44 protein-coding genes and 5 tRNA genes are annotated in these 51,826 nt (G+C 70.7%); 37 read left to right on the top strand and 12 right to left on the bottom strand.

The window, feature by feature from the left end; all coding sequences use genetic code 11:
• The first annotated feature begins 763 nt into the window (after positions 1 to 763).
• The 9 genes from FPZ41_RS47055 (at position 764) to FPZ41_RS13215 (ending at position 4,907) form a co-directional block, all read left to right on the top strand.
• Positions 764 to 949: a hypothetical protein gene (locus FPZ41_RS47055; RefSeq protein WP_322620182.1), complete on the top strand. Its 186-nt coding sequence runs from the start codon at positions 764 to 766 to the stop codon at positions 947 to 949.
• Positions 950 to 1,213: 264 nt separating this feature from the next.
• Complete coding sequence (locus FPZ41_RS13250) at positions 1,214 to 2,002, top strand: fumarylacetoacetate hydrolase family protein (RefSeq protein ID WP_322620181.1); 789 nt, start codon at positions 1,214 to 1,216, stop codon at positions 2,000 to 2,002.
• A complete protein-coding gene (gltX, locus tag FPZ41_RS13245; RefSeq protein WP_322620180.1) occupies positions 1,995 to 3,494 on the top strand; it encodes a glutamate--tRNA ligase in 1,500 nt (499 codons plus the stop codon). Before FPZ41_RS13250 ends, gltX begins: the two co-directional genes overlap by 8 nt.
• Before the next feature lie 61 nt (positions 3,495 to 3,555).
• A complete protein-coding gene (locus FPZ41_RS13240; protein WP_152862254.1) occupies positions 3,556 to 4,287 on the top strand; it encodes an HAD family hydrolase in 732 nt (243 codons plus the stop codon).
• A gap of 91 nt (positions 4,288 to 4,378) precedes the next feature.
• Positions 4,379 to 4,450: transfer RNA gene (locus FPZ41_RS13235), tRNA-Gln, on the top strand.
• Between the two features lie 21 nt (positions 4,451 to 4,471).
• Positions 4,472 to 4,544, top strand: a tRNA-Glu gene (locus FPZ41_RS13230).
• An 87-nt stretch (positions 4,545 to 4,631) separates the two neighbouring features.
• Positions 4,632 to 4,704 (top strand) — tRNA-Glu (locus tag FPZ41_RS13225).
• A gap of 30 nt (positions 4,705 to 4,734) precedes the next feature.
• Positions 4,735 to 4,806, top strand: a tRNA-Gln gene (locus FPZ41_RS13220).
• Between the two features lie 28 nt (positions 4,807 to 4,834).
• Positions 4,835 to 4,907 (top strand) — tRNA-Glu (locus FPZ41_RS13215).
• Between the two features lie 253 nt (positions 4,908 to 5,160).
• Here the strand turns inward: FPZ41_RS13215 and ndgR are convergent.
• Positions 5,161 to 5,877, bottom strand: coding sequence for an IclR family transcriptional regulator NdgR (gene ndgR, locus FPZ41_RS13205; protein WP_007384919.1), 717 nt, complete (start codon positions 5,875 to 5,877; stop codon positions 5,161 to 5,163).
• Between the two features lie 255 nt (positions 5,878 to 6,132).
• Between ndgR and leuC the strand changes: the two genes are divergently transcribed.
• The 4 genes from leuC (at position 6,133) to FPZ41_RS13185 (ending at position 9,481) form a co-directional block, all read left to right on the top strand.
• Positions 6,133 to 7,563 (top strand): 3-isopropylmalate dehydratase large subunit, encoded by a 1,431-nt coding sequence (gene leuC, locus FPZ41_RS13200; protein ID WP_152862252.1) that lies wholly within the window; start codon positions 6,133 to 6,135, stop codon positions 7,561 to 7,563.
• A 5-nt stretch (positions 7,564 to 7,568) separates the two neighbouring features.
• Positions 7,569 to 8,162 carry a 3-isopropylmalate dehydratase small subunit gene (gene leuD, locus FPZ41_RS13195; RefSeq protein ID WP_152862250.1) on the top strand — a complete coding sequence of 198 codons (594 nt, stop codon included), beginning with the start codon at positions 7,569 to 7,571 and terminating at the stop codon, positions 8,160 to 8,162.
• A 323-nt stretch (positions 8,163 to 8,485) separates the two neighbouring features.
• Positions 8,486 to 8,716, top strand: a complete 231-nt coding sequence (locus FPZ41_RS13190; RefSeq protein ID WP_152862248.1) for an SCO5555 family protein — start codon at positions 8,486 to 8,488, stop codon at positions 8,714 to 8,716.
• 138 nt (positions 8,717 to 8,854) lie between these two features.
• Positions 8,855 to 9,481, top strand: coding sequence for an HU family DNA-binding protein (locus FPZ41_RS13185; RefSeq protein WP_322620179.1), 627 nt, complete (start codon positions 8,855 to 8,857; stop codon positions 9,479 to 9,481).
• Between the two features lie 167 nt (positions 9,482 to 9,648).
• On the opposite strand, the gene FPZ41_RS13180 is transcribed toward FPZ41_RS13185, so the two are convergent.
• Positions 9,649 to 9,852, bottom strand: a complete 204-nt coding sequence (locus FPZ41_RS13180; protein ID WP_131558358.1) for a hypothetical protein — start codon at positions 9,850 to 9,852, stop codon at positions 9,649 to 9,651.
• Between the two features lie 10 nt (positions 9,853 to 9,862).
• The gene (gene cofC / locus FPZ41_RS13175) at positions 9,863 to 10,501 is read right to left on the bottom strand and encodes a 2-phospho-L-lactate guanylyltransferase (RefSeq protein WP_322620178.1); all 639 of its coding nucleotides are present in this window, start codon (positions 10,499 to 10,501) and stop codon (positions 9,863 to 9,865) included.
• A 193-nt stretch (positions 10,502 to 10,694) separates the two neighbouring features.
• Between cofC and FPZ41_RS13170 the strand changes: the two genes are divergently transcribed.
• The 3 genes from FPZ41_RS13170 to FPZ41_RS13160 all read left to right on the top strand — a co-directional run bounded on the left by FPZ41_RS13170 (position 10,695) and on the right by FPZ41_RS13160 (position 13,762).
• Positions 10,695 to 11,492 (top strand): lysophospholipid acyltransferase family protein, encoded by a 798-nt coding sequence (locus FPZ41_RS13170; RefSeq protein ID WP_322620177.1) that lies wholly within the window; start codon positions 10,695 to 10,697, stop codon positions 11,490 to 11,492.
• The gene (locus FPZ41_RS13165; RefSeq protein ID WP_322620176.1) at positions 11,489 to 12,499 is read left to right on the top strand and encodes an NAD(P)H-dependent glycerol-3-phosphate dehydrogenase; all 1,011 of its coding nucleotides are present in this window, start codon (positions 11,489 to 11,491) and stop codon (positions 12,497 to 12,499) included. The genes FPZ41_RS13170 and FPZ41_RS13165 overlap by 4 nt, the downstream gene beginning before the upstream one ends.
• Before the next feature lie 105 nt (positions 12,500 to 12,604).
• Positions 12,605 to 13,762 (top strand): D-alanine--D-alanine ligase family protein, encoded by a 1,158-nt coding sequence (locus FPZ41_RS13160; RefSeq protein ID WP_152862244.1) that lies wholly within the window; start codon positions 12,605 to 12,607, stop codon positions 13,760 to 13,762.
• 205 nt (positions 13,763 to 13,967) lie between these two features.
• Here FPZ41_RS13160 and FPZ41_RS13150 read toward each other — a convergent pair whose 3' ends face one another.
• Together FPZ41_RS13150 and FPZ41_RS13145 are read right to left on the bottom strand one after the other, a co-directional pair.
• Complete coding sequence (locus FPZ41_RS13150) at positions 13,968 to 14,477, bottom strand: DUF3515 domain-containing protein (RefSeq protein ID WP_322620175.1); 510 nt, start codon at positions 14,475 to 14,477, stop codon at positions 13,968 to 13,970.
• Between the two features lie 21 nt (positions 14,478 to 14,498).
• Entirely contained in the window at positions 14,499 to 14,732 is a 234-nt protein-coding gene (locus FPZ41_RS13145; RefSeq protein WP_131558369.1) for an Lrp/AsnC family transcriptional regulator, read from the bottom strand.
• Between the two features lie 370 nt (positions 14,733 to 15,102).
• Here FPZ41_RS13145 and FPZ41_RS13140 point away from each other — a divergent pair, with 370 nt between their 5' ends.
• Together FPZ41_RS13140 and thiD are read left to right on the top strand one after the other, a co-directional pair.
• Positions 15,103 to 16,068: a thiamine-phosphate kinase gene (locus tag FPZ41_RS13140; RefSeq protein ID WP_322620174.1), complete on the top strand. Its 966-nt coding sequence runs from the start codon at positions 15,103 to 15,105 to the stop codon at positions 16,066 to 16,068.
• Positions 16,065 to 16,916, top strand: a complete 852-nt coding sequence (gene thiD, locus FPZ41_RS13135) for a bifunctional hydroxymethylpyrimidine kinase/phosphomethylpyrimidine kinase (protein ID WP_152862240.1) — start codon at positions 16,065 to 16,067, stop codon at positions 16,914 to 16,916. Before FPZ41_RS13140 ends, thiD begins: the two co-directional genes overlap by 4 nt.
• Positions 16,917 to 17,085: 169 nt before the next feature.
• Here the strand turns inward: thiD and rpmB are convergent, their stop codons facing one another.
• A complete protein-coding gene (gene rpmB, locus FPZ41_RS13130; RefSeq protein ID WP_004924906.1) occupies positions 17,086 to 17,271 on the bottom strand; it encodes a 50S ribosomal protein L28 in 186 nt (61 codons plus the stop codon).
• 275 nt (positions 17,272 to 17,546) lie between these two features.
• Between rpmB and FPZ41_RS13125 the strand changes: the two genes are divergently transcribed.
• Positions 17,547 to 19,259 (top strand): DAK2 domain-containing protein, encoded by a 1,713-nt coding sequence (locus FPZ41_RS13125; RefSeq protein ID WP_322620173.1) that lies wholly within the window; start codon positions 17,547 to 17,549, stop codon positions 19,257 to 19,259.
• Positions 19,260 to 19,310: 51 nt separating this feature from the next.
• Here FPZ41_RS13125 and FPZ41_RS13120 read toward each other — a convergent pair whose 3' ends face one another.
• Positions 19,311 to 22,322: a tetratricopeptide repeat protein gene (locus FPZ41_RS13120; protein WP_152862238.1), complete on the bottom strand. Its 3,012-nt coding sequence runs from the start codon at positions 22,320 to 22,322 to the stop codon at positions 19,311 to 19,313.
• Positions 22,319 to 24,166: an HSP90 family protein gene (locus FPZ41_RS13115; RefSeq protein WP_152862236.1), complete on the bottom strand. Its 1,848-nt coding sequence runs from the start codon at positions 24,164 to 24,166 to the stop codon at positions 22,319 to 22,321. The genes FPZ41_RS13120 and FPZ41_RS13115 overlap by 4 nt, the downstream gene beginning before the upstream one ends.
• A 168-nt stretch (positions 24,167 to 24,334) precedes the next feature.
• On the opposite strand from FPZ41_RS13115, the gene recG reads away from it, so the two are divergent.
• From recG to mutM, 8 genes are all read left to right on the top strand, one after another.
• Positions 24,335 to 26,563, top strand: a complete 2,229-nt coding sequence (gene recG, locus FPZ41_RS13110; RefSeq protein WP_152862233.1) for an ATP-dependent DNA helicase RecG — start codon at positions 24,335 to 24,337, stop codon at positions 26,561 to 26,563.
• A gap of 223 nt (positions 26,564 to 26,786) precedes the next feature.
• The gene (gene rsmD / locus FPZ41_RS13105) at positions 26,787 to 27,410 is read left to right on the top strand and encodes a 16S rRNA (guanine(966)-N(2))-methyltransferase RsmD (RefSeq protein ID WP_228022705.1); all 624 of its coding nucleotides are present in this window, start codon (positions 26,787 to 26,789) and stop codon (positions 27,408 to 27,410) included.
• A 26-nt stretch (positions 27,411 to 27,436) separates the two neighbouring features.
• Positions 27,437 to 27,916 carry a pantetheine-phosphate adenylyltransferase gene (gene coaD, locus FPZ41_RS13100; protein ID WP_309505229.1) on the top strand — a complete coding sequence of 160 codons (480 nt, stop codon included), beginning with the start codon at positions 27,437 to 27,439 and terminating at the stop codon, positions 27,914 to 27,916.
• A gap of 143 nt (positions 27,917 to 28,059) precedes the next feature.
• The gene (locus FPZ41_RS13095) at positions 28,060 to 29,133 is read left to right on the top strand and encodes an ATP synthase F0 subunit B (protein ID WP_322620172.1); all 1,074 of its coding nucleotides are present in this window, start codon (positions 28,060 to 28,062) and stop codon (positions 29,131 to 29,133) included.
• A gap of 128 nt (positions 29,134 to 29,261) precedes the next feature.
• On the top strand, positions 29,262 to 29,915 hold the full coding sequence (locus FPZ41_RS13090) for a YceD family protein (RefSeq protein WP_131558387.1): 654 nt from the start codon (positions 29,262 to 29,264) through the stop codon (positions 29,913 to 29,915).
• Positions 29,916 to 29,917: 2 nt separating this feature from the next.
• Positions 29,918 to 30,091: a 50S ribosomal protein L32 gene (rpmF, locus tag FPZ41_RS13085; RefSeq protein ID WP_003951102.1), complete on the top strand. Its 174-nt coding sequence runs from the start codon at positions 29,918 to 29,920 to the stop codon at positions 30,089 to 30,091.
• A gap of 19 nt (positions 30,092 to 30,110) precedes the next feature.
• Positions 30,111 to 30,914, top strand: a complete 804-nt coding sequence (gene rnc / locus FPZ41_RS13080) for a ribonuclease III (protein WP_131558389.1) — start codon at positions 30,111 to 30,113, stop codon at positions 30,912 to 30,914.
• Between the two features lie 89 nt (positions 30,915 to 31,003).
• The gene (gene mutM, locus FPZ41_RS13075; RefSeq protein WP_152862231.1) at positions 31,004 to 31,864 is read left to right on the top strand and encodes a bifunctional DNA-formamidopyrimidine glycosylase/DNA-(apurinic or apyrimidinic site) lyase; all 861 of its coding nucleotides are present in this window, start codon (positions 31,004 to 31,006) and stop codon (positions 31,862 to 31,864) included.
• Here the strand turns inward: mutM and FPZ41_RS13070 are convergent.
• Positions 31,837 to 32,217, bottom strand: a complete 381-nt coding sequence (locus FPZ41_RS13070; protein WP_152862229.1) for a winged helix-turn-helix transcriptional regulator — start codon at positions 32,215 to 32,217, stop codon at positions 31,837 to 31,839. The genes mutM and FPZ41_RS13070 overlap by 28 nt on opposite strands.
• A 109-nt stretch (positions 32,218 to 32,326) precedes the next feature.
• Positions 32,327 to 33,286: a CAP domain-containing protein gene (locus FPZ41_RS13065; RefSeq protein ID WP_152862226.1), complete on the bottom strand. Its 960-nt coding sequence runs from the start codon at positions 33,284 to 33,286 to the stop codon at positions 32,327 to 32,329.
• A 150-nt stretch (positions 33,287 to 33,436) separates the two neighbouring features.
• Here FPZ41_RS13065 and FPZ41_RS13060 point away from each other — a divergent pair, with 150 nt between their 5' ends.
• The 4 genes from FPZ41_RS13060 to FPZ41_RS13045 all read left to right on the top strand — a co-directional run bounded on the left by FPZ41_RS13060 (position 33,437) and on the right by FPZ41_RS13045 (position 39,702).
• Positions 33,437 to 33,718 (top strand): acylphosphatase, encoded by a 282-nt coding sequence (locus tag FPZ41_RS13060; RefSeq protein WP_152862224.1) that lies wholly within the window; start codon positions 33,437 to 33,439, stop codon positions 33,716 to 33,718.
• 380 nt (positions 33,719 to 34,098) lie between these two features.
• Positions 34,099 to 34,302 carry a hypothetical protein gene (locus FPZ41_RS13055; RefSeq protein ID WP_131558399.1) on the top strand — a complete coding sequence of 68 codons (204 nt, stop codon included), beginning with the start codon at positions 34,099 to 34,101 and terminating at the stop codon, positions 34,300 to 34,302.
• Between the two features lie 213 nt (positions 34,303 to 34,515).
• Complete coding sequence (smc, locus tag FPZ41_RS13050; RefSeq protein WP_322620171.1) at positions 34,516 to 38,070, top strand: chromosome segregation protein SMC; 3,555 nt, start codon at positions 34,516 to 34,518, stop codon at positions 38,068 to 38,070.
• A gap of 213 nt (positions 38,071 to 38,283) precedes the next feature.
• Entirely contained in the window at positions 38,284 to 39,702 is a 1,419-nt protein-coding gene (locus tag FPZ41_RS13045; protein ID WP_322620170.1) for a sugar porter family MFS transporter, read from the top strand.
• Between the two features lie 128 nt (positions 39,703 to 39,830).
• Here the strand turns inward: FPZ41_RS13045 and FPZ41_RS13040 are convergent, their stop codons facing one another.
• Positions 39,831 to 40,802: an LLM class flavin-dependent oxidoreductase gene (locus FPZ41_RS13040; protein WP_152862222.1), complete on the bottom strand. Its 972-nt coding sequence runs from the start codon at positions 40,800 to 40,802 to the stop codon at positions 39,831 to 39,833.
• Positions 40,803 to 41,107: 305 nt separating this feature from the next.
• On the opposite strand from FPZ41_RS13040, the gene ftsY reads away from it, so the two are divergent.
• On the top strand, positions 41,108 to 42,319 hold the full coding sequence (ftsY, locus tag FPZ41_RS13035) for a signal recognition particle-docking protein FtsY (protein WP_152862220.1): 1,212 nt from the start codon (positions 41,108 to 41,110) through the stop codon (positions 42,317 to 42,319).
• 160 nt (positions 42,320 to 42,479) lie between these two features.
• Here ftsY and FPZ41_RS13030 read toward each other — a convergent pair whose 3' ends face one another.
• Positions 42,480 to 43,139 carry a bifunctional DNA primase/polymerase gene (locus FPZ41_RS13030; protein ID WP_152862218.1) on the bottom strand — a complete coding sequence of 220 codons (660 nt, stop codon included), beginning with the start codon at positions 43,137 to 43,139 and terminating at the stop codon, positions 42,480 to 42,482.
• Positions 43,140 to 43,586: 447 nt separating this feature from the next.
• Between FPZ41_RS13030 and nsdA the strand changes: the two genes are divergently transcribed.
• From nsdA to ffh, 5 genes are all read left to right on the top strand, one after another.
• The gene (gene nsdA, locus FPZ41_RS13025) at positions 43,587 to 45,101 is read left to right on the top strand and encodes a transcriptional repressor NsdA (RefSeq protein ID WP_322620169.1); all 1,515 of its coding nucleotides are present in this window, start codon (positions 43,587 to 43,589) and stop codon (positions 45,099 to 45,101) included.
• Between the two features lie 356 nt (positions 45,102 to 45,457).
• On the top strand, positions 45,458 to 46,798 hold the full coding sequence (locus tag FPZ41_RS13020) for an ammonium transporter (RefSeq protein WP_152862216.1): 1,341 nt from the start codon (positions 45,458 to 45,460) through the stop codon (positions 46,796 to 46,798).
• On the top strand, positions 46,795 to 47,133 hold the full coding sequence (locus tag FPZ41_RS13015) for a P-II family nitrogen regulator (RefSeq protein ID WP_131558414.1): 339 nt from the start codon (positions 46,795 to 46,797) through the stop codon (positions 47,131 to 47,133). The genes FPZ41_RS13020 and FPZ41_RS13015 overlap by 4 nt, the downstream gene beginning before the upstream one ends.
• Before the next feature lie 22 nt (positions 47,134 to 47,155).
• Positions 47,156 to 49,675 (top strand): [protein-PII] uridylyltransferase, encoded by a 2,520-nt coding sequence (locus FPZ41_RS13010; RefSeq protein ID WP_322620168.1) that lies wholly within the window; start codon positions 47,156 to 47,158, stop codon positions 49,673 to 49,675.
• 222 nt (positions 49,676 to 49,897) lie between these two features.
• Positions 49,898 to 51,460: a signal recognition particle protein gene (gene ffh, locus FPZ41_RS13005; protein ID WP_322620167.1), complete on the top strand. Its 1,563-nt coding sequence runs from the start codon at positions 49,898 to 49,900 to the stop codon at positions 51,458 to 51,460.
• Positions 51,461 to 51,826 lie beyond the last annotated feature (366 nt).

The raw sequence follows: 51,826 nt of genomic DNA, 5'->3' as shown, positions 1-51,826 counted from the left end.
GCGGACGCACCGGGGCGCCCGGAGCGTTCACCGCTGTTGCCGATCTCCGCCGGGCCCGGGTTCTGGGCGTGCTGGGGCGCGGAGCTGCCTTTCATGGGGCCAGTCCCGCCGTGCGGCTCCGGCTCCGCCGAAGCGCTGCCATCCCTCTTGAAACGTCCCTGCACTAGCGTCGCAACCTCTGGACCAGGCGCCTCTCCGGGTGAACGGCGAGACGGTGTCGGCGTCTGGGGCCGCCTTGAAGGCACACCCCTATTGGTCTTGAAGTGACCGGCGCTGGCTCCCCCTTCCCGCCGCCACTTGGCGCTGCGTTGCGCCCCCTGTGCGCCGGGTCTCCTCCGCGGCGGTCCGTGGAATTCCAGCACAGTGCAGGATCTCCAACAAGGCCAATGGGTGACCCTGTGTTCAACGTGACACCGGGTGAGGGAAGGGTCACCAAGAGTGCAAGTGGAGCGCGTATATAAGGGACAAACGAGAGCGAGGTGCAGGGCAACGCGGCGTGTCCCAGTCGCGATGATCAGGAGCGGAATGCGTGCTTCAGTTGGGCGATGTCCGTTTCGTCGGGGCGAAGCAAGGGTCCCGATTGCCCGAAACGTCCATTGCTGAGTGAGGAAACTCACACGGTGATCATGCCGTCTTCACGAGTTACCCCGGGAATTGCATGTTTAGCCTGACGCTTTACAGGGATGGCGAATCCGACAACCCGCGCTTCTGGGACGGCTCTTGAGGCCGTCCGGCGCCCACAACCGCGAGGTCACGTACACCAGTGAAGACGACGATGTTGTTCCAAGCCATAGCCAACCCGCGACGCACCACTCTGGCGCATCTCGCCGACGCCGACGAACTTCAGACGCCGCAGCAGGAGCACTCCGTCGATCTCCCCGCCCAGACCGCCAACCCCCGGCGGACCATCCTCGACGAGGTCCCCGTCCAGGCTGCCGTCGCCGGATAGCGCGCGCCGGTCACCGACCGCTCGAAGCGGGCGTGTCCGGACACCTACGAAGTTCGCCGGTCGCGTCCCATCATTCGGTGATCAGGCGGACGAGCGCAAATGTGAAGGGCTGTGAAGCCCTGTGAAGGGCGCCCAGAACGTCCCCGAGACGTCCCGGGCGCCCTTCGTCATGAGCGGGGCGTAATCGGCGGGGTGACGGCCCTCCGCCGCGTTAGCCTGGATCGTCAGACTCCAGCCGGCTCAAGTGAGGGGCGCAGGGATCCCGTGCGCATTGCCAGATTCTCCATCGACGGGAACGTCGCGTTCGGCGCGGTCGAGGGCGACAAGCCGGACGAGCTCGTCCTCGACATCATCAAGGGCATCCCGTTCACGGAATTCGAGCTCTCCGGTACGAAGGTCCCGCTGAGCAAGGTCAGGCTGCTGCCGCCCGTGCTGCCCAACAAGGTCGTCGCCTTCGGCCGCAACTACGCCGAGCACGCCAAGGAGCTGGGCAACGAGGTGCCCGACGCCCCGTTCGCCTTCTTCAAACCGTCCACCGCGGTGACGGGCCCCGGCGACGAGATCCAGTACCCGCCGTTCTCCAGCGAGCTGCACCACGAGGCCGAACTGGCCGTGGTCATCGGCCGCATGTGCCGCGAGGTCCCGCGCGAGCGCGTCCAGGACGTGATCTTCGGCTACACCTGCGCCAACGACGTCACCGCCCGCGACGTCCAGAAGCGCGAGAAGCAGTGGGCCAGGGCCAAGGGCTTCGACACCTCCTGCCCGCTCGGCCCGTGGGTGGAGACCGATCTCGACCTCACCGCGATCAGTGACGGCCTCACCATCCAGTGCACGGTCAACGGCGGGCAGCGCCAGCTGGGCCGCACCAGCGAGATGATCCACCCCATCGAGGACCTGATCGTCAACATCACCGAGGCCATGACGCTGCTCCCCGGCGACGTGATCCTCACGGGCACCCCGGCAGGGGTCGGCCCCCTGAGTGTCGGCGACGAGGTCGCCGTCACCATCGAAGGCATCGGCACTCTCACCAACAAGGTAGTCAAGCGTGGCTAGCGCACCCGTCCGCGTACGTTTCTGTCCGTCGCCCACCGGCAACCCCCACGTGGGGCTGGTCCGCACGGCCCTGTTCAACTGGGCATACGCCCGCCACACCGGCGGCACGTTCGTGTTCCGCATCGAGGACACCGACGCGGCCCGCGACTCCGAGGAGTCCTACGAGCAGCTCCTGGACTCGATGCGCTGGCTGGGCTTCGACTGGGACGAGGGCCCCGCCGCGTTCGACAGCGCCTCGGGCGCGAGCGGCGGCCCCCACGCCCCGTACCGCCAGTCGCAGCGGATGGACCTCTACAAGGACATCGCCCAGAAGCTCCTGGACGGCGGCCACGCGTACCGCTGCTACTGCACCACCACCGAGCTGGAGGAGCGCCGCGAGGCCGCCCGCGCCGCCGGGAAGCCCTCCGGCTACGACGGCCACTGCCGCGAGCTGACCGCCGAGCAGGTGGAGGCGTACGAGGCGCAGGGCCGCGAGCCCATCGTCCGCTTCCGCATGCCCGACGAGACGATCACCTTCACGGACCTGGTCCGCGGCGAGCTGACGTTCACCCCGGAGAACGTGCCGGACTACGGCATCGTCCGCGCGAACGGCGCCCCCCTCTACACGCTGGTGAACCCGGTCGACGACGCCCTGATGGAGATCACCCACGTCCTGCGCGGCGAGGACCTGCTCTCCTCCACCCCTCGCCAGATCGCCCTGTACAAGGCGCTGATCGAACTCGGCATCGCCCAGCAGATCCCGTCCTTCGGTCACCTGCCGTACGTCATGGGCGAGGGCAACAAGAAGCTCTCCAAGCGTGACCCGCAGTCGTCGCTGAACCTCTACCGGGAGCGCGGCTTCCTCCCCGAGGGCCTGCTCAACTACCTGTCCCTGCTGGGCTGGTCGCTGTCGGCGGACCGGGACGTCTTCACCATCGACGAGATGGTCGCGGCCTTCGACGTGGCGGACGTGAACCCCAACCCCGCCCGCTTCGACCTGAAGAAGTGCGAGGCGATCAACGCCGACCACATCCGCATGCTCGACGTGAAGGAGTTCGCCGAGCGCTGCGCCCCCTGGCTGAAGGCCCCGTTCGCCCCCTGGGCGCCCGAGAACTTCGACGAGGCCAAGTGGCAGGCGATCGCCCCGCACGCGCAGAGCCGTCTGAAGGTCCTCTCGGAGATCACCGACAACGTCGACTTCCTGTTCCTCCCGGAGCCGGTCCTCGACGAGGCGAGCTGGACGAAGGCCATGAAGGAGGGCTCGGACGCGCTGCTCCGCACGGCCCGCGAGAAGCTTCAGGCGGCCGACTGGACCTCGCCCGACTCCCTCAAGGAGGCCGTCCTGGCGGCCGGCGAGGCCCACGGACTGAAGCTCGGCAAGGCCCAGGCCCCGGTCCGCGTGGCCGTCACCGGCCGCACCGTCGGCCTGCCCCTCTTCGAGTCCCTGGAGATCCTCGGCGAGGAGAAGACCCTGGCGCGCATCGACGCGGCGCTGGCGAGGCTGGCCGCGTAACGACGCACCACCACCGTCAACCGAAGGACACGTCCCACACGACGGGGTTACCGTCGGAGTCATGCTGATCAAAGCCGTGGTGTGGGACGTGGACGACACCCTCTTCGACTACACCACGGCCGACCGCGCCGGAATGCGCGCCCACCTGGGCGCCGAGGGCCTGCTGGACGGCTACGTGTCCGTCGAGCAGGCCCTGCTGCGCTGGCGTGAGCTCACGGACCAGCAGTGGGCGCGGTTCTCCGCGGGCGAGACCGACTGGGAGGCCACGCGGCGCGACCGCGTACGGGCCTTCCTCGACGCGCCGCTCAGCGACGCGGAGGCCGACGCCTGGTTCGAGCGCTACATCGCCCACTACGAGGGGGCCTGGGCGCTCTTCCCCGATGTCCTGCCCGTCCTCGACGCCCTCGCCGACAGCCACCGACACGCCGTGCTGTCGAATTCCACCATCCGGGTGCAGGACCGCAAGCTGCGCGTCCTCGGCGTGCGGGACCGCTTCGAGACGGTGCTGTGCGCCGCCGAGCTCGGCGTCCACAAGCCCGCGGCCGAGGCCTTCCACGCCGCCTGCACCGCACTGGCCCTGCCGCCGCACGAGGTGGCGTACGTCGGCGACCACCCGGAGATCGACGGCCGGGGCGCCGCCGACGCCGGTCTGCTGTCGGTCTGGATCGACCGCGAAGGCCCGCACGCCGGCGGCGACGTCCCCGCCGGCCCCCACCGGATCGCCTCGCTCGCCGAACTGCCCGCGCTCCTCGGCTCCGATACTCGTTTTGGAGCGCCGTCCACCTTCGGGTAATGTTCTTCCTGCGCCGCCGAGGAGCGGGCCGGAAGGCCGGAAACCGGAGGCGCAAACTAGAACAAGATCCCCTCAGGGGCTTGCGTTCCAGTGGCCTATGGTGTAATTGGCAGCACGACTGATTCTGGTTCAGTTAGTCTTGGTTCGAGTCCAGGTAGGCCAGCTCGCAGAGCTCATCTGCAAAGCCCCCGTTGTGTAGCGGCCTAGCACGCTGCCCTCTCAAGGCAGTAGCGCCGGTTCGAATCCGGTCGGGGGTACAGATCCTTCCCACGAAGGCGGTCCGGGTAGCTCCCGCCGTCACCGTGGTGACAAAACCCGGCTGTCGTCGGGTGAGGATCGCCAGGGCCCCCGTTGTGTAGCGGCCTAGCACGCCGCCCTCTCAAGGCGGTAGCGCCGGTTCGAATCCGGTCGGGGGTACTGACTAGCGCTGACTGGTCTAAACCATATTGGTCTATGGTGTAATTGGCAGCACGACTGATTCTGGTTCAGTTAGTCTTGGTTCGAGTCCAGGTAGACCAGCTCGGATCTGCGGAAACGCAGCATCCACGCCCCCGTTGTGTAGCGGCCTAGCACGCCGCCCTCTCAAGGCGGTAGCGCCGGTTCGAATCCGGTCGGGGGTACGCGGTCCGGTGGCCCTTCACTTCGGTGGAGGGCCACCGGTGTTTCTGTGATGTGCACCGTCGCGGTGCCTCAACTCCACGTCCCCCTCCCGGTCGTCATCGCGTTCGCCTGGAGGTCCGGCGCCAACAGCCCTTCGCGCAGGTAGTACTTGATCGTCGGGGCGCTGTCCCCTGAGAGGGCCTGCCGCGGCGTTGAGGCCGGCCCACTTCCGGGTGACGTATGGGGGAGAGGTGGCTGACGTGCGAGATGGAGTCAGCCGGTGCGGCGGAGGGCCTCGGAGAGGCGGGCGGCGGCGTCGATGACCGCCTGCGCGTGCATACGGCCCGGGTGGCGCGTCAGGCGCTCGATGGGGCCGGAGACCGAGACGGCGGCCACCACGCGGTTCGAGGGACCGCGCACGGGTGCCGAGACGGAGGCGACGCCCGGCTCGCGCTCGCCGATCGACTGGGCCCAGCCCCGGCGCCGTACGCCCGACAGGGCCGTCGCCGTGAAGCGGGCGCCCTGCAGGCCGCGGTGCAGACGCTCCGGCTCCTCCCAGGCCATCAGGATCTGGGCCGAGGAGCCCGCCTTCATCGTGAGGGTCGAGCCGACCGGGACCGTGTCCCGCAGTCCGGACAGCCGCTCCGCCGCCGCGACGCAGATGCGCATGTCGCCCTGGCGGCGGTAGAGCTGCGCGCTCTCGCCCGTGATGTCACGGAGGTGGGTGAGCACCGGGCCCGCCGTGGCGAGCAGACGGTCCTCGCCGGCGGCCGCGGCGAGCTCGGCCAGGCGCGGGCCGAGGATGAAACGGCCCTGCATGTCACGTGCCACCATGCGGTGGTGTTCCAGCGCCACGGCCAGCCGGTGGGCCGTGGGTCGTGCCAGTCCGGTCGCCGCGACCAGTCCCGCGAGGGTGGCCGGACCGGACTCCAGAGCGCTCAGGACAAGGGCTGCCTTGTCCAGTACGCCGACGCCGCTACTGTTGTCCATGCAACGATACTCGCGTCTCACTCTGTGAAACGCAAGTTCAATTTTCGGTGGAACACGCCACTCTGGAAGCCACAGCGGCCCATCAACCATGGGCCCGGCGACCACATGCCCGAGAACAGCGGTGAGCGAGCCGAAGGGGCGCGCCGGTGTCGAGGGGCCGAACGCGCTTCAGGCCCGAAGGGTCGAGCACGATCGGACCCCGGACACCGGCTGTAGCGCCCCTGAGGCGAGCGAGCCCAAAAAAAGGGGAAAGCGATGGGTAGGACACTCGCGGAGAAGGTCTGGGACGACCACGTCGTCCGGCGCGCCGAGGGCGAGCCCGACCTCCTCTTCATCGATCTGCACCTGCTGCACGAGGTGACCAGCCCCCAGGCCTTCGACGGTCTCCGCAAGAGCGGCCGCACCGTGCGCCGCCTCGACCTCACCATCGCTACCGAGGACCACAACACCCCGACCCTCGACATCGACAAGCCCATCGCCGACCCGGTTTCCCGGGTCCAGCTGGAGACGCTGCGCAAGAACTGCGCCGACTTCGGCGTCCGGCTGCACCAGCTGGGCGACGTCGAGCAGGGCGTCGTGCACGTCGTCGGCCCTCAGCTGGGCCTGACCCAGCCCGGTACGACGGTCGTGTGCGGTGACTCCCACACCTCCACGCACGGCGCCTTCGGCGCGCTGGCGTTCGGCATCGGCACCTCCCAGGTGGAGCACGTGCTGGCCACCCAGACGCTGCCGCTGGCCCGTCCGAAGACCATGGCGATCACCGTCGAGGGCGAGCTGCCCGAGGGTGTCACCGCCAAGGACCTGATCCTGGCGATCATCGCGAAGATCGGTACGGGCGGCGGCCAGGGCTACATCCTGGAGTACCGCGGCTCCGCCATCGAGAAGCTCTCGATGGAGGCCCGCATGACCATCTGCAACATGTCGATCGAGGCGGGCGCCCGCGCGGGCATGATCGCCCCCGACGAGACCACCTTCGCGTACCTCAAGGACCGTCCGCACGCGCCCGAGGGCGAGGACTGGGACGCGGCCGTCGCCTACTGGAAGACGCTGCGGACGGACGACGACGCCGTCTTCGACGCCGAGGTCGTCATCAACGCCGGCGAGCTGTCGCCGTTCGTCACCTGGGGAACCAACCCCGGCCAGGGTGCCCCGCTTTCGGCGTCCGTCCCCGACCCGGCTTCGTACGAGGACGCTTCGGAGCGCCTGGCCGCCGAAAAGGCCCTGGAGTACATGGGGTTGACCGCCGGACAGCCGCTGCGCGACATCAAGGTGGATACCGTCTTCGTGGGTTCCTGCACCAACGGCCGCATCGAGGACCTGCGCGCCGCCGCCGCGATCCTCCGGAGCCGCAAAGTCGCCGACGGCGTACGGATGCTGGTCGTCCCCGGCTCCGCGCGCGTGGGCCTGCAGGCCGTCGACGAGGGCCTGGATCTTGTCTTCAAGGAGGCCGGCGCCGAGTGGCGGCACGCGGGCTGCTCGATGTGTCTGGGCATGAACCCCGACCAGCTCGCCCCCGGTGAGCGGTCCGCCTCCACCTCCAACCGCAACTTCGAGGGCCGGCAGGGCAAGGGCGGCCGGACGCACCTGGTCTCTCCGCAGGTGGCCGCCGCGACGGCCGTCCTGGGGCACCTGGCCTCGCCCGCCGAACTGTCCGACGCCGACGTCCGTACGCCCGCTGGAGTCTGAGAGCCATGGAAGCATTCACCACGCACACCGGTCGGGCCGTCCCGCTGCGCCGCAGCAACGTCGACACCGACCAGATCATCCCCGCCCACTGGCTCAAGAAGGTGACCCGGGACGGGTTCGAGGACGGGCTGTTCGAGGCCTGGCGCAAGGACCCGGAGTTCGTGCTCAACCGGCCCGAGCGCGAGGGCGCCACGGTCCTGGTCGCCGGCCCCGACTTCGGCACGGGCTCCTCTCGTGAGCACGCCGTGTGGGCGCTGCAGAACTACGGTTTCAAGGCCGTGATCTCGTCCCGCTTCGCCGACATCTTCCGCGGCAACTCGCTCAAGAACGGCCTGCTCACGGTCGTCCTGGAGCAGAAGATCGTGGATGCGCTGTGGGAGCTCACGGAGAAGGACGCGACGGCTGAGGTCACTGTGGACCTTGAGGCTCGTGAGGTGCGGGCCGAGGGCATCACCGCCTCCTTCGAGCTGGACGAGAACTCCCGCTGGCGGCTGCTGAACGGGCTGGACGACATCTCCATCACGCTCCAGAACGAGGCCGACATCGCCGCGTACGAGGCGAAGCGCCCCGCGTACAAGCCGCGGACGCTGGTGGTCTGAGACCGGCGCCGGTGAGGGTGCCCCGAGGGGGGCGCCCCCTGGTCCCCGTGCAGGACGCACCGGCTTCGGCACAAGGCCGATTCCAGCCACCGCAACACCCCTCTGTACCCCCAATCGTGGACGGTTGGGGGTACAGCCGTGTCTGGCCCCGCCAGGGGTTGCGGCGGACTGGGGAGACATGGCAACTCCGCAGGTTGCAAGGGGGTTTGGCGGGGTAACCGAATCTCGTGACCGCGATGCGCCGAGGCGCCCGGAAGGCCGCTGGGAGACGGTAGTTGCCCCCTGCGCAGGCGACAACTCGCCCCAGATGGCACAATCTGTGCATGGAACACGACGGCCAACTCGAGCTCTATACGGCAGTCGCGGACCGGCTCAAGGAAGCGCACGCAAGGGTGCGCGCATCGCAAGTCCCGGAGGGCGTACGGATGGCGCTGAACCGGAAGCTGCTGGTCATTACGGCCGTGGCCAAGCACGACATCGTCGACGCGGCAAGGCGTCTGGAGAGCTTCATGAAGGACCTCGACGAGGGCCGGATCCCTGAAGAGGACCGCTGAGGAACTCCGCGACAGTCCGAGTCCGCTGCGGCACAAGGGTGATTAGCCCGTTTCGTGTTTGATTTGCGGTATATATCTGCCTAACGTGCGAAAAAGCTTGAACTGTTTCGTTCTGGCAATGTCTCCGAAGGGGAAGACGTGAACAAGGCGCAGCTCGTAGAAGCGATTGCGGACAAGCTCGGAGGCCGCCAGCAGGCCGCCGACGCGGTTGACGCGGTACTGGACGCCATCGTCCGTGCGACGGTCGCGGGTGAACGGGTCTCGGTCACCGGTTTCGGTTCGTTCGAGAAGGTTGATCGTCCGGCCCGTTACGCCCGCAACCCGCAGACGGGTGAGCGGGTTCGGGTCAAGAAGACCTCGGTGCCCCGCTTCCGCGCTGGTCAGGGTTTCAAGGACCTGGTGAGCGGTACGAAGAAGCTGCCGCGCGGTGGCGAGGTCGCCGTGAAGAAGGCGCCCAAGGGCAGCCTGACCGGCGGTGTTTCGGCGGTCAAGAAGGCCGCGGCCAAGAAGACCGCCGCGAAGAAGGCGGCGGCGAAGAAGGCGCCCGCCAAGAAGGTCACGGCCGCGGCGAAGAAGGCCGCGGCGAAGAAGGCCCCCGCGAAGAAGACCACGGCCGCGGCGAAGAAGGCCGCGGCGAAGAAGACCACCGCCAAGAAGGCGACGGCGAAGAAGGCCCCGGCGAAGAAGGCGGCGGCGAAGAAGGCGCCCGCCAAGAAGACGACGGCACGCAAGACCACCGCCAAGAAGGCCACCACCCGCAGGTAAGCCGGGACGCAGAAAACCACGCGCCGGGCCGGACTCCCACAGGGAGCCCGGCCCGCGGCGTTTCCGGGGGTCCGCGCCTTCGGGCGCCTTCCCCTGCTCGGGGGGCTTCCTGGAGTGCCGGAGTGCTGTGTTTGCCGGGCTCGGAGGGGTGTTCCGGCGGGGCGGACTCAGAAGGTCTGCAGCGTCACCAGGGTGATCCGGCGGGTCCCGCCCTCTCCCTCGGTTTCGATGCGTACGCGCTGGCCCGGGCGCAGCAGCCGCAGGCCGCCCGCGTCGAATGCCGCGGCGTCGAACGGCACCGGGGTGCCGTCGTCGAGCAGCACCTGGCCGCTGCGGGTTTCGGGGTCGTACGTGTATGCGGTCGCCTGCATGATGCGCAGCCTACTGTCCGGGCATCAGGAGCCGCGCGGCCGCGGCGGCTGTACGGGGACCCACCCCCAGCGCCAGCGCCGCCCGCAGGTCCTCGCCGGTGTCCACGTCCTGGCGTACGGAGTCCACGGCGTCGAGGGCGAGCTCCACGGCTCCCGAGGCGCGATGGCGGGTGCGGGAAGCGGTGCCGAACGCCGGGAGCAATTCCGCACCGGGGGCCGCGGCCAGCAGAGTCGTACCCATTGCGGCGGCGTCCGCGAGGAAAGCGCGCGGGAATTCCGCGGCCGCGTCCAGGACCCGGGCCAATTCCGCGGGACGCAGAGCCGGCAGATCGGCGTTCAGAGCCGCCACCGGCCGCCTGGACCGCAACGTGCGGACGACCGCCTCCCCGTGGGCCAGAGCGGCGTTCAGACCCGCTCCCGGGGCGTCGGGAACGATCCGGGCGCCCAGCGCGCCCAGCTCACGGCCCGCGAGGCCGTCGTCGGTGACGACTGCCACATCCCGGACGGCGGGACAGGACAGCGCCGCGGCCACCGTGTCCTGCGCGAACGCGAGCACCAGCCCCGGGCGCACCGCATCGCCGGCGGTGTCCGAGAGCCTGCTCTTGGCGTGCGCCAGCGGCTTCAGGGGCACGACCAGGGTCCACTGCACGAGCGCTCCGCTCCTCCGTCGCCGGGCCTTCGCCCGTGGATTGCCGCGGCCATTCTCACCCGGCCCCCAAAGCGCCGTGCTCCGGTGCTCCGACCCTCGGGGCGTACGGTGTTCTCGACAGACCGTCGGCTTGGGGTCACACTTGTGCGGCTCCCAGGGCCTCTGGCCCCAGGTTCTAGAGGAAGGTGTCCGCGTGTCCCGCCGCAGAATCGGCTTCTGGTACCGCTTCGCAGCGGTCCTCTGCAAACCGCCGCTGGTGGTTCTGCTCAAGCGGGACTGGCGTGGAATGGAGAACATTCCGGCCGCCGGTGGATTTATCACCGTGGTGAACCACAATTCCCACGTGGACCCCGTCGCATACGGGCACTTTCAGTACAACACCGGGCGCGTTCCGCGATTCCTCGCGAAGAGCGGGCTTTTCAAGAAGGGATTCGTGGGTGCCGCGATGCGCGGCACCGGACAGATCCCCGTCTACCGGGAGAGCAGTGACGCGCTGAGCGCCTTCCGCGCCGCGATCGAGGCCGTGGAGCGCGGGGAATGCGTCGCGTTCTACCCCGAGGGCACCCTCACCCGCGACCCCGGCCTGTGGCCCATGGCCGGCAAGACGGGAGCCGCACGGGTCGCCCTGCAGACCAGATGCCCGGTGATCCCGGTGGCCCAGTGGGGCGCCAACCTGCTGCTGCCGCCGTACGCCAAGAAGCCCAACATCCTTCCGCGCAAGACCCATCACGTGCTGGCGGGCCCGCCGGTGGACCTCTCGCGCTTCTACGACCATGAGATGACACCGGAGCTCCTGAAAGAGGCAACCGAGGTCATCATGGCCGCCATCACCGCGCAACTTGAGATCATCCGCGGTGAGAAGGCGCCCGAGACGCCGTACGACCCGAAGCTGGTGCGCATCGAGCAGCGCCGCCGGGCCACGCACACGGACAGGGCCGAGCAGCAGCACGCCCTGGGCAAGCAGGGACAGGAAGAGGGGCAGAGCACGTGAGCAAGCCGGTCAAGGCGGCCGTCTTCGGCACCGGTTCGTGGGGCACGGCCTTCGGGATGGTGCTCGCCGACGCGGGGTGCGACGTCGTCCTGTGGGGACGGCGCGCGGAACTCGCGGATGCGGTCAACTCCGCCCGGACCAACGCCGACTACCTGCCTGGCGTCGAGCTCCCGGCGAACCTCCGGGCCACCACGGACCCCGCCGAGGCCGCCGCCCACGCCGACTTCACCGTCCTCGCCGTCCCCTCGCAGACCCTGCGCGGCAACCTCGCCGAATGGGTGCCCCTGCTGGCCCCGGACACGGTGCTCGTCTCCCTCATGAAGGGCGTCGAACTCGGTTCCGCCATGCGGATGAGCGAGGTCGTCGAGGACGTCGCCAAGGTCGGCCAGGACCGCGTCGCCGTGGTCACCGGGCCCAACCTCGCCCGCGAGATCGCCGCCCGCATGCCGGCCGCCTCCGTGGTCGCCTGCACCGACGAGACCGTCGCCAAGCGCATCCAGGCCGCCTGCCACACGCCGTACTTCCGCCCGTACACCAACACCGACGTGGTCGGCTGCGAGCTCGGCGGCGCCGTGAAGAACGTCATCGGCCTCGCCGTCGGCATCGCGGACGGCATGGGCCTCGGCGACAACGCCAAGGGCTCGCTCATCACGCGCGGACTCGCCGAGACCACCCGGCTGGGCCTGGTGATGGGCGCCGACCCGCTGACGTTCTCCGGACTGGCCGGGCTCGGCGACCTGGTGGCCACCTGCTCCTCGCCCCTGTCCCGCAACCACACCTTCGGCACCAACCTCGGCAAGGGCATGACCCTCCAGGAGACCATCGCGGTCACCCGGCAGACCGCCGAGGGCGTCAAGTCCTGTGAGTCCGTACTGGACTTGGCGCGCCGCCACGGCGTCGACATGCCCATCACGGAGACCGTCGTCGGCATCGTCCACGAGGGCAAGCCGCCCGTCGTCGCCCTCAAGGAACTGATGTCGCGCAGCGCCAAGCCGGAGCGCCACTGAGGTACGTTGCCGGGCGGCCGCAGTGCTCGGCGCGCGTCCCTTCGGCCCACTCGCGGGCCGGGGGACGCTGACTTGCCCCCTACCTCCGGGTACGCTCAACCCGATATGAGCACCGAGAACCTCCCCCAGAGCCCTGGCCAGCCGCCTCGCAAGCCGCGTGTGGCCGTCGTCTTCGGCGGCCGCAGCTCCGAGCACGGGATCTCCATGGTCACCGCCGGCGCCGTCCTCAGCGCCATCGACCGGACGAAGTACGACGTCCTGCCGATCGGCATCACCCGGGACGGCCGCTGGGTGCTCACGGCGGACGAGCCGGAACGCATGGCGATCATCGACCGGCGCCCGCCGGAGGTCGAGCAGCTCGCCGAGTCCGCCGAGGGCGGTGTGATCCTCCCCGTCGACCCGGCCAACCGCGAAGTCGTCTACAGCGAGCCCGGATCGGTCCCCAAGGCGCTGGGTGAGGTCGACGTCGTCTTCCCCGTGCTGCACGGCCCGTACGGCGAGGACGGCACCCTCCAGGGCCTGCTGGAGCTCTCCGGGGTCCCGTACGTCGGCTCGGGCGTCCTCGCCTCGGCCGTCGGCCAGGACAAGGAGTACATGAAGCGGGTGTTCACCTCCTTCGGACTCAAGGTCGGCCCGTACGTGGTGATCCGGCCGCGTGAGTGGGAGCGCGACGAGTCCGCCGCCCGCAAGAAGATCATCGACTTCGCGGGCGAGCACGGCTGGCCGCTGTTCGTGAAGCCCGCGCGCGCGGGGTCCTCGATCGGCATCACCAAGGTCGACGAGCTGTCCGGCCTGGACGAGGCGATCGCGGTGGCCCAGCAGCACGACCCGAAGATCCTCGTCGAGGCGGCGCTGCGCGGCCGTGAGATCGAGTGCGGGGTCCTGGAGTTCGAGGACGGCCCGCGCGCGTCGGTGCCCGCCGAGATCCCGCCGCCCGAGGCCCACGCGTACTACGACTTCGAGGCCAAGTACATCGACTCTACCCCCGGCATCGTGCCCGCCCCACTCACCGACGAGCAGACCGCCGAGGTCCGGCGTCTCGCCGTGGACGCCTTCGAGGCCGTCTCCTGCGAGGGCCTGGTCCGTGCGGACTTCTTCCTCACCGAGGACGGTGAGTTCGTGATCAACGAGATCAACACGCTGCCCGGTTTCACACCGATCTCCATGTACCCGCAAATGTGGCAGGCGAGCGGGATCGGCTACCCGGAGCTGGTGGACCGGCTGGTGCAGGCGGCGTTGCGGAGGTCCACCGGACTACGGTGAGTCGCGCCCGGAAGGGCCGCGGGGCTGTGACATTGTGCGGCTCCGCCGCGATGGGGGTCCCCCCGCTCATGGGGGTCCCCCCGCTCGAGCGAAGTCGAGAGTGGGGGAGAAGCCGAGAGTGGGGGAGCGACCAGCCACATCGGACCCGCAGTTGACCGACGGCCCGTTCCACAACGGCGCCGCAACGCCCCTCGCAGCGGAGCGCTCAGTCGGCGATGCCTTCCGGTATCGCCTTCTTGACCGCCCCGGCCAGGTCGATGAGCGCACCCGAGCCGTCGCGCCCCTTCGCCACGGTGACCTCCACGTACGCGGTGCGGTTCGCGCAGGTGAAGCGGTACGAGTCGTCGTCCCGCTTCTCCATCAGCCAGTCCACACCGTTCACGCCCCCGGCCACCGCGTCCGGGTCGCTGCCCTTCGCCACCTTGGGGTCGGTCATCTTCGGGGGCCGCTCGACACCGCAGCGCAGTATGATCGCCGAGCCTCCCCAGCCCGCGGTCAGCGCTGACCGGGGCTCGGGATCCTCGCGGTTGAGACCGTCCACCTTGTCCGGCAGCGCCTCGTCCAGGTTCCGGCACAGCCCGGCGACCTTCGGGTCCGGGCTGGGAACCGCAGCCGAGTCGCCGGCGTCGCTGGAGGAACAGCCCGCGGTGACGATCAGCAGGGCCAGGACGGGCAGCCCGACAAGGATGCGGTGCCGGGGACGGAAGGTGTTCACCGGCCAAAGGGTAGACGGGGGCTACAGGTGCACGACCGGGCAGGTCAGGGTGCGGGTGAGGCCGTCCACTTGCTGGACTTTGGCGACCACCATGCGGCCGAGATCATCGACCGTGTCGGCCTGTGCGCGAACGATCACGTCATACGGTCCTGTCACGTCCTCGGCCTGGATGACCCCAGGAATCTTGCTGATCGTCTCGGCGACGGTCGACGCCTTGCCGACCTCCGTCTGGATCAGGATGTACGCCTGTACCACGGAACCTCCAGGGCGGCCACGAGGATCATGTGGGGAAAAGGAACGCCACGGTATCGCGTCACCGCTCAACTCGGGGAGACCCGCGGGCCCTGTGGCGCGCACTACGGGGCGCACGCGCGACACTGGTTGACGGTTGGCTCGACCGTACCGATCGACGATCGACTTGACGGTCGAATCGACCGTACCGAGGACCACGACCGCCCGCGACCGGGCAAGGGCCGGAGAACGGGCCAGAGAAGGGGACGTACGACGATGCTGTGCCATTCCGGGGACCGCTGTACCCAATTGCGGCGGCGCCGCGGGCCGGACCTCGGGCCGATGAGCGGGTCGGCTGGAGCGACGATCGTTGAAAGGGCCAGGTGAGAGTCCGGTGAAGGGGACCGTGGGCGAGCTCGGGGAGTTCGGGCTCATCAAGGAGCTCACCTCGCGGCTCACCACCACCCCGGCGGTCCGGGTCGGCCCCGGCGACGACGCCGCGGTGGTGGCTGCACCCGACCGGAGGGTCGTGGCGAGCACCGACATCCTCCTGGAAGGGCGGCACTTCCGCCGTGACTGGTCCACGGCGTACGACGTCGGACGCAAGGCGGCGGCCCAGAACCTCGCCGACATCGCGGCTATGGGCGCCGTGCCGACCGCGCTGCTGCTCGGGCTGGTCGTACCCGCCGAGCTCCCGGCGACCTGGCCGTCCGAGCTGATGGACGGGCTGCGTGACGAGTGCCAGGTCGCGGGCGCGGCCGTGGTCGGCGGTGACGTCGTACGCGGTGACACGATCATGGTGTCGATCACCGCGCTCGGCGATCTGCGCAACCACGAACCCGTGACCCGGGCCGGCGCACAGCCGGGGGACGTGGTGGCCGTGACCGGCTGGCTCGGCTGGTCCGCCGCCGGGCACGCGGTGCTGTCGCGCGGGTTCCGCTCGCCGCGGGCCTTCGTGGAGGCCCACCGGCGCCCGGAGCCGCCGTACCACGCGGGGCCCGCGGCGGCCGGGCTGGGCGCGACCGCGATGTGCGACGTGAGTGACGGACTGATCGCCGATCTGGGCCACATCGCGGAGGCGAGCAAGGTCAGGATCGACGTCCGCTCGGGCGCGATCGACATTCCCACCCAGATGAACGACATCGGTCAGGCCGTCGGTGTCGACCCCATGCAGTGGGTGCTGACCGGGGGAGAGGACCACGCGATCGTGGCGACCTTCCCACCGGACGTGAAGCTGCCCGCCCGCTGGAAGGTGATCGGCGAGGTGCTGAACCCCTCGGCGCTGCCCCAGGTGACCGTCGACGGGGCGCCGTGGACGAGCAAGGGCGGCTGGGACCACTTCGGGACCCTGGAGTCATGATCACCGCCGCCGCAGCGAGTGGGCCGGCCCGTGCCCTGCCGCGCGTGCTGACGGTCGCGGGCTCGGACTCCGGCGGCGGGGCAGGGATCCAGGCCGACCTGAAGACGATGATGGCCCTGGGCGCGCATGGCATGAGCGTGATCACGGCCGTCACGGCCCAGAACTCCCTCGGCGTGCAGGGCGCCTGGGAACTGCCCGTGGAGGCGGTACGGGCGCAGTACCGCAGCGTCGTCGACGACATCGGCGTACAGGCGGTCAAGACGGGCATGCTGGCCTCGGCCGGACTCGTCGAGGCGGTGGCCGAGTTGATCGGCGGTACGGACGTGCCGTCGGTCGTCGACCCGGTGGGGGTGTCGAAGCACGGGGACCCACTGCTGGCGGCCTCCGCGCTGGACTCGGTGCGCACGAAGCTGCTGCCGGTCGCGACGGTGGCGACGCCGAACCTGGACGAGGTCGCCCAACTCACGGGCATCCGCGTCGAGTCGGAGGACGGCCTCAGGCGGGCCGCGGCGGCCGTCCTGGCGTACGGCCCGGCATGGGTGCTGATCAAGGGCGGCCACCTGCCCACGGACGCCGGGCGGGCCGGCGGTCACCAGGCGGTGGACCTGCTGACCGACGGCTCCGAGGAGCACTGGCTGCGCGCCCCCCGGCACGACAACCGGCACACCCACGGCACGGGGTGCACGCTGGCGTCGGCGATCGCCTGCGGGCTGGCGAAGGGGGAGACCGTGCCGGACGCGGTGGCGGCGGCCAAGGAGTACGTGACCGGGGCGATCGCCGCCGGGTTCGCGCTCGGGCGCGGGATCGGGCCGGTGGATCACGGATGGCGGTTCAGGCCCGAGGCGTAAGCAGGGGATGGGCAGGGTGCAGGCACACCGATACCGCCGACACCTGGGCTTCAGGGACAGCAAAAAGCCGGTCCACACTCCGGTGGACCGGCTCTGTGCAGCGAACCAGCAGTGGCCGCGCGCATGGGGCCCCCTGCTCCGGCGAAGCCGAGAGCCGGGGGGATGTACGTCAGCGCGAGACCTTGCCGGCCTTGATGCACGAGGTGCAAGCGTTCACGCGCTTCGGCGTCCCGCCGACCACGGTACGCACACGCTGGATGTTCGGGTTCCAGCGACGGGGCGTACGGCGGTGAGAGTGCGAGATGTTGTTGCCGAAGCCCGGCCCCTTGCCGCAGACGTCGCAGTTGGCAGCCACGGGTCACTCCAAAGACTTCAGATGCACTTACGGTTGATCCCGGCATGCCGGGATCAAGATCTGCGATCGATCAAGATCCACGATCGGAGATCCGAGTGGCGTTGCCAGGGGAAGGCCCGATCTGGATCGGGCAACCGGAGCAGCATACAACGACTGCTCCCGTGGACCGAAATTACCATGGTTGATGCGAGGCCCGTTCCCGGCCCTCCTCCTGCTCACACGGCCCTTGGGTCTACGCTGCGTCCCACGTCCAGCAGCTCGTCGAGGAGGCGCAGGTGCCGCAGGTGCCGCAGACATTGGATGCTCTCGCGGTGCGTGCCTGGTGCGGGCTCGCGCTGGAGGCGCTGGGGCGGGCCCGCGAGGAGATCGACGCGATCAACGTCTATCCGGTGGCCGACGGCGATACCGGGACGAACCTGTACCTGACCGTGGAGTCGGCCGTGGCGGCGGTCGAGGCGGTGTTCGCGGGGCACGAGGCGGCAGGCCGCGGGGCGGGGGACAGGGCGCTGAAACCCGCGCTCGCCGAGGTCGTCCGGGCCATGGCGCACGGCGCGCTGATCGGGGCGCGGGGAAACTCGGGGACGATCCTCGCGCAGCTGCTGCGGGGCATGGCACAGGTACTGGCCTCCGACCGTGAGGCCGCACACACCGACGGTCCGGCCCTGCGGGTCGCGCTGCGGCACGCGGCCGACTCCGCGCGCGAGGCGGTCGCGCACCCCGTCGAGGGCACGGTCCTCTCGGTCGCCGACGCGGCGGCCGACGCCGCGACCGGGGCCGAGGGCGACTGCGGGTCGGTCGCCCGGGCGGCGTACGAGGGAGCGCGGGCGGCCCTCGCGGCGACCCCGGGGCAGCTGGCCGTCCTGGAGCGTGCGGGGGTCGTGGACGCGGGCGGGCGTGGGCTGGTGACGGTCCTGGCGGCGCTGGTGCAGACGCTGACGGGGGAGGCGCCGAGGCACGGAACCGTGCCGCTGACGGCTCCGGCACCGGTACAGGCCGCGGGGACGGAGGTCCCGGAGCCGGAGGCCGTGCACGCGCGGGCACCCGGCGACGCGTGTGAGGTAGGCGGGCCCGCCTACGAGGTGATCTACCTGCTGGAGGCGGACGACGCGGCCGTGGCACGGCTCAAGGAGCGGCTCGACGCGCTGGGGGAGTCGCTCGTCGTGGTCGGCGGGGACGGGCTGTGGAACGTCCACGTCCACGTCGACGACGCCGGTGCCGCCGTGGAGGCTGGTGTCGAGGCCGGGCGGCCGTACCGGATCAGGATCACGCACTTCGGGGCCGGGGACGCGCACATGGCGGGCGCCGGGCGTCCGCCGCGCGAGCGGGCCCCGCGCGCGGTGGTGGCGGTGGTGCCGGGGGAGGGGCTGGCCGGGCTGTACGCCGAGGCCGGCGCGACGACGGTGGTGGCCCGCCCCGGGGAGCCTCCCGCCAGCGGGGAGCTGGTGGAGGCCGTACGGCGTGCCCACGCGCGCGAGGTGGTGTTGTTGCCGAACGACGCGGAGCTGCGGCACACGGCCGCCGCGGCGGCCGAGCAGGCGCGCGCGGAGGGCGTCCGTGTGGCTTTGATCCCCACCCGATCCGCGGTCCAGGGCATCGCCGCGCTCGCCGTCCACGAGCCGGACCGCCGCTTCGACGAGGACGTCGTCTCCATGACGTCCGCGGCGGGTGCCACCCGCTACGCCGAGGTCGTCATCGCCGAGCGCGAGTCCTGGACGATGGCCGGCATCTGCCAGGCCGGCGACGTCCTCGGCCTCATAGACGGCGACGTGGCCGTCATCGGCTCCGATGTCACGGCGACCGCGGAGTCGGTCCTCAACCGCATGCTGGCCGCCGGCGGGGAGATGGTCACGCTGGTCCTGGGCGACGAGGCCCCGGCGACGATCGTGGACCACCTGGAGTCCCGGGTACGCGAGTCGTACCTGGCGGTGGACACGGTGGTGTACCGGGGCGGGCGGCAGGGGGCGCTGCTGCTGATCGGCGTGGAGTAGCGCCCCCGCCACCCCTACCCGGCGGGGTGGTTCATCGGCCTGACGGCCTCGTCAGTTCTCACCCCGCGCCTCCATCAGCTCCAGCATCCGACCGGCCTCCGCACGACGCGCCTGAGCCGTATCGCCCGACACCCCCTCGTACGCCGCCAAGACGCCCCGCGCCCGCACCACCGCATCCCCCGGCCGCTGAAGATCCGCCTCCAGCCAGCCGACCGCCAGCTCGGCACCGGTACGCGCGTCGAGGCCGGCCTCACCGAGCGCACCGTACGCGTCGATCGCCCGCGCCAGATGCCCCAGCGCCTCCTCGAACGCCGGCCGGCGCACGTCGGCGTCCGCGTCCTCCGCCACCGAACGGGCCACCAGCTCCCCGAACTGCCGGCAGGTCTGCCCGAGTTCGGCGAGCATCTGCTGGTGCGCCTCCCGATCGTCGTCGGAGCCAGCGGAGCCAGCGGAGCCGTTGAGGTCGTCGGAGTCGCCGATGGGCCCGGCACCCAGCACCGTCTCGCACTCCGCGACCGCCTCCGCCATCAACGCCCGCGCCCGGTCGAGCCCTTCCTCGCCACGTTCGCGCACCACGAGCCAGGCCCGCGCGCGCAGGGCACGGACCAGACCATGGCCGTTGCCGAGATCACGCCACAGGTCCCCGGCACGCGCGTACGCCTGCTCGGCCTCCGCCGGCAACCCCGCGTGCCCCAGCGCCTCCGCGGCGAGGTGCGCGAGCATGGCGTGGTCGCGCTGCTCGGGCCAGTGCCGGGCGATCTCGGCGGCCTGCAACCAGTGCTCGGCGGCCTCCCGGTGCTCCCCGAGCTCGGTGAGACAGTCGCCGAGCCACCACCGCGTCTGCACGATCGCCCCGTCGCCGTGGGCCTCGGCAGCGAGGTCAGGGAGTGCCGACTCCAGCACCTCGGCGGCCTCGGCACACCGCTCCTGCCGCAGCAGGAAACCACCGAGCTGATGCCGCGCCCACGCGCCGAGAGTCCGCGCCTCGCCGGCCTCGTCGGCCCAGTGCGCCGCCTCCAGCGCGTGCTCGGCCGCAGGCTCGAACTGTCCGGCCTCACCGAGCACTTCGGCCAGCTGGAGGTGCAGCTGGGCGTGCCCTATCGGCTCCAGGTAGGGCGCTCCGTGCTCCAGCGCCGCGCGGGCCGCCCGCTCGGCCCCCTCCAGGTCCCCGAGGTGCCGTGCGGCCCTGGTGAGCCGTGCCTCCTGCTCCACCGCGAACCACGGCAGTCCGGCCGCCACGTACGCCGCGGCGGACCGGGCGAGCAGTTCCGCCGCGGTCTCGGCGTCCCCGCCGCGCGCGGCCAGCTCCCCGAGCATGCCCAGGGCCTCCGCGGCCCGCGAGGCCAGGCGCACGTCCGCGGTGTGCGGCTCGGTGAGGGCCAGCAGCTCCCGTACGGCTTCCTCGGCGACCGCCATGGCGTCCGCGGCACCTTCGCCCTGGGCCTCGTCCAGCCGGTGCATCAGGATGCGTGCGCGTCCCACCAGCACGGACGCCGTCTGCCGCACCCCGGTGCCGCCCTCCGCGAAGAGCGCGAGGATCTTCTCGTACGGCTCGGAGATCAGCGCCAGCGCGGCGTTCGGCTGCCCCGTGAAGGCGTGGACGGACGCCCTGCGCGCATGGGCCGCCAGCGCCTCCCCCTGGTCGCCCGCCTCCTCGTACAGCTCGGCCGCGCGCACGAAGAGGTCCAGTCCCTCGGGGCCGAGACCGATCGCCTGGTGGTCGATGATCTCCGCCCGGTCGTACGGGTCCAGCACCGCGTCCTCGGCATCGGCCGCCCGCGCCACAGCGGCCCACGCCTCGACGGCGTCGGGGTGCACGGTCTCGGCGAGCCGCCGTGCCTCGGCGAGGAGGGCGGGCAGGTCCGGGGGCGTGTCCGGTGCGGCGGGCTCCACGGGAGCCTGCGGCCGGGGCGACGGCACCGGCATCTGCCGCCTCGCGCGCACTCCCAACGGCAGCCGCTCCACCAGCGGCCGCTGGTCCATGCGCTCCTCGGTGCGCGCGCTCACGTACGGCGTGCCGTTGCGCTCGTCGAAGCGGGCGGCCAGCGAAAGGGCCTCCCCGCGCGTGTGGGCGGCCAGTTCCCGCGCCGTCCAGGCACGGCCGGCGGGGCCGGGGACCGTTTGATCGCCCAACCCACGCTCCACGAGGCGGTCCATCAGGAGGGCCACGACCGCCGTGAAGTCCAGCTTGCTGCGCGGGTCCCCGTCATCCGTGAAGTACGCGGAGCGCTCGGCCAGCAACTCCAGGCCGCGCGCCTCGTTGCCGGACAGGGCGCAGAACTCCACATGGTCCGCGTAGGCGCCCCGCATGCTCTCCATGGCCCGTACGAGCCGGAAACCGCGCAGATGGTGGGCGCGGGCCTCGTCGAGGCGGCCCAGGCGCAGCAGCGGCAGAAGGGAGGCCGCGAGGACCGTGTGCGGCTCGTGGGCGCACGTGTACTCGCCCTCCAGGACCGGCGCCCACAGCTCCAGGGCCCGGTCGTCGTCGTTCCGCAGCGCCTGCCACCAGCCCTGCCCGTGCAGCTCGCAGGCGTGGCAGTCGGCCATGCTGTCCCGGTCGGCGGCCAGCCACGCCCCGTACGCCCGCTCGGCCCGCTCCAGATCGCCGACGTGCGCGGCCACGCTGAACTCGGCGCTGCGCACGGCCCGTTCGGAGTGCCCGGCGAGGCGGTAGCGGCGCTCCATCTCGCCGAGCCACTTCTCGATGGAGGCGAGCGGGATGTGCGGCTGGTTCAGCATGCCGGCCGACATCCACTTGAAGACCCAGTGCAGGGAGTGGGTCTCGTACTCGTCGAAGTCCTCCGGGCGCTCGTCCCACATGCGCAGCAGACGCGCGAACGGGACGAACATCTTGTCCTTCTCGGAGCTGTAGTTGTAGACCTTCAGCTGGTGTCCGAGCGCCTCGATCACGGCGAGCGGGATGGTCAGCTTCTCGGCCTGTACGAGCAGGTGCTCCGCGCGCGCGTTGCGGGCGGGGCCCTCCGGCTCGTCGTAGTTCTCCGCCATCGCGTGGCGCAGCTCGTCGAAGGAAGTGATCTCGGTGAACTCGCTGAACCGGCTCATCGGCGGCCCTCCTCCCCGGACTCGCTGTGGGTGGCCCACTCCAGGAGCCCGATGAACGCACGGTTCAGGAGCGCGGAGTCCGCGGGCCTGAGCGGGCGCTGCGCCATCAGCAGGGCCTGCCCGTAGAGGGACTCCGTGGCGGTGCCGATCAGCTCCGGGTCGTTCAGCGAACTGACCTTACGGATCAGCGGGTTGAGGTGGTTGAGCACCAGCCGCGCGCGCGGGGCGCTGCTCCGCAGGGAGCCGAGGATGCCCGCCCACAGGTCGTCGGCCTGCTCCTCGGCCTCGGCGCGTGCCTGCTCGTGCCGGGACGCCCGGTCGTCCAGGTGCAGCGCGGGCACGGAGAGCGGATGGAAGGCCCGGAGCACGACATCGCACCCCAGGGGGTCGAGCCTGCCCCGCGCGGCGGACAGGAAGCCCGACAGGGCCAGCTCCTCGGCCGGGTCCACGGCGTCCAGGTGTGCGGTCACCGTGTCGGCGTCCAGCTCGGCGACCACCGTCCCCGGGCGCACCGACGGCAGCGCCTCCACCAGCTCGCTGTCGTACGTGTAGCCGCCGTTGACGACCCCGACGCCCTGCGCCGAGGCGATCGGCGCGACCTGCCGGTACTCCTCGACCGTCCGCGTGAAGTGCACCACCGGGTGCCGCTGCGCGAACTCCTCCAGGGACAGCCGCCCGTCCGTCGTCTCGAACGGCAGCCACGGCAGCATCGTGCGCAGCATCTCCTTGTCGTGCCGCGCCAGGGACTTCACGCCCAGGTAGTGCACCGACAGGAAGGCCGCCAGCCGCTCCGGATCACCCGCGGCGAGCCCGGTCAGCCAGGCACGGATCGTCGTCCCCAGGGCCTCCCGCACGCCCGCGAGGGTCTCGTCCTCGTACAGCGACTCGCGCGACGCCGTGGGCCGCAGGCTGTCCGTGTCGAGGACGCAGCGCACGAAGAACGCCCAGTCGGGCAGCAGCTGTTCGGCCCGCTCGGTGAGCAGCATGCCCTTCAGGTGCACACGGTGGCTCGCACGCTGGGCGGGGCTCACCGCGGACGGCAGCACGTACGCCACGCCCCGGATCCCGGCCAGCGGCACGTCCAGCTCGATCGAGTCCAGCGGCGTGAACCCGAACAGCTCGTGGCAGTGCCGCGCCAGGGCCACCCTTCGGGTGCCGGGCGACGGGTACGCGCGGTCCCAGGGCGCCGGCAGGTCGGTGACCGCCTCGTCGCCCACGCGCACGTCGTAGGGCAGCAGCGACCCGAAGTCCCGTGCCAGGGACAGGACCCGCTCGTGGCTCAGCCAGTCGGCCGCGCCGGGCCGCGCCACCAGGTGCACCGTCGTGCCCGGCTCGGTGCGGGCGTCCTGCGGCAGTGTGCGCACGGTGTACGAGCCGTCGTCGGTCGCCGTCCACTCCACGGGCGCCGCGTCGGGCGTACGGGCGCTGCGGCTGACGACCCGGATGCGCTCCGCGACGACGAAACAGGCCAGCAGTCCGATGCCGAACTGGCCCAGGAAGTCGGAGCGCGCCGCCTGAAGGCCGTCGGCCCGCTTGGAGCTGCGGCCGATCGTCGCCAGGAGGTTGTGGACGTCGGACTCGGTGAGGCCCACACCGGAGTCCTCCACGCGCAGGGAGCCGCCGTCGGTGGACAGCCGTACCCGGGCGGGTGCGTCGGGCTGCTCGGCCCGCCGGGCGGTGATGGCGTCCACGGCGTTCTGCAGCAGCTCGCGAAGGTAGACCCTCGGACTGGAGTAGAGGTGATGGGAGAGCAGGTCCACCAGACCACGCAGGTCGACCTGGAACGTATGAGGTGAGTGAGGTGACTGAGGTGCCTGGGATGACTGTGAGGTCTGGGAATCCATCGTCACAGCGCCGCGGGTGGGGGATGTTCGACGGCGCGGGGTCGGGCGGTCCCGGTGGGGCGGTGACCGCGGAGGGAGGCCGGAAGTGGGACATCCTAGGGCGCGAACTACCCGCCTGACCAGCGGATTTCCAAGACGTATACGGCATTGTCAGTGTCGTGGTGTGCAATGGATCTCGTGCCCGCACTGCAAGAACCCCTGGACCAGCCGTTGAGGTCGGTGCTCGGCCCCGCCACCGCGAAGGTGATGGCCGAGCACCTCGGCCTGCACACCGTCGGAGACCTGCTCCACCACTATCCCCGCAGGTACGAGGAGCGCGGGCAGCTCACCCACCTCGCCGACCTGCCCATGGACGAGCACGTCACGGTGGTCGCGCAGGTCGCCGACGCCCGCCTGCACACGTTCGCCTCGGCGAAGGCCCCGCGCGGCAAGGGCCAGCGCCTCGAAGTGACGATCACGGACGGCAGTGGCCGTCTCCAACTCGTGTTCTTCGGCAACGGCGTGCACAAGCCCCACAAGGAGCTCCTCCCCGGCACCCGCGCCCTGTTCGCCGGCAAGGTCTCGGTCTTCAACCGCCGCCTGCAGCTGGCCCACCCGGCGTACGAGCTGCTGCGCGGTGACACCCCGGACGCGGCGGAGGCCATCGACAGCTGGGCGGGCGCGCTCATCCCGATCTACCCGGCCACCGCCAAGCTGGAGTCCTGGAAGATCGCCAAGGCCGTCCAGACGGTCCTGCCGAATGCAGGAGAGGCCGTCGACCCGCTGCCGGAGTCGTTGAGGGAGGGACGAGGGCTCGCCTCCCTCCCCGAAGCCCTCCTGAAGATCCACCGGCCGCACACCAAGGCGGACTTCCACGCCGCCCGCGACCGCCTCAAGTGGGACGAGGCCTTCGTCCTCCAGGTCGCCCTCGCCCGCCGCCGCCACGCCGACGCCCAACTCCCGGCCGTGGCCCGCACGCCCAAGCCGGACGGCCTCCTCACCGCCTTCGACGCCCGCCTCCCCTTCACCCTCACCGACGGCCAGCGGAAGGTCTCCGGGGAGGTCTTCGACGACCTCGCCACCGAGCACCCGATGCACCGGCTGCTGCAGGGGGAGGTGGGATCGGGAAAGACGTTGGTGGCCCTCCGCGCCATGCTCGCCGTCGTCGACACGGGCGGCCAGGCTGCCATGCTCGCGCCCACCGAAGTGCTCGCCCAGCAGCACCACCGGTCGGTCACGGAGATGATGGGAGAGCTGGCCGAGGGCGGAATGCTGGGCGGTGCCGAGCACGCCACCAAGGTCGTCCTGCTCACCGGTTCCATGGGCGCCGCGGCCCGCCGCCAGGCGTTGCTCGACCTCGCCACGGGGGAGGCGGGGATCGTCATCGGCACGCACGCGCTGATCGAGGACAAGGTGCAGTTCCACGACCTCGGGCTGGTCGTCGTCGACGAGCAGCACCGGTTCGGGGTGGAGCAGCGCGACGCCCTGCGCGGCAAGGGCAAACAGCCGCCGCACCTGCTCGTCATGACCGCCACCCCCATCCCGCGCACGGTCGCCATGACCGTCTTCGGCGACCTGGAGACCTCCGTCCTCGACCAGCTCCCGGCCGGACGCTCCCCGATCGCCAGCCATGTCGTACCGGCCGCCGACAAACCGCACTTCCTCGCCCGCGCGTGGGAGCGGGTGCGGGAAGAAGTGGGCAACGGACACCAGGCGTACGTCGTCTGCCCCCGCATCGGCGACGAGGAGGACGACGGCAAGAAGGGCAGCGCCAAGAAGTCCCCCGAGGACGAGGCCGAGAAGCGCCCGCCCCTCGCGGTCCTGGACATTGCCGACCAGCTCGCCGCAGGCCCTCTCCAGGGGCTGAGGGTCGAGGTCCTGCACGGACGTATGCAGCCCGACGACAAGGACGCCGTGATGCGGCGCTTCGCGGCGGGCGAGACCGACGTCCTGGTGGCGACCACCGTGATCGAGGTCGGCGTGAACGTCCCGAACGCCACCGCGATGGTGATCATGGACGCCGACCGGTTCGGCGTCTCCCAGCTCCACCAGCTGCGCGGCCGTGTCGGCCGTGGCTCGGCCCCCGGCCTCTGCCTCCTGGTCACCGAGATGCCCGAGGCCAGCGCCGCGCGCCAGCGCCTGAACGCCGTGGCAACCACCCTGGACGGCTTCGAGCTCTCCCGCATCGACCTCGAACAGCGCCGCGAGGGCGATGTCCTCGGCCAGGCCCAGTCCGGCGCCCGCACCTCGCTGCGCATGCTCGCCGTCATCGAGGACGAGGAGATCATCGCGGAGGCCCGGGAGGAGGCCGTGGCGGTCGTCGCCGCGGACCCGGACCTGGAGCACCTTCCCGGGCTGCGCACGGCGCTCGACGCGCTCCTGGACGAGGAGAGGGAGCAGTACCTGGACAAGGGCTGAGGACAGCGCCCCGATGAGGGCGCGGGGCTGTGCGATATGCGGCTTCGCCGCGCGGGCGTGAGCAACCACCGCGAGGAACCTCAAGGAACCCGCAGTAACAAACCCGCAGTCGCCAACGAGCCCGCAGTCGCCAACGAGCCCGCAGTCGCCGACGAGCCCGCAGTCGCCGGCGAACCCGCCGTCGCCCGCGACACAAGGCACCCCCGCCACCCGGCCTGCCAAACTGGACCGTAACCATCCCCACACACAAGGACCCGAGATGACCCGCGTGATCGCTGGCGCAGCCGGCGGACGCCGCCTGGCCGTCCCGCAGGGAACCGGCACCCGTCCCACCTCCGACCGCGCGCGCGAAGGACTCTTCTCCACCTGGCAGGCCCTGCTCGGTGGCCCACTCGACGGCGAGCGCGTCCTCGACCTGTACGCCGGCTCCGGCGCCGTGGGCCTGGAGGCGCTCAGCCGGGGCGCGGGCCACGCCCTGCTCGTCGAGGCCGACGCCCGCGCCGTCCGCACGGTCCGCGGGAACGTGAAGGCACTTGGCCTCCCCGGCGCCGAGGTCAGAGCGGGCAAAGCGGAGCAGATCGTCCACACTCCGGCGCCGCCGACGCCGTACGACATCGTCTTCCTCGACCCCCCGTACGCGGTCACGGACGACGATCTTCGCGAGATTCTGCTCACACTCCGCACCGGGGGCTGGCTCGTTGCCGAGGCCCTCGTCACCGTGGAGCGCAGCACCAGAGGCGGTGAATTCCTCTGGCCCGACGGCTTCGAGGCGATCCGGGCCCGTCGCTACGGCGAAGGAACGCTTTGGTACGGTCGCGCCGCCTCCATGTGCGAAGACGCACGATGACCGGATCAGAGAGCGAGGGACCCAAGTTGCGCCGCGCCGTCTGTCCCGGGTCGTTCGACCCCATCACCAACGGACACCTCGACATCATCGCCCGCGCCTCCAAGCTGTACGACGTCGTACACGTCGCCGTGATGATCAACAAGTCCAAGCAGGGCCTGTTCACCGTCGACGAGCGGATCGACCTGATCCGCCAAGTCACCGCCGAGTACGGAAACGTCGAGGTCGAGGCCTTCCACGGCCTCCTCGTCGACTTCTGCAAGGAGCGCGACATCCCCGCCATCGTCAAGGGGCTGCGCGCGGTCAGCGACTTCGACTACGAGTTGCAGATGGCCCAGATGAACAACGGCCTCTCGGGCGTGGAGACCCTCTTCGTGCCCACCAACCCCACCTACAGCTTCCTGTCGTCCTCCCTGGTCAAGGAGGTCGCTGCCTGGGGCGGCGACGTCTCGCACCTGGTGCCGCCGGTGGTCCTGGAGGCACTGCACAAGCGCCTCGGGAAGGACTGAGCGCAGGACGGAGCACCGTCCGTGGCGGACGCCTCGGCCCTGCGTGACCTGACAACCCGTCACCCGGTGTCGGGTGGTGCGCGAGTGGCCGTACAGTCGAACCGTCCGTCTCCAACAACGCTGTAGAGAGTGGCGAGCACACGGTGGACGTGCAGAAGAAGCTCGACGAGATCGTCGCCGCGGTCTCCAGTGCCAGGGCCATGCCCATGTCGGCCTCGTGCGTGGTCAATCGCGCCGACCTGCTCTCGATGCTCGACGAGCTGCGCGAGGCCCTGCCCGGCTCCCTCGCCCAGGCCCAGGAACTGATCGGCGACCGTGAGCAGATGGTCGAGCGGGCCCGGCAGGAGGCCGAGCGGATCATCGAGACCGCGCACGCCGAGCGCGGCACCCTGATCTCCGACACCGAGGTCGCCCGCCGCTCCCAGAACGAGGGCGACCGCATCCTCGCCGAGGCCCGCCAGGAGGCCGAGGAGGTCCGTGCGGAGGCCGACGACTACGTCGACTCCAAGCTCGCCAACTTCGAGGTCGTCCTCACCAAGACCCTCGGCTCCGTCGGCCGCGGCCGTGAGAAGCTCCTCGGCACCGGCCCCGGCACCGATGAGAACGGCTACCAGGACGAGGACGCCCCCGAGCGCAGCCACGACCCCGAGACCCTGCGCAAGGACGCGGACGCGTACGTGGACGCCAAACTGGGGGCCTTCGAGGCGGTCCTCGCCAAGACCCTGGAGGCCGTCGGCCGCGGCCGCGAGAAGCTGCACGGCCGCATCGCCAGCGACGACCTCGGCGCCCTCGCCCTGAACGACGACGGCACTCCGGTGCAGCACACCAGCGACGCCGACTACCTCGCCGACCTGGCCGCGCCGGCGGGCACCGCGGAGCCCGCTGCCCGGACCCCCGAGATCCCGGCCCAGCCCCAGTACGCCCAGCAGGACGCCTACGGGTACCAGCAGCAGGACCAGTACGGCTACCAGCAGCAGTACGCCCAGCAGGCCGATCCGTACGGCTACCAGCAGGCCGATCCGTACGCCGCCTACTCGCCCCAGCCCGGGTACGACCCGTCCCAGGGCCAGCAGGCACATCAGCACCAAGGGCACCAAGGGCATCAGGACCAACAGGGATACACCCAGGCCCAGCCGAACACTCTCGACGAGACAAGTCTCTTCGACACCACCATGATCAGCGCGGAGCAGCTGCGCCGCTACGAGCAGGGTCGCTGAGAGCGGATTGGGCCCTGAGCGAAAGGTCCAGTATCCTGGCTCTTCGGTCGCGCCTACGTCCGCGATCAGACCTGCCCGGAACACCGCAGGGCAGCGTCTCCCCCGAGTTTCGAAGACCGAAAGCAGAAATGGCCCTGAACGCCCGCCTCGACCACCGCAACCCCTTCGTGTTCGACACGCACGAGCTGGGGCGTCGGCCGGGTGCGCTGCAGCGCCTGACCCGCACGGTCGACGCTCCCAAGGACTTCGGTATCCAGGGGGTCATCGGAGTGCCGGAAGGCGCCCCGGTGGAACTCGAACTCCGCCTGGAGTCGGTCATGGAAGGGGTGCTCGTCACGGGCACCGCCGGTGCACAGGCCAAGGGGGAGTGCGTAAGGTGTCTGGAGCCGCTGGAGCTGACGCTCGAAGCGGAATTCCAGGAGATGTTCTCGTACCCCGACGCCGATGAGCGGGGCCGCGTGATCGCGGAGCCCGACACCGACGCCGAGGACGACGAGGACAGGCTCTTCATCGAGGACGGCCTGTTCGACCTCGAACCCGTGCTGCGTGACGCGGTGGTGCTTGCCCTGCCGATGCAGCCGGTGTGCCAGGACGACTGCCCCGGCCTGTGCTCCGAGTGCGGAGCCAGGCTCGCGGACGACCCGGACCACCACCACGACGCCGTCGACATCCGTTGGGCGGCACTGCAGGGACTCGCCGGCACCATGAAGGACGGCGAGAAGGACGAGATGAGCGGCGGCGCGCCTCGATCAGCACGCGCCGACGAGAAGCAGGAGAAGTAGCCGTGGCTGTTCCGAAGCGGAAGATGTCGCGCAGCAACACGCGCCACCGCCGGTCGCAGTGGAAGGCTGCGGTCCCCACCCTGGTTGCGTGCGAGCGCTGCCACGAGCCCAAGCAGCAGCACATCGCGTGCCCGTCATGCGGCACCTACAACAAGCGCCAGGTCCTCGAAGTCTGAACGGCCGGTGAGAGGTCTGATGTCTGACGCCAAGGCGGATTCGAACGCCAGGAAGAAGACGGACAACACAGCCTCGTCCCACACGCTTCTGGAAGGGCGGCTCGGTTACAAGCTCGAGTCCGCCCTTCTGGTGCGTGCGCTGACCCACCGTTCCTACGCGTACGAGAACGGCGGTCTGCCCACCAACGAGCGCCTGGAGTTCCTCGGGGACTCCGTGCTCGGCCTGGTGGTCACGGACACGCTGTACCGCACCCACCCCGACCTGCCCGAGGGCCAGCTGGCCAAGCTGCGGGCCGCGGTGGTCAACTCGCGTGCGCTGGCGGAGGTGGGCCGCGGCCTCGACCTCGGCTCCTTCATCCGGCTCGGCCGGGGTGAAGAGGGCACGGGCGGCCGGGACAAGGCGTCCATCCTCGCCGACACCCTCGAAGCGGTGATCGGCGCGGTGTACCTCGACCAGGGGCTCGACTCGGCGGCGGAGCTGGTGCACCGCCTGTTCGACCCGTTGATCGAGAAGTCCTCGAATCTCGGAGCCGGCCTGGACTGGAAGACCAGTCTCCAGGAGCTCACCGCGACCGAGGGGCTCGGTGTGCCCGAGTACCTGGTCACGGAGACCGGCCCCGACCATGAGAAGACTTTTACTGCTGCCGCCCGCGTCGGAGGCGTCTCGTACGGCACCGGCACCGGCCGCAGCAAGAAGGAAGCGGAGCAGCAGGCGGCGGAGTCCGCCTGGCGTGCGATCCGCTCCGCGGCGGACGAGCGAGCCAAGGCGGCCCAGGAGGCCGCAGAGCGCGACGGGGAGCATCCCGACGCCGAGTCCGCCTGAATGTTTGCTCCCGAGCGCCCGTCCCTCCCCGGGGGCGGGCGCTCGGCCCGTACGGGGAAAGGCCCGTAGGGGAGATACGGGGGAGTCCCATGCCCGAGTTGCCCGAGGTCGAGGTCGTACGGCGCGGACTGGACCGCTGGGTGGCCCACCGCACCGTGGCCGACGTCGAGGTCCTGCACCCGCGTGCGATACGCCGCCACCTCGCCGGGCCCGAGGACTTCGCCCAGCGCCTGGGGGGCCACCGGATGGGCGATCCCGGCCGCCGCGGCAAGTACCTGTGGCTGCCGGTCGAGGACACCGGTGCGGCCGTCCTCGCGCACCTCGGCATGAGCGGCCAGCTCCTCGTCCAGCCGCACGAGGCGCCCGATGAGAAGCACCTCCGTATCCGCGTGCGCTTCACGGACGCCCTCGACACGGAACTCCGTTTCGTCGACCAACGCACCTTCGGCGGCCTCTCGTTGCACGACACCACGCCCGACGGGCTGCCGGACGTCATCGAGCACATCGCACGCGACCCCCTCGACCCGCTCTTCGACGACGAGGCGTTCCACCAGGCACTGCGCCGCAAGCGCACGACCATCAAACGGGCCCTGCTCGACCAGTCGTTGATCAGTGGCGTCGGCAACATCTACGCGGACGAGGCGCTGTGGCGCGCACGGATCCACTACGAGCGCCCCACGGTGGGGTTCACGCGCCCGCGCACCTTCGAACTCCTGGGCCACGTCCGGGACGTGATGAACGCGGCCCTCGCCGTGGGCGGCACCAGCTTCGACAGCCTGTATGTCAACGTCAACGGAGAGTCGGGCTACTTCGACCGCTCACTCGACGCGTACGGGCGTGAGGGCCTGCCGTGCCGGCGCTGTGCCACACCGATGCGGCGGCGCGCCTGGATGAACCGCTCCAGCTACTTCTGCCCGCGCTGTCAGCGGGCGCCGCGGACCTCGTCGTAACGCTCCCGCGCCCGCAGCACGTCCTCCATGCGGCCCTCCACACAGTGGATGAGGGCCAGCAGACGCTCGGAGACCTCATGGCCCAGGGGAGTGAGCGTGTAGTCGACGCGCGGCGGATTGGTGGGCTGTGCCTCGCGGTGGACCAGCCCGTCGCGCTCCAGGGCGTGCAGGGTCTGCGAGAGCATCTTCTCGCTGACCCCGTCGACCCGGCGCCGCAGCTCGTTGAACCGGAGCGAGCCCTCGTGCAGCGCCCCCAGCGTCAGCGCACCCCAGCGCCCCGTCACATGCTCCAGGGTTCCCCTGGAGGGACAGTTCTTCGCGAATACGTCGAAGGGCAGCGCGTCGAGTTCCATACGCCGAGAGTACGGCGAGACAGCGCTAACCACCAGGTTGCACTAACTTCCGGTTAGCGCTGTGGGGGCCGGGAGCCGGGAGCCGGGAGCCGGGAGCCGGGTGAAACTCCTAGTACCCGAAGTCCTGAGTCCACCAGGGACCGCCGGACCCCAGTTGCACACCCACACCCAGCGTCTTGAAGTCACAGTTCAGGATGTTCGCCCGGTGACCGGGGCTGTTCATCCACGCCTCCATGACGGCCGCAGCGGTCGCCTGCCCGCGGGCTATGTTCTCCCCGCCCAGGTCGGTGATCCCCAGAGCCGCCGCCCGGTCCCAGGGGCTCTCCCCGTCGGGGTCGGTGTGCTCGAAGAAGCCGCGCTTGGCCATGTCCTGGCTGAACGCCGAGGCCAGGTCCGACAGCGCGCTGTTCGCGGCAACCGGGCTGCACCCGGCCTTCTGCCGTTCCTCGTTGACCAGCCGGAGCACCTCCGCCTCGGCCTTGGTCTCCGCGGAGACCTTCACCGGGGCCTGCTTCTCGGGCTTTTCCGTGGCCTTGCCGGCGGGCTTCTTGGTCTTCTCCGGCTTTTCCGGCTTGGGCGCCTTGGAGGAGGGCTTCTTGGAGGGCGTCTTCGGCTGCGTGGCCGTGTCCGACGGGGGTGCGGAGGGCGAGGCCGCCTCACGCTGGGAGTCGCGGCTCGTGGATTCCTCGGCACGGTTCGCGGGGCCGTCCGTACCGCCCTGCTGGGTCTCGAAGCTCGTCGGCGTTCCCGCCGGAGTGACGGTGTCGGCGCTGCCGCCGCCGCTGACGGCGTACTTGTCGCCGCCCGGCAGTACCCCGGCGGCCACCGCCGCGGTGCCGATGGCGACGGCCGCGGACACGCCCAGAAGGCCGGTCTTCACCGGTGTCACGGCGCTCTTCTGCTTGCGGTGCGAACGTCGTCCGTGCGGCGTCTCGGTCTCAAGGACGGCGGCGAAGCCGTACAGGTTCTCAGGTCCGTAGCGCTCGGTGATCGCGTCCTCTGTGTGCGTAACCCCCGTGGCGCGGCCCCTGGCGGCGCGGCCGGCGGCGGAGCGTCGGTGGCGTCCCATGTCCTGGCCTTCCTCGACCTTGCGGTCACTCTCTTCACTGAACTCACACGAACGAGTGAGTTTCATATGAGATTCGTTGGACCGGGACGCTACAGCATGGTGCCGGGGGACGGTGAGACCTGAGAGACATTGGCCCGTTAGCGTGCGGGCATGAGCGAGGATGTACGGCTGGTCGCCTGGGTGCGCGGACACGTCCAAGGTGTGGGTTTCCGCTGGTTCACCCGGGCCAAGGCCCTGGAGATCGGCGGCCTGAGTGGTTTTGCTCTCAATCTGGCGGACGGGCGGGTCCAAGTGGTCGCTGAGGGTCCGCACGAGGGCTGCCAAGGGCTGCTGGAGTGGCTTCAGGGCAACGACACGCCCGGGCGTGTGGACGGTGTGACAGAGATCTGGGACACACCTCGCGGGGGGTACGACGGCTTTGAGGTCCGGTGACCCGGAGGCGTGGAACCGGCCGTCCGAAGCGGCCGGAAAATGCCGTTGGCACCCGCCCGAAGGGGAAATCACCAGGTGGTTGCCAAGAACCGCTTGCCGTGGCAGGCTCCGCGGTGAAGGATGATCTCCTTGCCGCCCGAGGTCCCGCAGGAGCCGCAGCGCCGCCCGTCCGGGCCGCGCGCCCCCGGGTCACCCGCCGATGCGGGGCGTGATCGTGTTGACCGTCAAACTTTTTGGTGAGACGCTGAAAGCCCCGCGCACCTTAGCTGTTTGGCATGGATGAACGGCAGCAAAACTCCACAGTGCCAAGCACTCCGGGTGCGATTCCCTCACGACCCACACCGCTTCGGTCGGTCACTCAGTGTGGAGGACCATCCATCATGGCAAAGGCGCTTCTCGGTTACGTCGGCGGCTCCGACCCGCGACTCCTCGCCGAGATGCGACGGCTCCAGCAGCGTGTCCAGGACCTGGAATCCGAGCTCGTACGAATCCAGGCGGAGAACGACGCGCTGACGGCTGCCGCTTCTCACGACTCGCTTATCGAGAGCATCGACGCACACCAGGCGGAGCCTGCGCTCACCTGATCACTGCATCGCCGGGCGTCAGCAGTGGTTGGGCGGCTCGTATCAACCGCTAAGTTGTCAGATCTGCAAGGGGCGCCCTCTCGGCGTCCCTTCCTTCTTGCCCCCGGGGCCCCTCCTCCTCACCCTCTTTAACGTTGGGTGTGCCCTGCGCGTTCACCGGTGAAACCGCGCGTTCATGGAGTGAGACCTGGCCGAAAGGTAGAGTCCGGCGGCGTGCACCTCAAGGCCCTGACCCTCCGTGGGTTCAAATCGTTCGCCTCGGCGACCACGCTGCGGTTCGAGCCGGGCATCACGTGTGTCGTGGGTCCGAACGGCTCGGGCAAGTCCAACGTCGTGGACGCGCTGAGCTGGGTCATGGGCGAGCAGGGCGCGAAGTCGCTGCGCGGCGGCAAGATGGAGGACGTCATCTTCGCCGGCACCACCGGGCGCCCCCCGCTGGGCCGCGCTGAGGTGTCCCTGACCATCGACAACACCGACGGGGCCCTGCCCATCGAGTACGCCGAGGTCACGATCACGCGGATCATGTTCCGCAACGGCGGCAGCGAGTACCAGATCAACGGCGACACCTGCCGCCTCCTGGACATCCAGGACCTGCTCTCCGACTCCGGCATCGGCCGCGAGATGCACGTCATCGTCGGCCAGGGCCAGCTCGACTCCGTCCTGCACGCCGACCCCATGGGCCGCCGCGCCTTCATCGAGGAGGCGGCCGGCGTCCTCAAGCACCGCAAGCGCAAGGAGAAGGCGCTGCGGAAACTGGACGCGATGCAGGCCAACCTGGCCCGCGTCCAGGACCTGACGGACGAGCTGCGCCGCCAGCTCAAGCCCCTCGGCCGCCAGGCCGCCGTCGCCCGCCGGGCCGCCGTGATCCAGGCCGACCTCCGCGACGCCCGCCTCCGCCTGCTCGCCGACGATCTCGTACGGCTCCGCAGGGCGCTCCAGGCCGAGGTCGCCGACGAGGCCGCGCTGAAGCAGCGCAAGGAGGCCGCCGAGGCCGAGCTGAAGAAGGCGCTCCAGCGGGAGGGGCTGCTGGAGGACGAGGTGCGACAGCTCGCGCCGCGCCTGACGCGCGCCCAGCAGACCTGGTACGAGCTGTCGCAGCTCGCCGAGCGGGTGCGGGGCACGGTCTCGCTGGCCGACGCCCGAGTCAAGAGCGCCACGTCCACGCCCCCCGAGGAGCGGCGCGGACGCGACCCCGAGGACATGGAGCGTGAGGCCGCCCGGGTCCGTGAGCAGGAGGCCGAGCTCGAAGCGGCCCTGGAGGCCGCCGAGCGCGCCCTGGAGGACACGGTCGCCCACCGGGCCGAACTCGAACGCGAGCTGTCCATCGAGGAGCGCCGGCTGAAGGACGTCGCCCGCGCCATCGCCGACCGCCGCGAGGGCCTGGCTCGCCTGGGAGGTCAGGTCAACGCGGCCCGTTCCCGCGCGGCCTCCGCCCAGGCCGAGATCGACCGCCTCGCCGCCGCCCGCGACGAGGCGCGGGAACGTGCCGGCGCCGCCCAGGAGGAGTACGAGACCCTGAAGGCCGAGGTCGACGGCCTCGACGCCGACGACGCGGATCTCGCCGGGCGGCACGACGCGGCCAAGCAGGCGCTGGCCGAGGCGGAAGCGGCCCTGACGGCGGCCCGTGAGGCGGCCACGGCGGCCGAGCGCAAGCGGGCCGCGACCCAGGCCCGCCACGAGGCCCTGGCCCTCGGCCTGCGCCGCAAGGACGGCACGGGCGCGCTGCTGACCGCGAAGGATCGTATCGGCGGACTTCTGGGACCGGCGGCCGAACTGCTGACGGTGACCCCGGGCTACGAGGTCCCGCTGGCCGCCGCCTTCGGCGCCGCCGCCGACGCCGTCGCGGTCACCACCCCGGCCTCCGCGGCCGACGCCATCCGTCTGCTCCGCAAGCAGGACGCCGGGCGGGCGGCACTGCTCGTGAGCGGCGCCCCCGAGGACGTAGCGGCCGGGGAGCGGACGGACGGCCCGCTGTCCGCCGCCGACCTGGTCCGTGGCCCTGCCGAACTCATGCCCGCGGTAAGGCGGTTGCTGCACGGCATCGTGGTCGTCGGCACCCTTGAGGACGCCGAGGACCTCGTCTACGCACGGCCCGGCCTGACTGCCGTCACCGCCGAGGGCGACCTGCTCGGTGCCCACTTCGCGAGCGGCGGCTCCGCCGGGGCCCCCAGCCTGCTCGAAGTGCAGGCGTCCGTCGACGAGGCGGCGGCCGAGCTCGAAGAACTCGCCGTACGCTGCGAGGAGTTGACCGACGCTCAGCAGCAGGCCACGCAGCAGCGCAGAGAACGGGCAGCGCTCGTCGAGGAGTTGGGGGAGCGGCGGCGGGCGGCCGAGCGGGAGAAGTCGGCCGTGGCGCAGCAGCTCGGACGGCTCGCCGGGCAGGCCCGCGGTGCCGCCGGGGAGGCCGAGCGCAGCACCGCCGCGGCCGCCCGGGCCCAGGAGGCGCTCGACAGGGCCGTACAGGAGGCCGAGGAACTCGCCGAACGGCTCGCCGTCGCCGAGGAGATGCCGGCCGAGGAGGAGCCCGACACCTCGGTACGGGACCGACTCGCCGCAGACGGCGCCAACGCACGGCAGACCGAGATGGAGGCCCGGCTCCAGGTGCGCACCCACGAAGAGCGCGTCAAGGGGCTCGCGGGGCGCGCCGACTCGCTGGACCGGGCCGCGCGCGCCGAGCGTGAGGCGCGGGCGCGCGCCGAACAGCGCAGGGCACGGCTGCGCCACGAGGCGGCCGTGGCCGGGGCCGTCGCCTCCGGTGCGCGGCAGCTGCTCGCCCATGTCGAGGTCTCCCTCGTCCGCGCCGAGGAGGAGCGCACCGCTGCCGAGGCCGCGAAGGCGCGCCGGGAGCAGGAGCTCGCCCGGGCCCGGGGCGAGGGCCGCGACCTCAAGGCCGAACTCGACAAACTGACCGACTCGGTCCACCGCGGCGAGGTGCTCGGCGCGGAGAAGCGGATGCGGATCGAGCAGCTGGAGACCAAGGCGCTGGAGGAGCTGGGCGTGGAGCCGGCGGGTCTCATCGCCGACTACGGCCCCGACCAGCTCGTACCGCCCTCGCCGCCCGCCGAGGGCGAACAGCTTCCCGAGGACCCCGAGCATCCGCGCAACCAGCCCCGGGCCTTCGTCCGCGCCGAGCAGGAGAAGCGGCTCAAGGCGGCCGAGCGGGCGTACCAGCAGCTGGGCAAGGTCAATCCGCTCGCCCTGGAGGAGTTCGCCGCGCTGGAGGAACGTCACAAGTTCCTCAGCGAGCAGCTGGAGGACCTGAAGAAGACCCGCGCCGACCTCCTCCAGGTGGTGAAGGAGGTCGACGAGCGTGTCGAGCAGGTCTTCACCGAGGCGTATCGGGACACGGCCCGGGAGTTCGAGGGTGTGTTCAGCCGGCTGTTCCCCGGTGGCGACGGCCGGCTCGTCCTGACCGACCCCGACAACATGCTCACCACCGGTGTCGATGTCGAGGCACGGCCCCCGGGCAAGAAGGTCAAGCGGCTCAGCCTGCTCTCCGGTGGCGAGCGGTCACTGACCGCCGTCGCCCTGCTCGTGTCGATCTTCAAGGCGCGGCCCAGCCCGTTCTATGTGATGGACGAGGTCGAGGCGGCCCTCGACGACACCAACCTCCAGAGGCTGATCCGCATCATGCAGGAGCTCCAGGAAGCCTCCCAGCTGATCGTGATCACCCACCAGAAGCGGACGATGGAGGTCGCCGACGCGCTGTACGGCGTCTCCATGCAGGGGGACGGGGTGTCGAAGGTGATCAGTCAGCGGCTTCACTGATGCTCCCGACTTTCAAGAGTTGAACACGTCACTCTCGCCCGCGGAACAAAGTCCAGGTTCACCCCGCTTTTGACTTCGAAACATGAAGGCATAGTCTCTGCAGCGTTGTTTTCACCTTCAGATGGCCGGTCGCATGGCCATGCCATTGGTATGACCATCTGAAAAGGGGCTTGTTCCAGGCCGGCAGCGTTGCCGGCGGCATGAGGAGTACATGTGACCAGCACAGCGCAGGCATCCAGATCAGGAGCCCGGGACGCACACCCCGAGCATCTCGCCCACGTCGTCTTCATCGCGGCGGCGGCCGCGATGGGCGGCTTCCTCTTCGGCTACGACAGTGCCGTGATCAACGGCGCCGTCGAGGCCGTCCGGGACCGCTACGACATCGGCTCCGCGGCGCTGGCGCAGGTCATCGCCATCGCGCTGATCGGCTGTGCCGTCGGCGCCGCCACCGCGGGCCGCACCGCCGACCGCATCGGCCGCATCCGGTCCATGCAGATCGCGGCCGTGCTGTTCACCATCAGCGCGGTCGGCTCGGCGCTCCCCTTCGCTCTCTGGGACCTCGCCCTCTGGCGCGTCGTCGGCGGCTTCGCCATCGGCATGGCCTCGGTGATCGGCCCCGCCTACATCGCCGAGGTCGCGCCCGCCGCGTACCGCGGCCGCCTCGGCTCCTTCCAGCAGGCCGCGATCGTCGTCGGCATCGCCGTCTCCCAGCTGGTCAACTGGGGCATCCTCAACGCCGCGGGCGGCGACCAGCGCGGCAAGCTGCTGGGCCTTGAGGCCTGGCAGGTCATGCTCGGCGTGATGGTCGTCCCCGCCGTGCTGTACGGCCTGCTGTCCTTCGCGATCCCCGAGTCCCCGCGGTTCCTGATCTCCGCCGGCAAGGAAGCGCGCGCCCGTGAGGTGCTCGCCGAGATCGAAGACGAGGACGTCGACCTGGACGCCAGGGTCGCCGAGATCGAGCTCGCCATGAAGAGCGAGCACAAGTCGGCGTTCAAGGACCTGCTCGGCGGCGGCTTCCTCTTCAAGCCGATCGTCTGGATCGGCATCGGCCTCTCGGTCTTCCAGCAGTTCGTCGGCATCAACGTCGCGTTCTACTACTCCTCGACGCTGTGGCAGTCCGTCGGCGTCGACCCGACCGAGTCGTTCTTCTACTCCTTCACGACGTCGATCATCAACATCCTCGGCACCGTGATCGCCATGATCTTCGTGGACCGGACAGGCCGCCGCCCGCTCGCCGTCATCGGCTCCGTCGGCATGGTCGTCGGCCTCGCCCTGGAGGCCTGGGCGTTCAGCTACGACCTCGTCGACGGCAGGCTCCCGGCCGCCCAGGGCTGGATCGCCCTGATCGCCGCCCATGTGTTCGTGCTCTTCTTCGCCCTCTCCTGGGGCGTGGTCGTCTGGGTCATGCTCGGCGAGATGTTCCCGAACAAGCTCCGCGCCGCCGCCCTGGGCGTGGCCGCCTCCGCTCAGTGGATCGCCAACTGGGCCATCACCGCGAGCTTCCCGTCGCTGGCCGACTGGAACCTCTCCGTGACGTACGTGATCTACGCGGTCTTCGCCGCGCTCTCCGTCCCCTTCGTGCTGAGATTCGTGAAGGAGACCAAGGGCAAGACGCTGGAGGAGATGGGGTAACCCGTCCCGGTCCAGCCCCTACCACCTCGCTCACCGAAGCCCGAGGAGAAGGGCCAAGTCCCCGCTGCCCCTCTCCTCGAACCCACCGCCGCCCCGCCCCGGACACCGCCCGGGCCGGGGCGGCGGCGTCACTCCGTGAGCCTCGGCAGCACGTCCTCGCAGAACAGATGCAGACTGCGCCAGCCCTCGTCGACCGGCATCCCACCGGACAACGGATGCAGGACGAAGCTGCCGAGCCCCTGCGCCACGCACTCGTCCGGCGTCAGAATCCGGTACACGCCCTCGGCACGCAGCTCCTCCACCGTCGTGGCCGCCGACTTCACCGCCGAGCGGGTCCCCTCCGACTGCCAGGACGCGTACGTCCGCGCCTCGTGCAGGAAGTGCTCGCCGTACACCGCCCACGCCCGGTCCGGGTCCTCGGCGACATGCAGCAGCGGGGTCTCGGCCGCGGGCATCATGGTCCAGCCCTCGGTGCCGTACTCCAGGAGCCGCTCCTTGTAATACGACTCCAGCTCCGGCAGATGCGCGCTCGGGAAGAACGGCAGCCCCAGCCGGGCCGCCCGGCGTGCCGCGGCCTTCGAGGAGCCGCCGACCAGCAGCAGGGGATGCGGCTCGGTGTACGGACGCGGAGTGACGCGGACGGTGCGGCCCCGGTAGGTGAACGGCTCGCCCGTCCACGCCTTCAGGACCGTCTCCAGCACCTCGTCCTGGAGCCGGCCGCGCCGCTTCCACTCCACGTCGAACAGGGCGTACTCCTCCGGCCGGTACCCGATCCCCGCCACCGTCACCAGCCGGCCGCCGCTCAGCAGGTCCAGTACGGCGATGTCCTCGGCCAGCCGCAGCGGGTCGTGCAGCGGTCCGATGACCGCCGACACGGTGACCGCGATCCGCCGGGTGGCCCCGAAGACCGCGCCCGCGAAGGCGAACGGCGACGGCAGCCAGTTGTTGGCGACCCCGTGGTGCTCCTCCGTCTGCACGGTGGTGATCCCACGGTCGTCGGCGTACGCGGCCATCTCGACGGCCGCCTGGTAGCGGGCGCCCAGCGACGCCGGGGTCGCACCGGGCTCGACGAGGTTGAAACGGACGACCGTGACGGGCATGGGTCCCCCTCGTGGCGTAGGTGAAGGGGGACGTTAGCTGACGACCAGTCAGGTTTCCATAGCGGTGGCCGCGTGACTGTGGGGAGGGTGTGTCACGGTCCACCTCATGGGCCGTGACACACCCTGGGGACGCTGCTTCGCGTACCAGACAGCAACCGCATACTGGGGGCGTTGTGACTCCGCCCCTGAGGGGCTTCCCGGCCGACACGAGGTCGGACGGGCGGGCCAGCCCGGCCCGGTGGGGACCGTGGCCCCGTGTGGACAACGAACCGCCGAGCGGGGGGTCACGCCATACTTGACTCGTTATGGAAATCCTCATCCTTGTTGTAGTCATCGCCGTGGTTGTGCTCGCCGCGATTGGCGGGCTCGTCATCGGCAGCCGCAGAAAGAAGCCGCTGCCCCCCGCGCCCCCCACAACGCCCGACATCACCGCCCCTCCGGCCGAGCCGCACGTAGGCGACGAGGCCGAAACACCGCGGGACGAACCGCGCCGGACGATCGAGGAGGTGGATCTCCCCGGCGGCTCGACCGGCGTCGCCGTGGAGGAGCCGCCCGCCGTCCCCGGGCTCGTAGCCCCCGAGATCGAGATCCCGGAGCCGGCCGCCGGCCGTCTGGTACGGCTGCGCGCCCGGCTCTCCCGCTCGCAGAACGCGCTCGGCAAGGGGCTGCTCACGCTCCTCTCGCGCGAGCACCTCGACGAGGACACCTGGGAGGAGGTCGAGGACACGCTCCTCACCGCCGACGTCGGCGTGCAACCCACCCAGGAACTGGTCGAGCGGCTGCGCGAGCGCGTGAAGGTGCTCGGCACCCGTACGCCTCAGGAGCTGCGCGGACTGCTCCGCGAGGAGTTGCTGGCGCTCGTCGGCGCCGATCTGGACCGTACGGTGAAGACCGAGCCCGAGATCAGCAAGCCCGGCATCGTGATGGTCGTCGGCGTGAACGGCACCGGCAAGACGACCACCACCGGCAAGCTCGCCCGTGTCCTCGTGGCCGACGGCCGCAGTGTCGTCCTCGGCGCCGCCGACACCTTCCGCGCCGCCGCCGCCGACCAGCTGCAGACCTGGGGTGAGCGGGTCGGCGCCCACACCGTGCGCGGCCCCGAGGCCGGCGACCCCGCCTCCGTCGCCTTCGACGCGGTCAAGGAGGGCAAGGAGATGGGTGCCGACGTCGTCCTCATCGACACGGCGGGCCGCCTCCACACCAAGACCGGCCTCATGGACGAGCTCGGCAAGGTCAAGCGTGTCGTCGAGAAGCACGCCCCGCTGGACGAGGTGCTGCTCGTGCTCGACGCGACCACCGGTCAGAACGGGCTGGTCCAGGCCCGCGTGTTCGCCGAGGTCGTCGACATCACCGGCATCGTGCTGACCAAGCTCGACGGCACGGCCAAGGGCGGCATCGTGGTCGCCGTCCAGCGTGAGCTCGACGTACCGGTCAAGCTGGTGGGTCTGGGAGAGGGCGCCGACGACCTGGCACCGTTCGAGCCGGAAGCGTTCGTGGATGCGCTTATCGGTGACTGAGCGTCCCTTCTTTGCGCCTGAACCGGCGCCGCTCTCGCGGAGCTGGTTGCTCGCCGTTGTGGTTCCTCAATTGATGGTTGCGGAGCGACGGTGGCGAAAAACAGAAAAGGCCCCGTCACATGTTGCAGATGTGGCGGGGCCTGGTCGTTGAACGGCAGGCTCAGGCGCGCGACCGATGCGCCACGTACGCCAGCGTGCCCAGCAGCAGGCGGGCGGCCGGTGGGTGCGTCGCCGAGTCCAGGGCGGGGGAGCGGAGCCAGCGGGCCGGGCCCAGGCCGCCGCGGTCGGAGGGCGGGGCCGTGACATGGCTGCCGGGGCCGAGGCCGCGCAGGTCGAGGGACGACGGGTCGTCCCAGCCCATGCGGTAGAGCAGCTCGGGGAGCTCGGCGGCCGCGCCCGGGGCGACGAGGAAGTGGGCGCGGCCCTCGGGGGTGGCGATGACAGGGCCGAGCGGGAGACCCATCCGTTCGAGCCGGACCAGGGCCCGGTGTCCGGCGGCCTCGGCGACCTCGATCACGTCGAAGGCGCGGCCCACCGGCAGCATGACCGAGGCACCCGGGAACTCCGCCCAGGCCGTGGTGACCTCGTCGAGTGTCGCCCCGGCGCGGACCGGGGGAGCGAAGTCGAGGGGATGCGCGCCGGGCGCCCCGCAACTCGTCCTGCCGCACGAGCAGGCGCCCGCGGCCGCCCGCGCACCGGGCACGACGTCCCAGCCCCAGAGCCCGGTGAACTCGGCCACGGCGGTGCATTCCGACGAGCGGCCGCCGCGCCGGCGCGCGCTGGATCGCATGTCCCGAATGCCGCCGATCGTGAAGCCCATGCCCCCTCCAACGGGTCCAGCACGCCAGTGGTTACGAGACGGAGGCGGATAGTGACCCTGTGTTTCCGTAAGGCCCGGGTGGTTGCTCGTCCCGGTGGCGCTCAGTGGTGCTCCAGGGGGCGTGCTCGACGATGCGCGCCGCTGAACGCATCGCTCCGCCTGCCCCCGGCCGTCATGTGTCAAGTGAATCGTGTAGAGGCAACCGTGAGTTCATTCGAAGGGGTGGCGAATGGTGGCGTTTCTGGATTCCCGGTGGCTGGACGGGTGATCGTAGGATTACTGTGTGTGCACGAGTCCTGGGGCGCATGCACGCGTGGGTATGCCGGAGGCAAGTCGAGTCTCCGTTCGACGGGTGACGACTGCCGGACGCGCGACCGTCCGTACCGGCATCCTGGTAGGGCTTGGCACACATGGCGCACAGGTGGTTTCAGGAATGGGGGCGTTCCAGTGGGCGACAACGGCGGAGGCGGCACGAACGCTGACAAGCGCCCCAACGAGCTCTTGGGTTCGTGGTTCGTGCGGAGCGGCTGGTCCAAGGGCGAGCTCGCCCGTCAGGTGAACCGCCGGGCCCGCCAGCTGGGTGCCGGCCACATTTCCACGGACACCTCCCGCGTGCGCCGCTGGCTCGACGGTGAGAATCCGCGTGAGCCGATCCCCAGAATCCTGTCCGAGCTGTTCTCCGAGCGGTTCGGCTGTGTCGTCGCCGTCGAGGACCTGGGCCTGCGCGCCGCCCACCAGTCCCCGTCCACCTCCGGCGTCGACCTGCCCTGGACGGGCCCGCAGACCGTGGCGCTGATCAGCGAGTTCTCGCGCAGCGACCTGATGCTGGCGCGGCGCGGCTTCCTCGGGACCTCGCTGGTCCTCTCCGCCGGGCCGTCCCTCATCGAGCCGATGCAGCGCTGGCTCGTGCCCTCGCCGTCCTCCCCCAGGCCCTTGGGTTCGCTCGCGCAGGGGGGAGCCTCATCGCACGGGGCGTCGGAGCCGGCGCCCGCCGCGCGCCGTCCGAGCCGGCTGTCCAAACCCGAGCTGGACCTCCTGGAGTCCACCGCCGTGATGTTCCGGAAGTGGGACGCCCAGTGCGGGGGCGGCCTGCGCCGCAAGGCGGTCGTGGGCCAGCTGCACGAGGTGACGGACCTCCTCCAGGAGTCCCAGCCAGAGGCCACCACCAAGCGCCTGTTCCGGGTGGCCGCGGAGCTTGCCGAGCTGGCGGGCTGGATGAGTTACGACGTCGGGCTCCAGCCGACCGCCCAGAAGTACTTCGTCCTGGCCCTGCACGCCGCCAAGGAAGCGGGCGACAAGCCCCTGGGGTCGTACGTCCTGTCCAGCATGAGCCGCCAGATGATCCACGTCGGCCGCCCCGACGACGCGCTGGAGCTGATCCACCTCGCTCAGTACGGCAGCCGTGACTGCGCGAGCCCGCGCACCCAGTCCATGCTGTATGCGATGGAGGCCCGCGCCTACGCCAACATGGGCCAGCCCAGCAAGTGCAAGCGGGCCGTGCGGATGGCCGAGGACACCTTCGCCGACGCCGAGGAGTGGGACGAGCCGGACCCGGACTGGATCCGCTTCTTCTGCGAGGCCGAGCTGTACGCGGAGAACTCCCACTCGTACCGCGACCTCGCCTACGTCGCCGGCCGCAGTCCCACGTACGCCTCCATGGCAGAGCCCGTGATGCGCAAGGCCGTCGACCTGTTCGCCGAGGACACCGAGCACCAGCGGTCGTACGCACTCAACCTGATCGGCATGGCCACGGTGCACCTGTTGCAGCGCGAGCCGGAGCAGAGCGCGGTGCTCGCCCGGAGGGCCATGGAGGTCGCCGTGAAGGTGCGCTCCGAGCGGGTCAACACTCGTATCCGAAAGACCGTCGACACGGCCGTACGCGATTTCGGGGATCTCGCCGAGGTCGTGGACCTCACCGACCAACTCGCCAAGCACCTGCCCGAGACCGCCGACGCGGTCTGACGCCCCTCCGCTCCAGGACCCCAAGGCTCCGGCCGCGGCCGGCCTCCCCGACTACTCGACTCGGCTCCCCCCGTGCCAGGTCATCGGATGGCCGCCCGCGGCCGGTACACGCGCGCCTTTTTGCGCCTGGTGCTGGGGGAGCTTCCGAAGGTTGCGTCACGATAACGATCGCGCGGCCCGGTATCCAGCAGTTCATCAAGGCGTAACACGCGAGGTGCCTTCGTCACGGTGGCGAAACATCGAGGGGCGTCGACCGAAACCGCGCTGCGCCAATCTCGTGGCGCATAACCGGCCCGCCCCTCAATCCGCTCAGGCTTCGCCCGCACGGGGCCGTACCTATCGACGAGGAGACGCCGATGGCATCATCCGCCATCACGCTAGCCGCAGACGCACCCACACTGTCTGCAGCCAACACAGGCTTCATGCTGATCTGTTCCGCCCTGGTGATGCTCATGACCCCGGGCCTGGCCTTCTTCTACGGAGGCATGGTCCGCGTCAAGAGCACCCTGAACATGCTGATGATGAGCTTCATCAGCCTGGGAATCGTCACCATCCTGTGGGTGCTGTACGGCTTCTCCCTCGCCTTCGGTACGGACTCCGGCAGCCTCATCGGCTGGAACTCGGACTGGGTGGGCCTCAGCAACATCGGACTGACGGAGCTGTGGGACGGATACACCATCCCGGTCTTCGTCTTCCTGGTCTTCCAGCTGATGTTCGCGATCATCACGCCCGCCCTGATCAGCGGTGCCCTGGCCGACCGCGTCAAGTTCAGTGCCTGGGCGCTGTTCGTCGCCCTGTGGGCCACGGTCGTCTACTTCCCGGTCGCCCACTGGGTCTGGGGCGCCGGCGGCTGGGCCTTCGAACTGGGGGTCATCGACTTCGCCGGCGGTACGGCGGTTCACATCAACGCCGGTGCGGCAGCGCTCGGCGTGATCCTGGTCATCGGCAAGCGCGTCGGCTTCAAGAAGGACCCGATGCGTCCGCACAGCCTCCCGCTTGTCATGCTCGGCGCCGGTCTGCTGTGGTTCGGCTGGTTCGGCTTCAACGCCGGTTCGTGGCTCGGCAACGACGACGGCGTCGGCGCGCTGATGTTCGTCAACACCCAGGTCGCCACCGCCGCCGCCATGCTGGCCTGGCTCATCTACGAGAAGATCCGCCACGGCGCGTTCACCACGCTGGGCGCCGCCTCCGGTGCCGTCGCCGGTCTGGTCGCCATCACCCCGGCCGGTGGCTCGGTCTCCCCGCTCGGCGCGATCGCCGTCGGTGCCATCGCCGGTCTGCTGTGCGCCATGGCCGTCGGACTGAAGTACAAGTTCGGCTACGACGACTCGCTCGACGTGGTCGGCGTCCACCTGGTCGGCGGTGTCGTCGGCTCCCTGCTGATCGGCCTCTTCGCCAGCGGTCATGGCCAGTCCGATGTCGCGGGCCTCTTCTACGGCGGCGGCCTGGACCAGTTCTGGAAGCAGTGCGCCGGTGTCTTCGCGGTCCTCGCCTACTCGCTGGTGGCCTCCGCGATCCTCGCCTTCCTCCTCGACAAGACCATCGGCATGCGGGTCTCCGAGGACGACGAGGTGGCGGGCATCGACCAGGTCGAGCACGCCGAGACCGCATATGACTTCAGCGGCGCCGGCGGCGGTGCCGCCCGGACGGTGCCGGCCCCGGTCGCCGCCACTGCGAGCAAGAAGGTGGACGCATGAAGCTCATCACCGCCGTCGTGAAGCCACACCGGCTCGACGAGATCAAGGAGGCCCTGCAGGCCTTCGGAGTGCACGGACTGACGGTCACCGAGGCCAGCGGTTACGGTCGTCAGCGGGGACACACCGAGGTCTACCGCGGTGCCGAGTACACCGTCGACCTGGTCCCCAAGATCCGCATCGAGGTGCTGGTCGAGGACGACGACGCCGAGCAGCTGATCGACGTCATCGTCAAGGCGGCCCGCACCGGCAAGATCGGTGACGGCAAGGTCTGGTCCCTCCCGGTCGACACGGCCGTCCGCGTCAGGACCGGCGAGCGCGGCCCGGACGCGCTCTGACGAGAAGGACAGGAGTCTCTGGGTGACGAGTACGCACGTACGCACGCAAGCAGACGACTCGGGACCCAGCGGCTACGCGGCGGCCCGGCTGCGCCTCCTCCAGGAGGGGGCGCAGTCCGGGCCGCCGCGCCGTACGGCCCTCGCCGAACTCACGGACGACTGGCTGCGCGGTCTCTTCGACGCCGGGACCGGAGAAAAGGGAGCGGAGCGACTTCCGCAGAAGGGTGGTGGTGGGCGACGGGAGGGCGGCCCGCGTGGCGTCTCACTCGTGGCCGTCGGAGGCTACGGGCGCGGTGAACTCTCCCCGCGCAGCGACCTCGACCTGCTCCTCCTGCACGACGGGAGCGACACGGACGCGGTGGCCGCCCTCGCCGACCGCATCTGGTATCCGGTGTGGGACCTGGGCCTCGCCCTCGACCACTCCGTGCGCACGCCCGCCGAGGCGCGCAAGACGGCGGGCGAGGACCTCAAGGTGCAGCTCGGCCTGCTGGACGCCCGCCACATCGCGGGCGACCTCGGCCTGACCGCGGGCCTGCGCACGGCCGTGCTGGCCGACTGGCGCAACCAGGCGCCCAAACGTCTCCCGGAACTCCAGGAGCTGTGCGTCGGACGTGCCGAACGCCAGGGTGAGCTGCAGTACCTGCTGGAGCCCGACCTCAAGGAGGCCCGTGGCGGCCTGAGAGACGCCACAGCCCTGCGCGCGGTCGCCGCCTCCTGGCTCGCGGACGCCCCCCGCGAGGGCCTGGCGGACGCCCGGCGCCGACTGCTGGACGTCCGGGACGCACTGCACCTCACCACCGGCCGCGCCACCGACCGCCTCGCCCTCCAGGAGCAGGACCAGGTCGCCGCCGAACTGGGACTGCTGGACGCGGACACACTGCTGCGCCAGGTCTACGAGGCCGCACGTGTCGTGTCGTACGCCAGTGACGTGACCTGGCGCGAGGTGGGGCGTGTGCTGCGCTCGCGCGCCGTACGGCCGCGGCTGCGCGCCATGCTCGGGGGCGGGAAGCCCACCACCGAGCGCTCCCCGCTGGCGGAGGGCGTGGTCGAGCAGGACGGCGAGGTGGTGCTCGCGCGGGCCGCGCGCCCCGAGCGCGACCCCGTGCTGCCCCTGCGCGCCGCCGCCGCGGCCGCGCAGGCCGGCCTGCCCCTCTCGCTGCACGCGGTACGCCGGATGGCGGCCGGCGCCCGCCCGCTGCCCACGCCCTGGCCCGCCGAGGCGCGCGAACAACTCGTCACGCTGCTCGGCTCGGGCCGTCCGACTGTGGACGTCTGGGAGGCACTGGAGGCAGAGGGCCTGATCACCCGGCTGCTGCCCGACTGGGAGCGGGTCCGCTGCCGTCCGCAGCGTAACGCCGTGCACATCTGGACGGTCGACCGGCACCTGATCGAGACGGCCGTACGGGCCTCCGAGTTCACCCGCCGGGTCCACCGCCCCGACCTCCTCCTGGTCGCCGCGCTCCTGCACGACATCGGCAAGGGCTGGCCCGGCGACCACTCCGTCGCGGGCGAGATCATCGTGAAGGACGTGGCCGCGCGCATAGGGTTCGACCGCGACGACGTGGCCGTGCTCGCCGCCCTCGTACGCCACCACCTGCTGCTCGTGGAAACGGCCACCCGGCGCGACCTGGAGGACCCGGCGACGGTCCGCTCGGTCGCCGAGGCGGTCGGCTCCGAGGGCACCCTGGAGCTGCTGCACGCGCTGACCGAGGCGGACGCGCTGGCCACCGGCCCGGCGGCCTGGTCCTCCTGGCGTGCCTCGCTGGTGGCCGACCTGGTCAAGCGGGTCGCCGCCGTGCTCTCCGGCGACGCCCCCGAGCAGCCCGCGGCCGACGCCGAGGCGCCCACCGCCGAGCAGGAGCGACTCGCCATCGAGGCGTTCCGCACCGGCGGCCCCGTCCTCGCCCTGCGCGCCCAGACCGAGCCGCCCGGCGAGAGCGAGGACAAGCCCTCCGGCGAGCCCGAGCCCCTCGGCGTGGAACTCGTCATCGCGGTACCGGACCAGCCGGGCGTCCTGCCCGCGGTGGCCGGCGTCCTGGCCGTGCACCGCCTGACCGTACGCACGGCGGAACTGCGGGCCCTGGAGCTGCCCGACGCCGACGCCTTCGACGGGCCGGTGCTCCTGCTGAACTGGCGGGTGGCCGCGGAGTACGGCTCCCTGCCCCAGGCCGCCCGGCTGCGCACGGATCTCGTACGGGCGCTGGACGGCTCCCTGGACATCGCCTCCCGTCTGGCCGAGCGGGACGCGGCGTATCCGCGCCGCCGGGGCGTGCTCGCGCCTGCTGCGCGGGTGACGGTCGCCCCGGCCGCCTCCCACCACGCCACGGTGATCGAGGTGCGGGCCCAGGACGCGCCCGGGCTGCTGTTCCGCATCGGCAGGGCGCTGGAGGACGCGGACGTACAGGTGCGCAGCGCCCACGTCAGCACCTTGGGCGCCAATGCCGTGGACGCCTTCTACGTGACCACTGCCAAGGGGGTGCCGCTGCCGGGGGAGGAGGCTGCCGCGGTGGCCCGGGCGCTGGAGGAGACGCTGCGGGGTTAGCCGCGACTGCCGGGGGCGCCTTTGTGACGGGCGCTCCCGGTTCCGTTCCCATGTGGGTCCGTACGGTCCGTACGGTCCGTACGTGTTGGGGATTCGGGTCCGTTCCCGTTCAGGAGGGGCGCCATTGGGTCCGTAAGAGAACGGGTGGAGACCCCACCGCAGCCGGACAGATACCCTGGAGGGCAGCCCACACTGCCCCCGACTCCGAGGACCGAAGCCGCCGTGTTCGATACGCTCTCCGATCGCCTCTCAGCGACTTTCAAGAACCTGCGGGGTAAGGGACGCCTTTCCGAGGCGGACATCGACGCCACGGCACGCGAGATCCGCGTCGCGCTCCTCGAAGCGGACGTGGCGCTTCCTGTCGTCCGGGGGTTCATCAAGAACGTCAAGGAGCGGGCGCTCGGCGCCGAGGTCTCCAAGGCGCTCAACCCGGCCCAGCAGGTCCTCAAGATCGTCAACGAGGAGCTCGTCCAGATCCTCGGCGGCGAGACCCGGCGCCTGCGCTTCGCCAAGCAGCCGCCGACCGTGATCATGCTGGCCGGTCTGCAGGGTGCCGGTAAGACGACGCTCGCGGGCAAGCTCGGCAAGTGGCTCAAGGAGCAGGGACACTCCCCGCTGCTGGTCGCCGCCGACCTCCAGCGTCCGAACGCGGTCAACCAGCTCAGCGTGGTCGCCGAGCGCGCGGGCGTGGCCGTCTTCGCGCCGGAGCCCGGCAACGGCGTGGGCGACCCGGTGAAGGTCGCCAAGGACTCCATCGAGCACGCGAAGTCGAAGGTCCACGACATCGTGGTCGTCGACACCGCGGGCCGTCTGGGCATCGACCAGGACATGATGCAGCAGGCGGCGGACATCCGGGACGCGGTCAGCCCCGACGAGATCCTCTTCGTCGTCGACGCGATGATCGGTCAGGACGCGGTCAACACCGCCGAGGCCTTCCGTGACGGCGTCGGATTCGACGGCGTGGTGCTGTCGAAGCTCGACGGCGACGCCCGCGGTGGTGCGGCGCTGTCGATCCGCCAGATCACCGGCAAGCCGATCATGTTCGCGTCGAACGGTGAGAAGCTCGACGACTTCGACGCTTTCCACCCGGACCGGATGGCCTCCCGCATCCTCGACATGGGTGACCTGCTCACCCTGATCGAGCAGGCGGAGCGGACGTTCAGCCAGGAAGAGGCCGAGAAGATGGCCTCCAAGCTGGCGTCCAAGAAGGGCCAGGACTTCACCCTGGACGACTTCCTGGCCCAGATGGAGCAGGTCCGGAAGATGGGCTCCATCTCGAAGCTGCTCGGCATGCTGCCGGGCATGGGCCAGATCAAGGACCAGATCAACAACCTCGACGAGCGGGACGTCGACCGTACGGCCGCGATCATCAAGTCGATGACCCCGGGTGAGCGGCAGGACCCGACGATCATCAACGGCTCGCGGCGTGCCCGTATCGCCCGGGGTTCGGGTGTCGAGGTCAGCGCCGTGAAGAACCTCGTCGAGCGGTTCTTCGAGGCTCGCAAGATGATGTCCCGCATGGCGCAGGGTGGCGGTATGCCGGGGATGCCTGGAATGCCGGGCATGGGTGGCGGTCCCGGCCGGACGAAGAAGCAGCCGAAGAAGGCCAAGGGCCAGCAGCGTTCCGGAAACCCGATGAAGCGCAAGCAGCAGGAGCAGGAGGCTGCCGCTCGGCGTGCCGCCGCGGCGCAGGGGGGTGCTCCGGGTGGGGCGCTCGGCCTGCCGGGCCAGCAGGGCGGGCAGGACTTCGAACTGCCGGACGAGTTCAAGAAGTTCATGGGCTGATCGGCGGGGGTGCGGGCCTTTGGCTCGCAGGGGTCCGTGGGCGTTTTCGCTGGGCGCGCGTTGGCCGATGGCCGTTGCCGCCGTTCGCTCTTCGCCGATAGCCGATAGCCGATAGCCGATAGCCGATAGCCGATCGGTTCGCCGGTTCGCCTACGGCGCGTCTCGTGCGGGACGCGCATGACGCCGGGGCGCTCTCGCTGTGAGGGCGCCCAGGTTTCGCGCCCCCCGCCGCCCCTACCCGTCCCATCCACAGGGGCGCCGCCCCTTCGCCCCTGCCAAGGGGGCTCCGCCCCCTGGACCCCTGATTCCGGGTCTGCGACCCGTACCTGCCCTTCGAGACCGCGCTCTCCGGGAGCGCCCCTGCCC

Source organism: Streptomyces acidicola (assembly GCF_009377235.1).
Lineage (GTDB): Bacteria > Actinomycetota > Actinomycetes > Streptomycetales > Streptomycetaceae > Streptomyces > Streptomyces acidicola.
The sequence above is the reverse complement of the archived record's forward strand: the minus strand, read 5'-3'. Positions and strand labels throughout refer to the sequence as shown.

Excerpts from the sequence above, each read along its gene's own strand:
- FPZ41_RS13240 (WP_152862254.1), top strand. The coding sequence starts at position 3,556 with ATGCTGATCAAAGCCGTGGTGTGGGACGTGGACGACACCCTCTTCGAC.
- ndgR (WP_007384919.1), bottom strand. The coding sequence starts at position 5,877 with ATGGACAACAGTAGCGGCGTCGGCGTACTGGACAAGGCAGCCCTTGTC.
- leuC (WP_152862252.1), top strand. The coding sequence starts at position 6,133 with ATGGGTAGGACACTCGCGGAGAAGGTCTGGGACGACCACGTCGTCCGG.
- leuD (WP_152862250.1), top strand. The coding sequence starts at position 7,569 with ATGGAAGCATTCACCACGCACACCGGTCGGGCCGTCCCGCTGCGCCGC.
- FPZ41_RS13190 (WP_152862248.1), top strand. The coding sequence starts at position 8,486 with ATGGAACACGACGGCCAACTCGAGCTCTATACGGCAGTCGCGGACCGG.
- FPZ41_RS13180 (WP_131558358.1), bottom strand. The coding sequence starts at position 9,852 with ATGCAGGCGACCGCATACACGTACGACCCCGAAACCCGCAGCGGCCAG.
- FPZ41_RS13160 (WP_152862244.1), top strand. The coding sequence starts at position 12,605 with ATGAGCACCGAGAACCTCCCCCAGAGCCCTGGCCAGCCGCCTCGCAAG.
- thiD (WP_152862240.1), top strand. The coding sequence starts at position 16,065 with ATGATCACCGCCGCCGCAGCGAGTGGGCCGGCCCGTGCCCTGCCGCGC.
- FPZ41_RS13120 (WP_152862238.1), bottom strand. The coding sequence starts at position 22,322 with ATGAGCCGGTTCAGCGAGTTCACCGAGATCACTTCCTTCGACGAGCTG.
- FPZ41_RS13115 (WP_152862236.1), bottom strand. The coding sequence starts at position 24,166 with ATGGATTCCCAGACCTCACAGTCATCCCAGGCACCTCAGTCACCTCAC.
- recG (WP_152862233.1), top strand. The coding sequence starts at position 24,335 with ATGGATCTCGTGCCCGCACTGCAAGAACCCCTGGACCAGCCGTTGAGG.
- FPZ41_RS13090 (WP_131558387.1), top strand. The coding sequence starts at position 29,262 with ATGGCCCTGAACGCCCGCCTCGACCACCGCAACCCCTTCGTGTTCGAC.
- rnc (WP_131558389.1), top strand. The coding sequence starts at position 30,111 with ATGTCTGACGCCAAGGCGGATTCGAACGCCAGGAAGAAGACGGACAAC.
- mutM (WP_152862231.1), top strand. The coding sequence starts at position 31,004 with ATGCCCGAGTTGCCCGAGGTCGAGGTCGTACGGCGCGGACTGGACCGC.
- FPZ41_RS13070 (WP_152862229.1), bottom strand. The coding sequence starts at position 32,217 with ATGGAACTCGACGCGCTGCCCTTCGACGTATTCGCGAAGAACTGTCCC.
- FPZ41_RS13065 (WP_152862226.1), bottom strand. The coding sequence starts at position 33,286 with ATGGGACGCCACCGACGCTCCGCCGCCGGCCGCGCCGCCAGGGGCCGC.
- FPZ41_RS13060 (WP_152862224.1), top strand. The coding sequence starts at position 33,437 with ATGAGCGAGGATGTACGGCTGGTCGCCTGGGTGCGCGGACACGTCCAA.
- FPZ41_RS13055 (WP_131558399.1), top strand. The coding sequence starts at position 34,099 with ATGGCAAAGGCGCTTCTCGGTTACGTCGGCGGCTCCGACCCGCGACTC.
- FPZ41_RS13040 (WP_152862222.1), bottom strand. The coding sequence starts at position 40,802 with ATGCCCGTCACGGTCGTCCGTTTCAACCTCGTCGAGCCCGGTGCGACC.
- ftsY (WP_152862220.1), top strand. The coding sequence starts at position 41,108 with ATGGAAATCCTCATCCTTGTTGTAGTCATCGCCGTGGTTGTGCTCGCC.
- FPZ41_RS13030 (WP_152862218.1), bottom strand. The coding sequence starts at position 43,139 with ATGGGCTTCACGATCGGCGGCATTCGGGACATGCGATCCAGCGCGCGC.
- FPZ41_RS13020 (WP_152862216.1), top strand. The coding sequence starts at position 45,458 with ATGGCATCATCCGCCATCACGCTAGCCGCAGACGCACCCACACTGTCT.
- FPZ41_RS13015 (WP_131558414.1), top strand. The coding sequence starts at position 46,795 with ATGAAGCTCATCACCGCCGTCGTGAAGCCACACCGGCTCGACGAGATC.